The following is a 57,671-nucleotide window of genomic DNA, read 5'->3' as shown; positions in this document are numbered from 1 at the left end:
CGTTCTGCTCAATGGGCTGACCGCATTGCAGGCAGTGATGGGCTTGTTCTGTTTCCGGCTCCTTGAGGGATAAAGGGTGTCTGCGGCAGTAGGATTTGACGGTATTCTCCGACATGCCTGTTTCTTTGGCGATTTTCCGATACCCGACTCCCTGGAGCCGCAGTTCCCGAATCTGTGCTTTCTGTATATCGTTCATGAATAAACACCTCCTGCTTACTAGCCACGGCAGGAGGTGTTTTCTGACGGTTTCGTTCAATCTTTCTGATAAAACTCACATTCATACCCATCCGCCCGGAGGATCAGACCTTCCGCCCAGGATGGGGTCCTTCCCATCTGCTGGCAGATGGCATCCACGCTTACGTCCTTGCGGCACTCGATGATCAGTTCATCGTGGACGTGGCCTACAATAGCACAGTGCCGCAGGGTCTGCATGGCATAGCATAGGATATCCCTGGCCGTTCCCTGGACGATGTTTTCCACAAACTTTGGTCCGTAGCTTTCCAATCGTTCCCATTTCTTAGTAGCTCCGATACCCTCATAGGTCACGGATTCCCCACCGAATTTATTCTCCCCGATCCGAGGCTTCACGTAGGAAAGCCGCCGCCCACTGGGGAGTTCGATGAACAGCATGCCGCTCTTACAGAGGAACCTGAGATTGTTGACCTGGACGGGGATCCGCTGCTTGATGGCGGTTTTCACAGCCTTATCCACCTGCCACCAGAAATCCACGATGTGGGGATTGGCGGCCCGCCAGGATTGGACCAGAGGTCCCAACTCCTCTTCCGGGATCCCCATATCCATGGCCCCCATGGCCTTCAAGGCACCCACGGAGCCGCCATAGCCGCAGTTATGCACCAGGCAGTCCGATACGGTAAAACGGTGATGGGGTCCGGCATTGAGGATGTCGTAGACCCTGGCCCGGGCAGGCGGATCTCCATACCGTATCACGATTGATGAGCACAATCTTCGAAGGTGGTACCCATTCTCCGCCGCTGTCCGAAACAGGACGGGTTCCTTCTTTTCCTCTACATAAACCGGGTGATCCGGGGTAGCCAGGAGACCTGCATACCGCATCACCTCTCTTTCGCCTCTGTAGACCACCCCATCATGGTGGACCCAGTTCTCTCCATCCCAAACCCGGTCTTCCGTGGTCATATTTTCAATGGGAATGAGGCCATGATCTGTAAGGACAAGCTGCCCTTCCGCGATACAGGCCAGTTCCGCGATTTTCCCCTTCTGGCGCAACTCCCCGTTCACTCCGTGTTTCACCACGGGCACTCCAAACATCTGGCTGGCCGTTGAGCAGTAGATGTCCTTCCCGGCTGCAAAGGCTGCGGCTTTCCACTTTTCCCCGGCCATCCAGGAAATGACCCTTGCCTCAATGGCCGAGAAGTCCGAGACCACAAACTTCATGCCCTCACGGGGCACAAAGGCGGTCCGAATCAGCTGGGACAGCACATCCGGCACAGAATCGTAGAGCAGCTCCAGGGCCTCGTAGTTTCCTTGCCGCACCAGATCCCGGGCTTCTGAAAGGTCCGGCAGATGGTTCTGAGGAAGATTTTGCAATTGTATGTGCCGCCCCGCAAACCGTCCAGTACGGTTCGCCCCATAGAACTGGAACATGCCCCGGGCCCGGCCATCCTGACAGGCAGTCATTTCCATGGCCTGGTACTTCTTCACCGAGGACTTGGCCAGCTTCTGCCGGAGCTGCAGCACACTGCGGAGAGGCTCCTGGGCAGTTTTCAATAATTCTTTCACCTCCTTTTTCCCCAGGGAGTCCGACTTTAGACCACGGGCTTCCAGCCAGCCCAGCATCTGGAGGACGGAGTTGGGATTCTCCAGTCCGGTCTTTTCCTTTAGAGCGGTCATCAGGCTCTCCCGGCTTTTGGCATCCATGGCCACCGCCTGCCGGGCCAGCTCCAGATCAATAGCGATTCCCCGGTCGTTGATTTCCTGGTCCTGATGGTATTCCTCCCACACCTGGTCTGGGACAGGATACTTTTGCAGCCTTTCCTGGATGGCCATTTCCACTTCCACATCCCGCTTGTTGTAGCTCTTGAAGAGATTCCATTTATCCGGGGCATGGCTTGGAAGGTTCCGGGTCCTGCCCCCGTTGGTCTTAGTTTCCTTGCAGGGCACGCAAAAGTAACGGATCAGGTCCCGCCCTTCCTTCATTTTCTGGTTGTCCAGGTTCAGCACCGCTCCCACTCCCTCCAGGGAAAGGGGCAGCCCCATATAGGCAGACCACACCATGGAACACTTCCAGCCGGCCGGGTTCAGGAACCGTGCACAGTCCTTAGAAAGCGAGTGCCGGTCATGGAAGGGATCCAGGCTCCTCCCCAGATCCGTGAGATACCGGGACAGACACGCCCGTTCGAAATTGGCATTGAAGGCCCACTTAGTGATGGAGTCATCGGTTAGCACATCCAGAATCTCTTCCGGAATGGTTTCCCCCCGGGCCAGATCGACCACTTGTACCTCTCCCCCATCCACCGCATAGCCAAACAGGAGGATAGCAAAATCCGGGGACTCGGCGTACTTATACACCCCACACTTGGCCAGGTTCACATCGCTGTAGGTTTCAATATCGATACTGATGGTTTTCATACGTTTCACCTCGAGAAAAGCGGCGAAGCACAAGGCCCCGCCGCCACCATTTACCAAGTCTTATTTCCGAAAGGATTCCATTTGTTTGCGATGATATTCTGCTTCCCGTTCTTCCCGATTCCGGGCCGCAATTTCATCCCGCTGGTCCTTTTTGATATCCGTGTAGATCATGGCCACGAAAAAGCCGCCAACACACAGGGCAACCAGACAGTACAGGCAATCCAGAATCAACTTCAAAATATTTTCCATTATAGTTCCTCCTTAGTCCAGGAAATCATCATCGTCTGCCGTAGCAAAGTCGTCTTCTGCCCGGGGTTTTCCGCCCAGAGGTTCCCCGTCACGAATCTTCTGCAGGTTGTTCAGGCCGCAGGCAATGCCCTTGTTGCCGTTGGAATTAAAGGCGTAGAAGTTGATGGAGGCTCTTCCATAGACCCCGCTGTACACTTCAGACCGTTCCAGAATCTGCTGACAGGAAGAATCTACGATGCCGGGCTTTGTGGCAGAATTGGCATTAATGAAGTAGCTGTCCTTGTAGGTATCATCCCCAGGCCGTTCCAGATCTCCGTCACGGAGCGGGTTCTTGATGGTTTCCAGCTTCGGCACGATGCGGCCGTTTCCTTTGAGCTTGCCCTGCCCTTCCTCATAGGCTGCTTGGATAGCCGCTTTCACCTTTTCCACAGTCTTCGTATCAGACTTGGGGATGATGAGGCTCACGCTGTACTTGGGGGTTCCTCCGTTGATGGATTTAGGTTCCCAGACGTTGGCGTAGGACCAGCGGGTATTTGCTCCGGTAATGACTTTGCAAGGGTTTACATAATGTTTCATTGTTCGTTCCTCCTTAATTTTCACTGCTAAAATCTTCTGCCGCGGTATACATAGCCGGGCGTTTGTCCGATTCCGGTACCAAGACCGGTTTGCCTTGGGGCTTTTCAATGAGGCCGGACAGAAGTTCATCAAACCTCCGTTTCCCCAGAAGGCGGGTCAGGGCCGTGATGCCCATGAGTTTCTTTTCGTAGGGAGAGTATCCGGCTTCTTCCACTTTGGCGGCTACCGCATCGTCATCTACATAACGGCGATTGGAGCGCCCTTCCACCAGTTTCCAGCCAGCCCATGCCTTGCCGGAAAGAGCCTGCTGCAAGGCATATTCCTTAATATCTCCCACCCAGGCTACAAGGTCATCGGCCTTTTCCAGCACTGCTTCCACTTCTGCGTCACAGAGAGTAGATGGCATGGCGAAGTCGTACCTGGCAAGTTCCAGGTTATACTCTGCCCGTTTCCGGCAGGTGGCCCTGATCTTGCAGAACCGGCAGTGCTCACCGGCTTTGTACTCCCCTTCGCCTTTAGCCGCCATGGCTGCCGTGGGTTTGAGGACTTTCTCCGCCCATTGAAACAGGTCGCCTTTGGTCATTTCGTAGGTGCTGACATTATCCCGTCTTGGCTGGAAGATGGTCATGGAGACCCTTTGGATATCGTAAATCCCGTCGAAGAGGTCCAGTGCCCCCAGGGCATAGCACATCATCTGGGGATTCTTCTCCGCACTGACTTCCACACCAAGCCCGTGCTTGTAATCGATGACGGTCAGGGTATCGTCCGCCACAATGACACAGTCTCCTGTACCGAACCCATCCGGCACCCATTTCGAGAAGTCCAACCGCTGTTCTACAAGGACGATGGGATCCTTGCACTCTTTCTTTGCTTCCGCAAGCCGCTCCATGACGAATTGGGCATAGTCGTCCGTGCATTCAGCCATTTCCTCGCTGTAATAGTCGAGGGTCCCCGTAGGGTTCTGGGCCTTCCTGCCCAGGGCTTCCTTCACCTTGTATTCGCAAAGGGTATGGGCATCCGTACCCTCCCGGGCAAAGTCGCTTGTGGTGTCCGGCCGCTTAGCACACTCCAACGCAGAAGGCGGGCAAGCCAGCCAGCGATAGCTGGACGAGGCGGAAAGAACCGCATGCTGCTTATCCGGCATGGCTGATTTCCTCCAGTTCCTTCATGAAGGCTTCATAGTCTTCCGGCTTTACGCTGGAGAGCTTTTCCGCCCCATATTTTTCGATGAGGGCTTTCACTTCTGCCGTGAATCCCTGACGGGACTTGTCAGCCGCCGTTTTCCTGACTTCTTCAAAAGAAAGGGCCTTCCGCTCTGGAATCACCTTTTCCGGTTCTGCTGTGCTATTGTTCATCTCGTTTTCCAGAGCTTCTACAATCCGCAGCAGGGTCTTTGTGCAATTGGCCATTTCGTTCGCCAGATTTTCAAGATTGTCCTTCGTCACCTTAGTTTCCTCCTTCGTTAATTTCCCTGATGGCCAGTTCCTCTACGGAGTCGCCTGGCACGATGATGGTTACTTTTTCCTTCCCACCCAGCAGGAACCGCAGAATCCGTTCCCGCACGGACACAGACCGTACGGCAGCGATATGCCCACCACCCTTTGCCGCAGAAACGCTGATGCTAACTCTTTGCTTCATGGCTTTTCCTCCTTTCTGAGGGTTAGTATCGTTTTCCCCTTCCACTCTTTAGCCTTGGGAGAGTGGATTTTCTGACGGTTTCCAAAAAACTTTAAAATTTTTTTCTGGCATATAAAAAGCCGGTATGAGAAGCTACTATGGCTCCCATACCGGCTAAGGTTTGTTATGATCGAGTTAGAGACAAAAAAAAATAAGAGGACCGTCACTTGGACGTTCCTCTTGCATCCTATATTCCTTAAGGCGGAATTCCTACTCCGCTTACTCTGCTTATTTAAAAAACAGGAAATAGATGATTGCCAGTATGACGACTGCCGTAATAATCATCGGCCACTTTACTCTTTTATTGAGCCGATGATGTGCATAAACGGCCCACGGTTCCCGATTCCCTTTCACATAGGCCTTTTCTCCAATATTCATTAAAATAAGTGCCGCTTTGTTTACCGTTATATCAAGCGAAGTAAAATATTCTCCAGCTCTTGTACGTAATTTTAGGATTTCTTCTTTATCTGCGGGATTTCTTTCAATCATTTCTTGCAAGTCTTTCTTATCCATCCCTGCAAAAAATAATTCCAATGCGGTACATGTGACATAATATCCCATATATTCACTTAGATCGATTTCTCTTTCTGTCCACTTTTCCATAAAAGCATCCCTTCCATATTCAGCAATCGGAAGCAGCCTCAAAAGAGGCTGCTATTCTTACTGCTCAATCAGCTTCTGGAGCTTTTCCACGTACATAGCCCGGATGGCGGCCAGCAGCCTGCCCCAATACTTCAGGCCGATATCCGGATGGCTTTTCCGGTATTCTTTCACATCACTGGCCTTTTTCAAGGCGTCCTGGTTTACCTGCTTGTCGTGTTCACCTTTCTTGATATCGTAGGTTTCGATGAAGAATTCCAGAGCCTCGGGATCCACACACCATTCCCGGGCAAAGGTATCGATGGTGTCTTTCACCCTGGCCCGTACCCGGTCGTTCATTTCATCCACAAAACTCCGATTCACAAAAGCTGCCGGGTTGTCCTGGTAGTCTTTCCAGATTTCTTCCAGGACTTCGGCTCTGGCCGGATTGGTCTTCCGGAACCGGGCGATTTCTTCGTTGATTTCCTGGAAAATCTTCTGATTCTTGGCCGTATCCGCAATCATCAGGGCCGATTCATCGGGCCGGGTGGCTTCCATCAGTTTCAGGATGTAATCCTCATCGATCTGGTCCCTGTGCCAGCACCGGAGCTCGTAGTTGATGGCGGTGTTCACTTCTTCGTCCCCGCCATCCCCCGGGTCCTTCTTCAGTTCTTCCTTTACATTCCGGAACTTGCCGCTGTACCCTTCGATGATTTCTTCGGCAATCTTGTAATCCCGTTCCAGGTCCCGGTCCTGGAATTCGGAATACACCTGGATATCCCCGTAAGCATCGTCAAAATCCCGAAAGGCCTTCAAAAAGCTGATTTTCTGCTTTTTCGTCAGCCCATCCACCGCTTCCGGGCGGTCTGCAATCTGCCGGAGTTTCCCCAGGGCTTCCCGGAATTTCTTTTCCGCTTCTTCCCAGGTGGGTGCCTGGACAAAGCTGCCGCCCCCGGCGGAATACAGGGTCATGGCCTCATCCACCGCCCGTTTGAAATGGGCCGGCACCTGGAAGGTGACGATCTGCCCGAACCGTTTCTGGCTGTCAAACAGCCGGTTGGTCCGGGAAAAGGCCTGGATGATCCCATAGGACCGCATGGGCTTCCGGTCGATGAACAGGGTGGACAGACAGGGAGCATCGAACCCGGTAAGCAGCCGGTCCACCACAATCACCAGATCCAGCTGGGCTTCCCGTACCTGGTACTGGGATTTTTTCCGGGCCAGACGATCGTTGACATTGGCGTTGTAGGCGTTCAGCTGGTCCAGACCGAACTGGGTACCGAACATCTCGTTGTAATCCTGCAGGGATTCCTTCATCCGATCCTGGTTCACGGAGCTGTTGTCCTCATTTTCCGTTACGGAATAGGTAATGGCCACTTTGGGAAAATCTGCCAGTTTCCGTTTGATGGCGCTGCTCACTTCCAGCCCCGGCACTTCTCCCGCCTTCACATCCTGGAACAGTTGGTAATACCGCTGGGCCTGCTGGATGGAGCTGGTGGTCAGAATGGCGGTGAAGTTGTTCCCCTTCCCCCGGTCCAGTCCCAGTTTGCCGCTGGAACGGTTGATGATGAAATCCACCACCTGGCGCATGTGCCCTTCGTCCTCATAGGCAGCATCCAGGATTTTCTCCCGGAGCAGGACCTTTTCCAGGCTGTATCCGTCCTCATCTTCCTCCCAGCCGGTCACCTGGTTCTTCCGGGCCAGGTCCTCCAGGTCAAAGGTGCTGTGGTATTCCACCTGGAACCCCAGCACTGCCCCATCGTGGAGAGCTTCCTTGATGGTGTACCGGTGGAGGCATTTTCCGTACTGTTCCTGAGTGGTCTTGGGCAGGTTCCCGGCGCTGTTCTTGGCATCTTCCTGAAAAATCGGGGTACCGGTGAACCCGTACCACAGGGGCCGGGTAAAATACTGGTCCAGCTGGGCCTGGGCTGCCGGGGATACCGCCCGGTGACATTCATCCACCACGAACACCAGCCGCAGTTTGTGGAGTTTTTCGTATTGATTGGACCCTTCCGGGTACCGTTTCATCACCCGCTGGAGCTTCTGGATGGTGGTGACGATCACGTCCCCGCCTTTGGCCTGGAGTTTTCGCATCAGGTCACTGGTGTTGTCCGTTTCGCTCACATCGATGGTATCACACTGGGCATAGGCCTGGAAGGCCCCGGTGGTCTGGTTGTCCAAATCCTTCCGGTCCACCACGAAGATCACCTTGTCCACACTGGGAATCTGGGTCAGGTAATGGGCTGTTTTGTAGGAGGTCAGGGTTTTGCCGCTGCCAGTGGTGTGCCAGATGAAGCCGGACTGGGTGCCCCCGTCCGTATAGGGATTCACGGCATTTTTCACCGCTTCGATGGCGTGGATCTGGTAGGGCCGGAGCAGGATGATGGCCTTCCGTTCGCTGTCCAGCACCGTATATTGGGACACCATCCGGTGGGCCGCCGGAATGGACAGCACATCCCGGGCAAAGGACAGGTAATCAGTCTGGGGCTGGTTCTTGTCATCCAGCCACAGGGACAGGAACTGGGGATTCAGGCTGTTTTCCGCAGCGGCGGCAATGTACCGGGTATCCGCCCCGTTGGTCACCACGAACATCTGGAGGGTGGAGAAAATATCCCGGAACACCCCTTCCTTCAGGTATTTCTTAATCTGGTTGAAGGCTTCCATATAAGGATGGGCCCGGTTCTTCAGTTCGATGTGGATCATGGGCAGTCCGTTGATGAGCAGGGTCACATCTCCCCGGCGGTTCCGGTCCAGGGCTTCTTTCCGGGGAAACTGGATCTGATGCACCACTTCATAGACGGAAGAGCCCCCGGCCACGTCCACCCGTTTGAACACCACCGGGTGGATGGTGCCCAGGCTGGCGTCTTCCCGCTGGATATCCACCCGGGCCACCCCGTTTTCTCCCAGCATCCATTTGGCCCCGTCGTAAAAAGTGGGGAAACGGAGCTGGTTCTGCACCTGGAGGAATTCTCCATCCGTAAGAGGATGGGCGTCAAACAGCTCTTTGTTGTTGTTCACCAAGATCCGCCGGAAATTGTCCCACAGGTCCTGGATGGTGTGAAGGTCCTCCCGGAGTGTCCACTGGGACTGCTGTTCCGTCAGCTGCCGGAGCAGGTGCTGTTCCATGCTTTCTTCCGATTCATAGGAAGTCATACGGTTTCCCCCTTATACAAACAGATTTTGCAGCAGGAATTTTTTCAGCGTTTGCAATGCTTCCAGCTTACGCTGATGAAGGGTGATGAGGTTGTCAAGCTTAGCCAGAAATTCAGCAATCTTATTTTGTTCTTCAATTTTTTCTGGTATCTTTATATTAATTGTGCTGAGGACGGGAAATTTTAAGTTCCAGTTATCGGAAGTTATTCCCTGCGAATTTATCTGAAAAACGTGTATTAAATCTTTTGTTTTAAATAGATATGATACAAACCTGGCATCTATTCCATCATGTGGCTTTAACACTGTATATGCTGGGCTTACGATACCTTCATAATCCGAAAAGCCGCTTGCGCCCTGCCACATTCTCATAGAATTATAAGCAATATCACCAATACACACTTTTTTATATTTTGATTTATCTTGATTGGAACTATCATGCCGTTCTAATTCTGAAAAACGTTTTATACCTTCATTTATTGTGACTGATAATAGCTCACCTTTAGGCATGCTCTCTTTACGTTCGGTAAAACAATCTCCTATCTTACGCTGTTCCCAATCGTCCGTAAACCCTTTGAACCGGATTTTCGGGACCTTCTCCCCTTTGTCCGGGAACAGGTTCTGGAGGAAATAGGCTTTCAGCTTTTTCAGCTGGTCGGACTTACGCTGATGAAGGGTGATAAGGTGGTCGAGCTGTGAAAAGCATCTGCTTATTTTGCGTTGCTCTTCAAGTATCGGATAGCTAAGCCCAATTTGAGCAAGATCATCATTATGAAGATGAACAATAGATTTTCCTTGAGCCCTTCGTGCCATATCTAAGTGTGGCTCGCCATTCGATATACTGATTGCCAAAAAGGTAGAATCAATCTTTTTATTCGGATGAATAATATTTAAGTCGCTTCCCAGCAATATCCCTGGCTTTTCAACAACGGAAGCTATTGAAATGTCTTCAGCAGTTTCTCCTGAAGCAGGGACGATGACCTCTCCACCCTTGCTATAGATAGAATCAGTTTTATCTTCAACAAATGTATCCACATCTTTTATAACAGTTTCGTATTTTGTATAAAGACGACCATATAAGATTATTGGCGTGCCAGATTCTCTTAAATCTGACTTTGAATAACCTATTCCTTTGGAAAATATGGCAAGTTCCGACAACTTCCGCTGTTCCCAATCGCTCGTAAACCCCTTGAACCGTACCACCGGAACCTTCTTCATTTCTTTTTTCATCATCCCATCTCCTTACTGAAACAGGTGAAGCAGGTCCTGGAGGTCTTTGGCCTTTTTAGGGTCGTCGGTGGTCAGCTCTTCCATCATATCCGCCAGTTCTTTTTCCGCAGCCTGAATCTGGTGGTTGGTGGCAGCCATTTCCCGGTTCACTTCTCCCAGATCGATTTCCGGTTCTGGTTCGGAGGTATCCACATACCGAGGGATGTTCAGGTTAAAGTCGTTTTCCTGGATTTCTTCAAAGGAGGCCACATGGGCGAATTTGTCCACGTCCTTCCGGTCGGTGTAGGCCTGAAACAGCTTCTGGATGTTGGCCTGGGTCAGGGTGTTCTTGGCCTTGCCTTTTTCAAATTCCTGGCTTCCGTCGATGAACAGCACATCCCGGCCGGGACGGTCTTTTTTCAGCACCATGATGATGGTGGGGATGCCGGTGGAATAGAAGATCCCTGCCGGAAGGCCGATCACTGCATAGATGTACCCTTTTTCCAGCAGCTTCTGGCGGATCTTCCCTTCCGCAGCCCCCCGGAACAGTACCCCGTGGGGCAGGACGATACCCATGGTGCCGGTATCTTTCAGATGGTACAGGCCGTGGAGCAAAAAGGCATAGTCGGCCTTGGATTTGGGAGCCAGCACCCCATAATCGGAAAACCGGGGGTCACTTTCGAACCCCTTGTCTGCACTCCAGTGCTGGGAATAGGGCGGGTTCATCATGACCCCGTCGAAATTCGTCACTTCATCACTGGGCCAATCCCGGTCCAAGGTGTCCGCATTCCGCAGATGCTGGTTGGTGGCAGCGATCCCGTGGATGATCATATTCATCCGGGCCAGGTTATAGGTGGATGTTTTGATTTCCTGGCCGTAATACTCTATGGAATCCACATCCTTGATATAATGGCGTACATTCAGCAGCAGGGAACCGGATCCCATGGCCGGATCGTAGGCGCTGAAGCCCTTTTTGGCTTCCTGGCCCCAGGTCACAATGTGGGTCAGCAGCTGGGAAACCGATTGGGGCGTATAGAATTCTCCTGCCTTCTGGCCCATATCTGAAGCAAAAGTGCCGATCAGATATTCATAAGCATCCCCCAGCACATCCCCGCTGTGGCTGTCCAGGTTCAAGAGAGCCAGGGCCGTCATCACCTGGGCGATCATGTCATTCCGCTTCTGGGGGGTGGACCCCAGCTTGGTGGAATACAGGTCCACATCGTCGAACAGATGGCCCAGAAGGTCCGGATTGGACTGTTCAATGTCCCGGAAGGCCTGGTTCAGATTTTCCAGCTGGAAGGTCTGCTTCCGGATGGAATCCATCAAAGCGGCAAAGGTAAAATCCGGTTTGATTTCATAATCCATGTTCATGGTTTCCAGCAGGTCTTCGTGGAATTCTTCCGCATCGTAATATTTTTTATACACCCCCTGACGGGCCTCTTCCGTGGCCACATCCTGTGCTTCCACTTTCCCGGCATCCACCAGGGCATTGGCAGCCGCTTCCAGGGTCTTGTCGGACAAATGCTTGTAAAAAATAAGGCCCAGAGCATAGTTCATATAGTCCGCTGCCCCCATGGTCTGGCGCATCACGTTGGCAGAATCCCACAGAACCTGTTCCAGGCTTTTTTCGTCAGTGCTCATCGTTGTGAATCTCCTTTAGGATAATTTGGCGTGCTTGTTTGTGATATTTTTATTGTATCACAGAATCAGGGCCTCTTTTTCGTTAATTTTATTATACCCCACCCCCTGTCCAAAAAGGCGGACAAAAAAGACGTCAGACTGGCCCTTGGGGCCGCATCTGACGTCTTACAAGAGCCCTGCCGGGCGGCCAGGGAAGGGCTTCCCTGCGGGCAGCCCCTACCACGTTGGGGTCAGAGATGCAACAGAAAATCAGAGAAACGGGGTTGTCAAAAAATCCGTTCCTGTGACCGTTAGATCGAGCGTTCGATTACAACGGCGTAAAAGCGAGCCGATGTCCCGCCCTTCCCGGCCGCCGCTTTTCACCCTGCCGCCTCTTCAATCCGTTTCAGCATGGCTACAGCATTTTCTTCACTGGCCTCTGTAGGATACAGTGCGCTTCGGCTCAAATCCCGTTTGTACTGGAGCAGGGCATCCAGGTTCAGATCAAAGGATGCATCTTCCGGGAAATCCGTATCCACAGCCATGGGGAGATAGACGGTCACCGCTTTTTTCTGTCCGATCCGGTAAGCCCGGTCCGTGGCCTGGTCTTCTTTGGCCGGGTTCCAGCAGCGGCTGAGATGGATCACATGATTGGCTCCGATGATGTTCAGCCCCACACCGGCAGCCTCCGGAGACAGCAGCAGCACCTGGAACCCTGGTGCCCGATTGAACTGATCCACCATTTTCTGCCGGGCCACAGCCTGTGTGGTCCCGTTAATGGGAGGCTGCATCTGGATTTTGTAGATTTGTTCCAGAAAAGTCCGGAGCAGCAGCTGAATTTTCCGGCTTTCCACAAAGATCAGGGCTTTTTCCCCTTTCTCTCTCACTTCATCCAGGATTTTCCTTGTCCGCATCAGTCTGGCAGAGGAGCCAAAGAAATGCTCCGGATCACCCAAAGTATATTTCTTTACATTCCCGCCGGCTCCAAGACTGGGACAGAGAGAAATATCCCGGAGCCGGGCAATGGCCTGGAGCATGGTGATGGATTTATCTCCCTGCCCTTCCCGTGCTTCCCGGACTACTTCCCCATACAGTTTCCGCTGTTCTTCCGGCATGGAATCCTTGAACCGGAGGATTTCTTTGGCAGGCAGCCCCAGATTTACATCTTCTTTCAGCCGCCGGATAAAACAGGGATCCAGATTCTTCCGCAGCTGGTCACCCAGTTCTTTCAACAGTTTCCCCTTGTTTTCCACATTCTGCAGCTGATGCTGATAATGACTGTTGAAATCTTTCAGAGATTCCAATTTGCCTGGTTCCACAAAATCCATGATGGTCCACAGATCCGTCCAGGAATTTTCCACAGGAGTCCCTGTCAGTGCCAGTCCAAAATCGCAGTTCATGGCCCGTGCCGCAACAGAAGTCCGGGTGGCCGGATTCTTGATTTTCTGGGCTTCATCCAGGATCATGACACTCCAGGCCACCCGTCCAAAAGAAAGCTGCAGTTCCCGAAGGGTTTCATAGGTGGTCAGGATCAGATGGTTCCGACTGTAATCGATCCGATTTTCCCGGTCCTGAAAATCCAACATGGAAACTTCTTTCAGATTGGGGTCCGGGGGCCGAAAATAACAGCGGCTCCCGTCCGGATTCCTGGCCCAGTGTTTCTTCAGTTCGCTCCCATACATGGGCACAATTCCATCAAACAACCCTTCTGCCAAAAATTTCCTGTACTCTTCCATCCAGTTCTGAAGCAGAGAAACCGGGGCCACAATCAGTACCGATGCCATGTCACTGTTTCCATAGGCTTTTTTCAGGGCTGCCAGGAATCCAAAAGCCTGGAGCGTTTTCCCCAGCCCCATATCATCCGCCAGCAGGACTCCATGACAACCATGTTCCCAACAGACCGCTAACTGCTCCATTCCCACCTGTTGGTGAGGCATGGGACGGATGCCTGGTTTCAGGCCCTGACCCAGGTAATCCCCCAGCCGGTTGGACCCCAGCCGTTTCTCCCGTGCCGCTTTCCGGGAACGATATTCCTGGGAAAGGAAATTCTCCTGGATCTGGAGAGACGCTTCTTTTTTCTTTTCACCAGCGGCTTCCGGTTCCTGGTTCTGTTTCTCTTGCTTTTCCCCAGCCTTTGCCTTAAGCTGGTCCACATAGGCCAGAAAACCCGGTGTCAGTTCAACTTCCTGGTCTCCAACAACAATCCGCTTTTCTCCCCGGTCCAGAGCATCGCTGACCTTCAGGAACAGTTCGGGATAATCTTTTTCATCCAGTGCAAGGCTGGTATAATTGCCCCCGACCTTGTCCCGGGCAGCAGAAGCTTCCATGCCGGCTCCTTCCGGAGGCAGCCAGTTCCGCCCGGAACTCAGGGAAAAAGGCAAATCTGGAGCCAGAAATTCTCCAATGGAGACCACCCGGTCCCCATAGACTCCCAGATCAAAATCGAAAGCATCTGAACCAAAGATTTCCCGAGGGTGTTCTGCTACCTGCCGAGCCGCCTCCGGAGACAGCCGCTGACACCGGCGCATCTGCCGGATGCCTTCTTCCTGTTCCGGAGTAAAAACATACTGGGTCTTGTCCGGTCCATAGATTTTTCCGGTATTGTACGGATTGCTCCGGAATCCCTGCTCCAGAGAATCGGCTTCCATCCGGGTATAGGAATCCCCCTCTTTCCGAAGCAGCACCGGCAGTACGGAAAAAGATCCGTCCGGATTTTTTTCCAATCGCACAGAAAGTTTATCCGCTGTAACGATTTTCTGCCGTCCCATGAACCGGTCCAGGGTGGCGTGGATTTTTTCCGCTCTCTCTTTGATTCGAGCCAGTTGGAGGGTATTGTACTGGCTCAGTTCCCCTCTGTTCTTAATCTGCTGGCTTTCCCGGTTGCTTTCTTCCACCAGGTTCACCAATTCATACTGGTCCCTGCTGAACCGGTAACAGGTTTCCCGGCTCAGTTCCACATAAGACCCCAACACCCTGATTCCATAAAAAGGAGTCCCGTCTGGTCGCTGGTATTCCAGGTCATAGCGGAAGGACGGAGAACCCAGACTGCCGTGGCTGCGGAGAGTGATGCCATAAGGAAAACAATCCGGCAGTTCCAGGATTTCTGAAATTTCCGGATCCAGTTCCACGGCCTGTCCATGGGGCAGCAGGAATCCATCTGTTTTCTCCTCCACTTTTCCTTCAGAAACCAGGATTTCCAATTGTCCCTGTATCAGCGGCCAGTCTCCTGTAGATTCTGTTTGAACACAAGGGTAAAAATATCCGTTCTCTTGTGCTGTCCAAAAACGGTGGTTGGTCATTATTCTACCTCCATCGGCTTTCTTTGGGCCGTACCCCGCAGTGTCTCCGAACCCAGTCATTGACCTTCCGCTGCCAGGAACCGGTTTCTGAACTGGAATGGACGAATTCTTCCTCAATATTGGAAGCCTGTGTAACGTCCGTATAAGAAAATCCTTTATAAGTATATTTTGCCTGATAAAAAGGCAGAGGCTCTTTTCCTCTTTTCCAAACTCTCAGTTTGCCATTGTGGCTGGCCTCAATAAAAACGTAATCCCCAATACTGAACATCAGCAGACTCCTCAGGGAATCTCCGGAACCGTTCAACCGTCCAAAGCCCATACCCTGTTTGGCCAGATCCATCTGCCTGGCAATCTGTTCTGCTTCGGGCCCCAGAAATACCCTGGTATAGTACATGGCATCCAGATATTTTTCCCAAAAACTTTTACGGTATTTCCACATGTTTTCCGATGTGGCAACCTGCCGTACTGTCTTGGAAATAATGGTAAAGAACAGGTTCAGATCGTTCTTTTTCAGCCAGGCCAGGAAAATCTCCTGGGCCTTTTCATCCACATCCACCCAGTTCAGCCTAGACCCCGGGTCCCGGGGATCTCCCAGCGCCTGTAGCAGCAGGATCCGTACTTCTTTTTCCCGATTTCCGTCACTGGACCGGTCCGTCAGGTAAATTATCTTTTCGGCAGCAAAAGGGACCATATTCTCACAGGCCTTGTCCTCACAGATTTCTTTCAATACGCCGAACAGGTCATCCCAGTCGTCCTCTTCCTCCAGCTGGAAAAAATCCTTGACAGCCCACTGGGCAAATGCCCCATACCACAGGTTCACAGGCCAGCAGAATTCTTCCAATGCTTTATGGAAACTCCGCCGGTTCTGGATTTCCCGGGTCAGCAGCTTATGGCCATTGGGTTTCAGCAGTTGCTTCCGGTTCCGGAGATACAGCACCGACTTCAACAGTTCTGGGTCTTTCTGAAGGAAAAGAGAAATGCATTTCTGCAGCCGTTCTCCCTTGTATGGCTGTCCGTATACAGTAAAATAAGCAAATACCAGATTTCGGAAGGTATTCCGCCGGACGGAACGACGAACCCCATTCCCTATGGCCTGCAGGATGTCCTGGAGCAGTACTTCATAAAAGCGGGGCTTTTCCTTCCTGTCCCGGGTGAGCAGCACCGGCAGAAAAGGGATTTCCCGTCTCAAGTCCAGCACCACTTTCCGGTTCTTTTCCTGATTTTTCACCTTGGCATACAGCTCTTCCATGGTCACCGGATCCAGGGCTGGCCGGCTGCAGGAGCTGGATACGGTCTTTTTTATCCATTTTTCCAGTTCCACGGGCCTACCTGGATGCAGACATACATCAGGCAGGCGGATTTTGAAAGATTTCAGCCGTTCCAGGCTGTGCAGCAACGACTTATCCATGGCTGCCTCCGGAAGGCTTTTCCCCAGGATCCTGGGGCGGCATCATAACAAACCGGATATCGATCCGCCGATTGGCGGCCCGTCCCGCCTCTGAATTGGGATCCAGACCATTTTCCCGGACAGGCCGGGTTTCCGCATAGCCAGAACAGGAGAAGATAGGTTCTCCCCGGGGATTCACCAGCCAGTTGAATTCCGGTACATCGTTCCGCATCAAATTCCAGGTGTTGATGGCCCGCTGGGTGGAAAGCTCCCAGTTGGATTGGAAAAATTCGTTGTGGATGGGCACATTGTCCGTATGGCCTTCGATAAAGACCGTTTCCAGGGCTTCCCGATATTCCGGCCGGGTCATGGTTTTCAGCAGGGACTGGCTCAGCTTGCTGACCGCTGCCTGCCCCTGTTCTTTGATATTGGCTTCCCCAGATTCAAACAGCACACTTTCCGGGATCCGCAGCACCCCCTGCTTGGTGTCAATCCTCACCTGGAGGCCTTGGGCCTGGAGGTCCTTCCCCACATCCTTCAGCAGCTGATTCCGCAATTCCGTATTCCCGGTATATTTGTTAGTCACCGTCTCGAAATTCAGCATGAAATAGCACAGAGCCAGGATAAAGATACTCAGGAGCCCTGCCATCAGGTCACTGACAGAAGTGGTAAAAGCATCACCGCTCTGTTGGGCTTTTTCTTCTTTCTTTTTCTTCCACATTCAGGTTTCTCCTTAGTGCCGTCTGTTCTTGTCCATGGCATCGGACAGATCCTGGATGGAATCACTCAGACTCTTGTTGATGATAGACACAGAATCCATGGCCTCTTTGATGCTCTTGTCGTACTGGCCAAGAGTTTCAGACAGCCATTTGCTGGTAGAAGTATTGTACTGTTCCAGAGTTCGGGCCAACGTATCCGTAGCTTCCCGCATTTCCCGGCTTACCCCCTGGAAAGTCTGCTGATAGTTTTCCCAGGCGCTGCGCATGGTACTCATGGAATCCCGGATCAGTTCCAGATCTTTCTGACTGCTCTGGCTGGCCAGGACCAGTTTCTGGACATTCTGGTCCACATGGCTGTTGAACTGATTGCTGGCGCTGACCACCAGGTTCAGCTGGCTGCCCAGCGTATCCGCCACTTTCTGCATGGGCGTGCTGGCCTGGGCAAATTTGTCCGCAGTTTTCCCTGCCGAAGCCATGATTTCCCGGTTGTGCCCCAGCATTTCCTTCAGCCCGGACATGTAAGAATCCATGGTACGGTTCCGTTCCTGCATATCGGTCTGGAGCTGTTTCAGCACTTCCAAAACGGATTCTTTCATATTGGCTGTCACCTGGATCATTTCGTCTCTCTGGGTCCGGGTGCTCTGGCTCATGGTGTCAGTAATCTCCTGGATGGTTCCCTTGGTGGCTTCCGTAGTCTGGAGCAAGGCCTGGTTGGCTGTCCGGCCAGCTTCCACCATCTGATCCAGAGCTGCTTTCAGATTGGTGTTCATCTCTTCCACCAACTGCTTCATAGCCGCCTGACTGGCATCGCTGGTAGTGGCCTGTTTCTGGATATTGGCGTCCATGGCTTCGTTCAGCTTGGTCACCATCATCTCTACAGACCCCTGGAGCCGAGCGGTATTTTCCGCATTCAGCCGTTCAGAGACTTCCATCATATTGCCCATTTTCCCCTGGAAATCCTGGAGGGTCACAGCCAGGCCCTGGATCTGGTCCCCGGCCCCCTGTTCAATGGATTTGGACAGGGTATCCCCGGCGCTGGAACCCAGTTTGTCAATGGACTGGTTCAAATCCTGGAATACCGGTTCCAGACTGTTGGTAAAGGATTCCGTCAGATTATTTTTCAGCGCCACATCGATACTCTGGCTGAGCTTTACAAACATGTCTTCCAGACGGCCCACCAGTTCCCCATTCAGTTCTCGCATGGCATCCGTCTGTTCTTCCGCCTGTTCCGCCTGATTGGACAAGAATTCTTCCAGACTCTTGGAAGGGAAAAGGGTATTGAGCTGATCGATCAGAGTGGCCAGTTTTTTGGTGTAAGGGCGGTAGATCCAGTTATCAAGGAGGTTGTACCCCAGTGCCAGGATAAGGCCGACCACAGAAGTCAGGAAGGCCGTCTTCGTCCCGCTGAGCAGGACTTCAATCCCGCTTTTCATGGTTTCTACATTGCCCAGGTCGATGCCGCTGATACCCACGGTGATTCCGGCAAAAGTTCCCAAAAGCCCCAAGCCGGTAAAGATTCCCGGTATGGCGCGAAACAGATCCAAAGGCAGGTTCTCCAGCAAAGTCCGGTCGTTATAAAAAGCCTCCGGGTCCTGGGTCATCAGCACCCCTTCTGCTTTACTTTTAAACAGCGTCCGTTCAAATTTCTTCCAAATCGAATCATACGGGGCCTGCCCCATTTCTGCCTGAAGATTGCCGTAATTTTCCCTGATGGATTCCCGAGAATAATTCTGTAAAACAGAAATAATCTGTTCCACAGAAGAACCAGCTTTACTGATTCTGAAAAACCAACGAAAACAGAAACCTGCACCTATAATAAATAATAAATAGAAAAAATCTGAAATCCAAGACAGCCAATTCCCCATGAAAATTTCCTCACCTTCATTTTTGTTTATTCATAGCAGATAAATTTATTATACACGGAAATGACTATTTTTTCTCTTTTATTCTATCTTTCTGACAAACATCCGATTGAAAAGGGCAGAACTTCCCTTTTTAGCAATCCATGTCCTGGACCCTTCCAGGATTACTCAATCCAACTTTTTAAATTTTTTATCTTCCCAGTCGTACAAATAACCCCTATAGCCAAAATCTCCGTAGTCCGCCTCCCCTGTTTTATGATTGCATCCGTTTCCAAGGATGATCAAGTACTGTTCTTTTCTTTCCCCTATGGAAAAAGCCTCAATTTTCGTCATCTGATTAGCCAGGAAATCCAATTTTTTTTGCTCTTTTTCTCCTCGCTCATCAGAATAATTATAGGCAATGACAATTTTTAATGGACATTTTACATGGATTAATTTCATCACTTCATCTGACCAGGCACGCTTGTCGTTCTCATGCTCAATGGCAATTTTCAAATCCCACAGGTGTGGTTTCAAATCAATACCGGCTTCTTCAGCCTCCTTTTTCATATCCTGAGAATGGGAGGTCCATCCTACTGCATCAATCCTGAAGTATTCGTTTTGAGGTGTACAGCCTGTCTCTTTGATGATTTCATTTATGATTTTTATAATTACAGATGTGTATTCTGCATTGTATTTATAAATATCAAATAAATCCCGTCCTTCATAGTTTCGATTCTGCTCGATTGCTTTTAGGAACGTACCAAAAAAATCTTTTGCATCCATATCCATATTTCCTTTTTAAATGAACATAAATATTCTTCACTATTTTTTTGAAAAATTACATTGCTCTTGTAATTTTATCATGAGATAATCGTGCGCCTCTCTAAATCCCTGTGCCTCCGCTTTATGCAGCCAGTACAGCGCTTTTTCATCAGACTGAGGGACTCCCCGTCCTTTATCGTAGAGGATTCCCAGCCGATATTGTGCACATTCTTCTCCTTGGGATGCCGCCTGCTGGAACCAATAGGCTGCCGACGTATAGGATTGGGGAAATCCGTCTCCCTCTTCATACCGTTCCCCCAAAGCATATTGAGCCAGTGCCGCTCCGCGAAGGGCGGCTGTTTCCAACCACTCCATCGCTTGCTCAAACGGGAAGTCATTTCCCTCGTCAGAAAACCAGATGCCTAGGAATTCCTGGGCTTCAACCAATCCCTGTTCGGCTGCTTTTTGAAACCACTCCGCAGGATCCGTGTTTTCCAAATGAAAGGGGTCATTTCCCCAAAGGAGTTCCCAGCCGATATTGTGCTGTGCTGGTGCATACTCTTGGGCGGCAGCCTGATAGTATTGCAGGAGTGCCTTATTTCTCCATTTCGCCTTTCCCATTCTCTCTTCTAAAGAATCATCATCTAAAAAGTAGTTCCCCATACATCGGATATACATTTCCCCCAAATGATTCTGGGCAGCGGCATATCTCTGGGCGGCTCCCCGCCTAAACCATTTGATTGCCTGGATTTGTGACTCGGCAACAAAAATTCCCCTGGAATAGCACCATCCCAAATAGTCCTGGGCATGGCAGGCTCCTTGAGATGCTAAAATTTGAACTTCTTTGAATAACAAAGGGCCTGTCCTGGATTGATTTTCCAGCATCCGTAAGGAAGCAACTGCATCGCCTGCCTGTGCCGCCTTTTGATAAAAATTTTCTGCACAGGCTTTATCGATGGACACGATGCCATATCCGCCTTCGAAATACAATCCCATAATGTAGAGGGCAGCTGCATTATGGGTATTTGCCTCCTGTTGGACAGTATAAAAAGCCTGCTTCTTATCCTTGCCCAAGAAACAAGAAAAGGTATCGGCTATCTGTTGATAATATTTTTCAATTGCCATACAACCTCCTGCAATTTTTGAATCAGCCACGTATGCAGAAATGGTCTAAACGGCGTCCATCTCTGCTTCCATACTGATTTCCATCCCTTCAAATTTTCAGTCTTCTTCATTTTATTTCCCTGCTGTCCTTTTTCCCGATTTCATTATACTATAATTACTGTATGGATTTTGGGACAATTAATCCGTCTCCAATCTTATTTTCTCTCGTATAATATTTTTGTGAGCAAGATCTTAATCTTACTCAGACAGATTTTTTCCTAATCAGAATATCCTGATGTTACAATTACATTAGTGAATTGTGACCAAGGTTACGTCTTTTTTCTCCTGCGGCTCCTTTTGGATGACTGCTTGAAAAGCTTGACGCCTGCCTTAGTTATCAAATACTGCTTACACAGATGTTGCATCTCTGGGCGGGAGTAAATTCCAGCAATGTTGTCTCCCACGGATGAATGCTAATTGGCGAGGGTGCAGTCAGTAACTAAGATCAGGATAATTCCTTGTCACTTTTCCATTCTTAGCCGGAAAGGTGGTGAATCTCTTGAAGAAGGCAGATCTTCTTTCTACTCTTTTCGTCGGGATCGACGTGAGTAGCCGTAGGAATGTTGTTGCTCTTTTGGATTTTGAGTCCCAAAAACCGCTCCTGACTTTCACAGTTACTAACAATCAACCCGGCGCCACTGAGCTGGCTGATCGGCTTGCAGACTATCTGCAAAGCCGTAAGGACCTTACTGGATTAGTAGTTGGCTTGGAGTCCACATCTTTTTATGGAATCCATATCGCCAATTACTTATCTTCCTGCGAGACCCTGGCACCTTTTCAAACCAAGGTATATTGCTTAAATCCCAAGGTCATTCGTAACTACAAAAAATCTTTCGTTGACCTAGGTAAAAACGACTTTGTTGACGCTTTTGTTATTGCTGATTTCGCTCGTGCCAACAGGATCACTGCCAAGCCCTGGCGTGGCAGCCAGTTCCTGGCTCTCCAGCGCCTCACTAGACACAGGCTTCATCTAGCAAAGGCCCTTTCTCGTGAAAAGGCCTACATGCTTTCCAATATCTTCCTCAAATTCAGTGAGTTTTCTCTGTTAGAAGCAGATAAGCAGCCCTTCTCTAATAGTTTCGGTACTACAGCTGCTTCTGTTCTAACTGATTTTCTCTCTACAGAGGAAATTCTCGAAATGCCTATAGAAGACCTTGTAGCTTTCTTGGGTGAAAAAGGCCATCACCACTTCAACAATCCTAATCAGACCGCAGACCTGCTCAGACAGGCTGCCCGGGATTCTTACCGATTGGATAAGTGTCTATATGCGCCCCTTACAATCTCCATCGCCTCATCTTTTACTCTTATCGCCACATACCAAGCGGAGATAAAATTAGTAAACAAGGCAATTGAGAAGACCTTGCGAGGGTTAGATCCTAACGCCTATCAGATCCTTTTATCCATTCCTGGAATTGGACCTGTTATGGCTGCCGGTATTCTAGCAGAAATTGGCCATATTGAGGCTTTCAACTCTCAAGAAGCATTGGCAAAGTACGCCGGGCTTATCTGGCGTGAAAACCAGTCAGGTAACTTCAGAAGTGATGATACCCCTCTTTCAAAGGCTGGTAATGCTTATCTCAGGTATTATCTGATAGAAGCTACCAGTCATGTGAAAGAACATTGCAGTGAATTCGCTACGTACTACAAGAAAAAATACGCTGAGGTGAAACTCCATCAGCACAAACGCGCACTCGCCTTAACAGCTCGAAAATTTGTAAGACTGATTTTTGGATTGCTGGCCAATCATCAGCTCTATTCTTCTGATAGAGTAGAGCAAAGTTAATGCTTTCAAACACACGTTTCTTTTAAAATTTCTGAGAGAAACGTCTTATTAAGTGCGCCTCTTTTTAAGATTTTTTTTCGAAATCACCTCATTTTTTAGCTTGACATATTACCAGATTGCTTTAAAATCCTGGGGCCTTGTTCTCCCCTTTGCTGTGTATATATATCACTCTAAAGGGGAATAAAAGCAAGGGAAATATGTAGATTTTATCGAAGAAAATAGCACTGAAAAAGCCCGCCGAAGGCAGGCTCATTTCTTAGTTGTATTCTTTTACAAGGGCTTCATAAAGCTTCTGAGCTCCTGCGGTTTTGGGGTGAATGTCCCAGCCGCGTTCGTAGGCGCATAAGGTTATTCCCCCCTTCCCGATGTAAAGCTTGGAAATCCGGCCCCCGTCAATTCCCCAATCGGAGCCTTTGTCATAATACTTGACCTCGTACTTCATTCCGTTGCTTTCACCTTTTATCCACATTCTTGTTTCCTCCTTTGGTAACTCTGGGGCTTTGCGCTCCCTTTTCTTGTGTATATATATCACTCTAAAAGGAGGCAAAAGCAAGGGAAAATATAGATTTTATCGGTGTTTTGGCATGCTTAACCTGCTGCACAGAATCAGAGCTTACCCGTGAAGATAAAATGAATGTACTTCTCCCGATTCCTTTTCAGAAAGTCCAGGAGATCCGTAAAATCGAGCTCCCTGGCAATGGCTTTTACTACCGGAAGGTCAAACATATTCGTGCGCCCGGTATTCCGGATCAGAAGGATTTCCTTTCGTACCTCCTCCATGCCATCAGCTTCTGTATGGAAGGAGTCCACACCGGGTATCAGGGAAAGCGTAGAGCCCGTTTCCCAACGGACCATAATGCTTCCTATGTCATCGACGCCCATCACCATGCCCTGGGTGCCTGGAGGAGGGGCTTGCCTATCCTCCATGGAATCCAGAACCACCAGGACCCCTGGCTGATACCTATTCCGGAGCATTGCCAGCTCCTTTTCAGTTGGTTGTCTCATTTGGAAGCACCTCCTTTAAAAGCGGAAGACCCACTGAGGTTCTGAAGGAGAACCTTCCGGGTTTCCTTCCACTCGTTTCCTACCATGCCAAGGCGCAGGAGGAAGCACCGGAAGGCGTATTTTTCATTTTCTACCGGCTTCTCGCGGGCATTGACCCGTTTCAAGGTGCGGGCCAAGTCAACCATCTTTTCGATGAAAGCTGCGTAGGCCAAGCAGTCAGGATTATCCGGGTCAAACTGGAACCAGGGAAGGATTACCTTATCCTCCGTCACCTGGATGGGGAGTTCGTCCACCCCGAAGGCCTTCTTAATTAATTTCTCCTTTGCAGCGGCCAGCTTGATAAAGTTATCCAGCGTCTTGTCGTCAATCTTGCTTCTGGGATAGCTTACGGCAACCCCCACCAGCGGTTTCTCTTTCTCAGCTTCCTCAGCCTTGGGCTCAGGGTCATCCGGTTTTTCCGGCGGCGCTGCGAGGAAGCCTCTCCTTTCCAGCTCCTCCAGGAGGTGCTCCACTTCCTCTGTATCAGCCCGGTCGTCAAAGGAAAGGACCCCGTCCTTGCTAACCTTCATGTAGTCAATCAAGTAGGCGAAGGTTGGAGCCTTCAGGTACTCTGCTTTGGCCCCGGTAATTTCGCTAATGGCCTTGACCAGGTCCTTTCTCTTCTCACCGGTTACGTTGTAGTTGACTTTGAATTCGTTGGTTGTCATGGTGTTTTACCTCCTTGTTTTTTGTTACCCTATATATCACTCTACCGGGTGTAAATAGCAAGGAGAAATGTACAATATCCCAGAGGAATTTTTTAGAATTTCAGGTCAAAGAAATAGCCTGCTGCCGGGTTTGCCTTTTCAAATTCGGCAAGGTAACGATAGCAAGCACTCTTTTCCCCATTGAGCTCTGCAAACTGCCTAAGGCTCATTTTCTTAAAGAATCCTGGCTGGTTGCACCAAAGAGCAATGGAGATGTACACACCTCTCCAGGGACTTTCCGTGTAGCGATAAAACCGCATCACGTAAGGAATACAGTGGTATTTTACCAAAATTTCAATGCGGTAAAGCAGTTCAAAGATATCCCTGGTCCAGAAGGCCTCATCCCATTTCCCTTCCCGGTCATATCCACAGAAACAATAAAACTTCAGCGCTTTTTCTGTGTACTGCCTGGCCATGACGATTTTCCGCTCGATGAGCCGAGCGTCTTTAAGGTTATCGAAGGCAAAGGTAAAGTCACCGGCATATTTGCTGGTAAAAAGGAGCTCACACATTTCCGGCGTCAGAAGTTTCTCATCCAATCCCTGCTTAAACTTGAATGGCTTTCCAGTAGCGCGGAGTTCAAGCAGTAAATCTTTCCACCCCGCATAGCCGAAGAAGTTATCGTCCAAAAGACTAATCACTTTCCGGCGGCCGTCTAAGAACTCAGAAAGCGGACTATGAGCCTCCACACGGTTATAGTTCTTATTGACGCAAAAGGGGCAATGCCTAAAGCAACCACGGGTAAGGTAACCAATGGAGCTATTGAGGTATTCGTCAAATTCCTTCGGTCGTTTTCCGGCGGCTATCTGCTGGTTCACAAATCCGTCATACAAATGGTAGTCAGGCATATGATGTTCAACAGCAGGCGGTAACTTTGGAGCCTTGTCGTAGAAAAAACCGGTTCCTCCATAGGTTACATTTTTCATTTCCAGTATTTCCGGCGGAACTGGTGTATCTAAAAAGACCTTAGCCAAGTACACTTTATCGTACTGGTTAAGGTCTTCATAGTTCATCTTCAGTCCCACATCGTTTCCTTGCTCTTTTTCATGGGCAGAAAGTTTCATGCACACCAGATTAGGAAACCGGTGTCTCTTTCTTCCCACCAGGTCCGCATCAATGATCGCTATCCGGCTCATCAATTTTCACCTCATCATAATCATACGTCAGGCCGTCTCGCACCACCTTGACGTCCTTGGTGCTGCCGACCTGTTCTATGTATCTTTTCACAATCACATCACAGAATTTTTCGTCCAGTTCAATGGTCCTGCAGATTCGCTTGGTCTGCTCGCAGGCAATGAGTGTACTACCACTCCCTCCGAAGGGATCAAGCACAATGGAGTTGGTCATAGAAGAATTCATAATCGGGTATGCCAGAAGCGGGATGGGCTTCATGGTCGGGTGGTCCTTATTCTTCTTGGGCTTATCAAACTCCCAGATGGTGGATTCCTTCCGGCCGGCATACCAGCAGTGTTTCCCTTTCTTCTTCCAGCCAAACAAGATAGGTTCATGCCTCCACTGATACGGGGAACGGCCCAATACCAGGGACTGTTTCACCCAGATGCAGGTGCCGGAAAGGTAGAAGCCCGCATCAGAAAAAGCCTTTCTAAAGTTAAGACCTTCGGTGTCTGCGTGGAATACGTAAATGGAGGCATCACCGGCCATGTTCTTTTCCATGTTGGTAAAGGCTGCCAGCAGAAACTGGTAGAAAGCATCATCCTTCATATTATCGTTTTTGATTTTTCCGGCAGAGCCCTGGTAGTTCACATTGTACGGCGGGTCCGTGATTACGAGATTGGCCTGCTTGCCTGCCATCAGAAGGTTATAGGATTCTTCTTTGGTGCTATCCCCGCAAAGCAGCCGGTGCTCACCCAGCTGCCAAAGGTCTCCGGGTTTGGTCATGGTTGGCTTCTTGAGTTCTTTATCTACATCGAAGTTGTCGTCTTTTACGCCATCCTTCATGTCGTCTTTAAAAAGGTCATCCAGCTCTTCAGGGTCAAAGCCGGTCAGAGAAACGTCAAAATCCTCGCCCTGGAGGTCCGTGATAAGAAGCATCAATTTATCTTTATCCCAATCGCCGCTGATTTTATTCAGAGCCACATTGAGGGCTTTTTCTTTCTCCTCATCCATATCCACAACAACAACGTCAACTTCATCAATGCCCATATCTTTGAGCACTTTGAGCCGCTGGTGGCCACCGACCAGACGGGAAGTTCTTTTATTCCAGATGAGCGGGTCCACATACCCAAACTCATCAATGCTCCTTTTCAGTTTTTCATATTCCTTATCCCCCGGCTTCAAATCCTTACGGGGATTATAGTCAGCAGGAACGAGGTCTATGACTTTCTTCTTTTCTATCTGCATACCGTTCTCCTTTTAGAAAATAAAAAAGCACCTCCAGGAAATTCCTGTGAAGTGCCATAAACTCTGTAATGCCTTATTTAGTTTTTCCCATCATGCGAACGAAGGAGCCGCTCCATAATGTCATCCTGGGGACTATCTCCTTTATACTCGCTGGAGCAGTTGTCTTTCACAATCTGATAAATTTCATCCCACAGGTGATTCGTCTGGGCCATATAGCTTTGGGACATGGCAACATAAGGACTCTGAATCGCATTTCCTGTGGTTGGATGTTTAGCCAGAAAGCCCCACTCTGTGACCGCTTCCTCGCACTGAATCCAGCGAGCTGCCGACATAGCATAGCGTTCCAGAAGATCCGGAGAGACAAAAACGGCGCAGCTCCTTTTGTCGAGCCACGCCCAAGTCTTTTTATAAATGCTTGCCGCCAACAGTTTTTTGCCATTTTTCTGCTTTGCAGAAAGCATTCTGGACGGCTTTGGCATCTCTTCCCCTTTCAAATCTTCCATGTTTTTAAACTCAATCACTTGCAGCGGACGCTTACCCGGATTTCCTTCATTTATCTTGTCAGCAAGGGGCTTCTGAGGCCTTCCAGCACTTGGTCTTGCGCCGCCTCTATTGGTTCCATCCTTCGCCATGTCTCTCCTTCTCACCTCCTGGGGCTATTCCCCCGTTTGAAATCGCGTTTTTATGCGTGAGAGCCCACGCCCGTTCCGACGCCGTCGGCGTTTTGAGATTTTAGGCCCCCCTACCCTTTGTGGGTCGTGACAGTTAAAGCATAAAACTTTTTACTTCATTGCTCTCGCGAAGGTGGTCGCTTTCGATGCCACCTGTCACCCATCTCAGCAGTGATTCTTGAGTGACAAGACTTACAAAGAGACATCAAGTTACTGAAGTCATGTGTTCCGCCGTAGCTTAATGGAAGTATGTGGTGTACTTCTTCCGCCGGCGTCATGCGTCCTTCCTTTAGGCACTGCTCACAAAGCGGGTGCGAGTGAATGTAGGCATTACGAATCTTCTGCCAGCGGTAGCCGTACCGCTTCTTCTCTTCCTTAGACCTTCCATACTTTTCGTACTGACGGTTCATAAGTTTCTCATGCTCTTCACAGTAACGTTTGTCCGTGAGCTTCGGGCAGCCGGGGTAGGCGCAGGGCTTCTTTGGTTTCCTTGGCATCTCTTTTCATCTCCAATACAAAAGCTCCTGAGATTTCTCCCAAGAGCTTACAGTACTATCATAACACATTGAACCGTGAATTTCGTCCGCGATTTTACCTCTTTTCGCTCCCGTGCTTTTTACCCCAGGAGCTTACGGTACTATGATAACACATCGAACCGTGAATTTCGTCCGCGATTTTACCTCACTTTTTCTGGCTGGCTGCTTTGACTAGTTCCTTAAAGAACTTCATACTAATTTCCTGGTCGCAGAAGTCTTTCGGGTCTTTCTTGTTGATAATCACTTGCTTCAAATCATTCTCCGGATGGAACTGCAGACCAACCACAAAGGTCTTACGTGGGTCTTCGATGCCTTCAACAATGGAGACGCCATTGTACGTGGTCTCCGCTGTCTGAATCAGTGGCGTTCCCTTCAAACTTCCAATGGCTTGGTGGTGCCAGGAAGAAACATTGTGCAGCTCGTCAGCTCCTACAATTTCTCTCAAATGGGATTTCACCGGAAGAATGTGGACATCATGGCGCGCATAAGTTCTGTTCGGTGTTCCTGGCGGCATCCTGTGGAGGTCATTGTAGGTTTTCCCCTGCTCCGAGTAGTAGGTAGGAATGTCCTGAATAAAAGTTACCCCAGAAACAATTCCCATGACCTGTTCACCACGGCAAACGGCAAGGGTAGGAACATTTTTAGAAATGCAATAGGACATCAAAGTATAATCTGACACGTCACGGGTTGCGTTAATTTCTTCTCCCTTGTTTCTTTCAATGTCGGGTTTCTTGAAAAGTGTTGGACTTACATCTTCACCGCCCGTGAAGAATACACCATCAATATCTTTCATAACATCTTCTACGTTGGTGTCCTTGTAATGATTATCTTTAACTGCATTTGCATACTTTTCCTTCAGCATACCAGACGGATATAGCATATCTTTAGAAATCGTCCCGTCTGTGTTGTAAGTGATTTTATGATTCTTAGCCTGACCTAATTCAACCGGGATACCACCTGCCAGTTCAATGATTTTCTTGAACGCCGTGTAGTCCTGCTGATTACTCTTCCAAGTAATTCCAATAACCGGTTTACCCCCAACCATGGCTTCACTGGTTGTAGCTGCGCCAAAGCTGAAACACATGGAAAGAACCGCTAACCCACAGATTGTTTTTAAACTCTTTCTCATAGAATGCATCTCCTTCCTAAAACAAAAAGCGCCATCCATCTTGGATAGCGCTTTTGCTGTGTTGAAATTAATCTCATTATACTGGCATAAAAATGTCACGTCAAGCTATTTTCCAAAAAGAAGTATCGACAGTCGAGTCAATGCTTTGTTCTTCTTGTTGTACGCCGTCGTCCTTTCCACATGGAAGTGGTCACAAATTTCTTCCACTGCGTCACACTTACTCACCGAATCTAAGTAAAAGGTTCTCAGAACATACTGTTCGTCCTCGTTCAGTGAGTTCCAGGCCGGCTGGAACCATTCCATGTAGGCTTTGGCCTGTGCGTACCTGTCACGGAGAATAGTAATATCATCCAGACCTGAAACCAGCCTTGCTTCCCCTGCTTTAGGGTTGTGAGCTCCAGGAAGGCCAGTTACTTTAGGAGAACCCACGCCTTCCAGGTTTTCATAGGCTTCTTTAATCAGCCTATCGGTATTATTCAGAATGGTCTGCATGGGGCCATAATCGTTCATGGCCTCGATGGTTCCATTTCTTTTGTTAAAGTATTTCACCAGTACGTTCATGTTATTCTCCTTTCAGGTTTGCTTTCACTGCATCAATCAACGCTTCCTGCGTTCTGTCTTTTCTTTTAAGGGCCCGCATGACTTGTTCGTCAATGGTCCCTTTCGTCACAATGTGGTGGATGATAACCATGTTTTTTTGTCCCTGCCTCCAAAGGCGGGCGTTTGTCTGCTGGTAAAGTTCCAGTGACCAGGTAAGGCCAAACCAGACCAACATGGAACCGCCCTGCTGTAGGTTAAGGCCATGGCCAGCTGAAGCTGGATGAATGGCAGCCACTGCTATCTTTCCTTCGTTCCAGTCTGTGATGTCCTTACTTGAACGAATCTCCCGAAGGCCAATGAACCGTTTTTTCATCCGCTCCAGGTCATGCCTAAACCAGTAAGCCACAAGGACCGGTTTACCATTGGCACCTTCAATAACATCCTCCAAGGCATCCAGTTTCCTGTCGTGAATGGAAATCACTTCACCTTCCTCGTCGTACACCGCACCGTTTGCCATCTGGAGGAGCTTGCCCGAGAGAGCCGCTGCGTTCTTGGCATCAATCTCCTGGTCTCCCAGAGAAAGGACCATGTCTGCCTTCAATAGCTTGTATTGCCTGCGTTCCTTCTCTGAAAGTTCCACAGGGATTACGTTGGTTACAAGAGGCGGCATATCCAGAAAATCCACGGACTTCATGGATATGGTCATGTCGTTGATAAGCCCATAAATTCTCTTAGCTGCTTCCGGCTTTGGCTTGTAGCTGAAGATGATCTGCTGGTTTCTCTTGTCAGGAAGAAAGAAGGCTTCCCGGTAGCGGGTAATAAACCGGCCCAGCCGTTTTCCCATATCCAGGAGCCTGAACTCCGCCCAAAGGTCCATCAGTCCATTTCCAGAAGGAGTACCCGTGAGCCCCACGATTCTTTTGGCCTTCGGTCTAACCTTGAGGAGGCTTCTAAACCTTCTAGCCTTTCCGGACTTGAAGGAGGAAAGCTCATCAATCACAACCATGTCGTAGTCGAAAGGAAGTCCGCTTTGATTGACCAGCCAGTCCACATTTTCCCGGTTGATAATATAAACCAGGGCCTTCTTCCACAGAGCTTTCTTTCTTTCTTCCACGCTTCCAACAGCTACGGAATAGGAGAGGAGCTTCAAGTGGTCCCACTTCTGGATTTCTGCAGGCCACGTATCTCTGGCAACGCGGAGGGGTGCAATCACTAGCACCTTGCTGACTTCAAAGAAATCAAAGGCCAGTTCGTTGATAGCCGTTAAGGTAATCACCGTTTTGCCAAGGCCCATATCGAGAAAGAGCGCCGCTTCCTTATGGCTCTCAATGTGAGATATGGCATAGGCTTGATATTCATGAGGGATAAACTTCATGATTTCCTCCAATCTCATCCAGGACCTCATCAATCATGGACGTAGAATCAACAACGTAGCAGCGAAAGCCGAGACGCTGGAGCTTTTGCATCCGGCAGACTTGCAGAGGCCTTGGCTTTTTACCCGGAGCCTTGAGTTCTACAAAAGCCATCTTCCCTTCTGGCATCAGGACAATTCTATCCGGTACCCCAGCCATGCCAGGAGAGACAAATTTCAAGGCCAGGCCTTGCCGTTTTTTGACCTTTTGAACCAGAGCCTTCTCAACACTTTGTTCTTGCATATTTTTTCTTTCTCCTCATCGAATAGTGACGGGCGTGACGTTCTTCTCTATAACTTCTCTTATAGGCTTTTTTTATGTGTTTTTTCTCCTATAGCGAAGTTTAGTATAAAGAGTATCACGACCATCATCGCACCGATAAATACTGAATTATTAACTTAGAAATCGTTCACAGTTAACCTAAGTCCATTGATGAGACTCCCTTTGTTCGTTTTTCTTCTCGCAAACCCGGCTAAATCCAGTGCTGCATAAAAATCCGTTGTACTGCGTATTTTTTCACCTGTCTGAAGGCAGTAGCTCCGATATACCTGGTACAAAACACCAGACTTCTCTTCAAAGGATGAACCCACTTCGCAGTTAGCCTCAATGAAATTACCCAGCCAATCGTTAGCCTCACGATAATCATTGATAGCATTTCTGACGCAAAGAGGCGGCGTGAGTTCAAAGCTCTCTTTGATGATTTTCCTTGCACCTTCAATCATCCAAGTAAGGATGGCTCCGCCGGCATTCCGATAGAGGTAGTCCGAATAATTCTTGATGTCCTTCTTCCCTTCAATGACAGCATTAAAAGGGATAAGGATGAGACGCCTCCAGGTTCCCGGGTCGTTTGCTCCTACTTTAGGCAGGTGGTTGGTATAAAGCACCAAGGTATGGCTGGGCACGAAGGAAAACGGGGATTTATACTTCTTTTCCGCATAGATCTCGTCTGTCGAGCAAAGCTGCTTAATGATGGCCGTGTTGAGGTGCATGCCTTCTTCCAGTTCGGCAGCAATGAGGAGCCGTTTCCCCTGCACCTCTGCCATTTCAGGCTTCACGTTGCGTTTGCAGCCTACGGTTAAAGTATCTGCAGAAATCTTCCCGCTGTAGGTTCCAAGGACACGAGCCAGGGTATTCCAGAAGGTGGACTTCCCGTTCCTACCTTCCCCATAAGCAATAATCATGGCTTCCACATACACCCGGCCAATGGCGACCAATCCGGCGACACGCTGTACGTAGTCAATCAGCCCTTCGTTTCCACAGAAGAACACCTCCAAAGCTTCCTTCCAAAGGTGCATGCCAGCATCTGCAGGAGAAACTCTCGTAATCTTCGTGATATAGTCCTTCGGGTCATGGGTATTCTTCCCCATAATTCCTTTCCGAAGATCATAGGTGCCGGCCGGAGTATTCAACAGCATGCAATCCGAATCCAGCTTTGACACGGGAATATCCACCATAGGCTTGACTGCTTCCAGAGCTGACTTTAAATACCGGGTATCCCGCCGCTGGATAGCAAACTGCTTATAACTCTTCACTTCACCCAGCCCATAGAAAGCATTCATCTGAACAGCGGAGAATTCTCTCTTTGCCTTGGTTGTCCCTTTCCCCAGGAGAATAGCCTGAGCACCGGAGGTCTTTAAAATTTCCAGGGCTGCTTCTTCCATCTTCTCTGCTTCCTCCATCTGATTATCCGTGAGCTCCTGCACCGTTTCCATCGCCCGTTCTTTCGACTCATCCCAGAAGCCATCATGGTAGCGAAGGAAGTCCGTGGCCGTTGTATAGCAAAGTACGTCTCCATACAGTTTGGAAAGGACAACGGCCTGGCCGGTATCAGAGTAATCACCAGGTTTGTACTTGCAGGGAGCATTGTACTTTTCCGGCGGCAAGTACCCTGGCTGAGAGGCTACACGCTTTCCGAACTTTTTAGCACTATGCCAAATAGACTGAAGTTCTTCCTGGGAAAGCGGCGGGTTACACTTGTCCGCCTCCTTCAAAAACATCTGCCTTGCTTCTGCAGTGTCACCAAAACGTTTGATGACTTTACCAGCAAAGTGGGACAAGGTACTATTTCTTGAGCCTTCAGTGATTTCCTGGGGAAGAAGTTCTTTTCTGGCAAACCCAATGTAGGATTCCAGGGTGTCCTCCCCTTCTACCCATTCTGCGCTTTCTCCCGGAGCGCCGAAGAAGAAGCGAGCTGCATCCAGTGCTTTATCATCAAAGAGTGGGAACACCTCCAGCACCTGACGCTTCAGGCTGGCGTATTCTTCTGCCGTCTTCACTTCTTTGATCGGGAAATACACATGAAATCTGGGGCGCGCCGTTTTTACCCCTTTCGGTTTATTATCATGCCGGCTGGAAGCAATCACCATTGGAACGCCTGCGAAGGAGGCCTTCACAATGGATGGATTCACCCAATCTTCTGGGTTATCCGAATGGTCGTTATCGCAGTCCATGACGAGGCAGTCTGCCTTCAGAAAATTGGAGATACTGCGGTAATGGTCTTTGAAGAGAGCGCACACATGGTCATGAGCTGTGGCATCCTTAAATTCCTCAAGATTTGTAACCGTCTTCTCTTCCGGGTAATAGCAGTTCTTAGGATTCCCGTTGAAATGGGAAGCGTAGATATTAAACTTCATAGAATTCCTCCTTGATGAACTTCACAGTTTTGCCATACTTTCTGGCCTGCCGGATTTCGATTTCCATTCCTCTTGTAACGGTTTTGCCAAAAGCCCAAAGTTCTTTGCAGTGACGGAGGAGTATCAAATCCATGTGGATTCCAAGCTCTCTATCCTTAGTGAACTGAGGGAAAAGGAGGTGCGGGGCAAGAGGAACCCCGCCTTCCTGTAATACATACTTGCAGTACTTTCTAGCTCTCTTGGTGTTTCCTTCAATATCTCCAGAATACGGAGAGCAGACATAAATAATTGGCATGTAGGAGCGCCGATCCTTTGCTATTTTCATCAGAGCTTCATAGCAGGTCGGGTCCAGGTAATGTTCGTCATTCCTTTTGTCGATAAACATAAAGCACCTAATCTTTCTGGTAGAACGAGCATTCATAACCGTCTGCCCTTAACTTCAAACCTTCGGCCCAGGGAGGCGTGATTCCCATAAGGTCACAAATTTCTTTTACTGAGGATTTTCCTTCTGGCACCTCCACCACCACTTCATCGTGGATATGCATACAGATGCGAAATCCTTTTTCTGTCAGCCGCTTCATCACGCCGGCCAAGATATCCCGGGCCGTTGCCTGAACAATGTTTTCCACAAGTTTTGGCCCGTAGCTTTCCAGGCGGTCCCATTTCTTGGTGCCGTTTAAGCCTTCATACGTAATAGCCTCGCTGCCATATTGGTTTTCCTGGAGCATTGGTTTCACATACGCCAGCTTCCGTCCGCTTAAGAGCTTGATAAAAAGCATGCCACCTCGGTACCCAAAGGTAATGCCGTGAGTTCTGGCAAAGCTCCTGGTCCGGATAGCCGCCTTGGCCGCTCTATCCACTGACCACCAGAAGTCCGTAATATGTGGACTGGCTTTTCGCCAGGCGTCCACAATGTCCTGGAGCTCGTCCTCTGGGATTCCCATCTTAGTGGCGCCCATGGCCTTCAGGGCTCCCACAGAGCCTCCATAGCCAAGGGCCAATTCCGCGATCTTTCCCTTCTGCCTTAAATGCCCGTTGATGCCGTTCTTCTTGACGGGTACATGAAACATGGCACTAGCTGAAGCACAGTAGATATCTCCGCCTTCAGCAAAGACTTTCATCCGCCAGCTTTCTCCGGATAACCAAGCTATCACCCGGGCTTCAATAGCAGAAAAGTCAGCAACGATAAACCTGCTTCCCTCTTTAGGGACAAAGGCTGTGCGTATAAGTTCAGAAAGGACGCCAGGCGAGTTATCGTAAAGAAGGTGAAGGGTATCCCAATCACCACTCCTGACAAGTGCCCTTGCCTCAGGTAAATCCTTCATGTGGTTCTGCGGGAGGTTTTGCACCTGTATCAACCGGCCAGCATAACGGCCTGTGCGGACTGCCCCATAGAACTGGATAAGACCGCGGGCTCTGCCGTCTTTACACACCACATTTTTCATAGCGTCATACTTCTTCACCGAGGACTTGGCTGTCAGCTGCCGCAAAGAGAGGACTTCCTTCACTTCCGGCGGCGCATGAGCCTTCAAATCTTCAATGACGTTCTTTCCAAGACTCTCCACCTGGATGCCCTTTTCTTCCAGCCAGGCTTTAAGCTGCATGACGGAGTTCGGGTTCTCACACTGCGTCATTTCTTTCATTTTTCCCAGGGTACTCTCCTTAATTTCTGTATCCAGCTTGATAGCCTCGTCGGCCAGAACAAGGTCAATGGCAATCCCGGTATCGTTAATCACTTGGTCCACCACATAGTTTTCCCATTCACTTTCAGGGACGGGGTACTTGTGAAGCCTCTCCTGGATGGCCATCTCGGTTTCTACATCCCGCTTGTTGTATGCCTTGAATACTTCCCACTTTTCTGGGGCGTCTTCTGGACGGTTCCTGGTTCTTCCCTGATTAGTCTGGGTAGGTTTGCAGGGGCAGCAGAAGTAGCGGATGAGTTCTTTTCCTTCTTTCATCTTCTGCTTTTCAAGCCCCAGTACATACCCAGCCCCTTCCAGTGACAAAGGCAGGCCCAGCGTTGCAGCCCATACGCGGGTGCAATGCCAGCCTTTAGGTGAAAGGAAACGTTCCTCCCCCGGATAGAGATACCGGGAAAGGCAGACCCTTTCAAACTGGGCATTGAAGGCCCACTTAATCACTGAATCGTCAGTAAGAGCCTGGAGGATTTCCGGCGGCAAGGTTGCTCCCCTTGCCAGGTCATAGACCCTAACCGGACCGCCATCGATTGAGCAACCAAAGAGAAGTATCTGGAAAGCGGGATCTTCGGAGTAACGGTAAACACCGCTCTTTCCGATATCCGTTTCGCTGTATGTCTCCAAGTCAATCGATAAGCTTTTCATCCTCTTCATTCGCCTCCTTCTGCTCCAACTTCATGAGCTTGTACTCACACCAAGTGGAAACAAAGAGAAAAACAATGGCTGCAAAGATCAGAAGTGTTAATAGTGTTTCCATTGAAACCCACCTCCTTAGTCCAGGAAATCATCTACCGGCGCACTACCAAAGTCTTCTGCTGCCGTGGTGCGGCCGCCCAGCGGTTCGCCGTCACGAATCTTCTGAATGTTACCAAGGCCTACGGCTACGCCTTTATTACCGCTGGAATTGAAGGCGTAGAAGTTAAGGCTCACTCTGGCATACACACCGGAGTAGATTTCCCCCTGATTCATGATGGGTTCCACGTTCTTATCCACAATCTGCGGCGGGGTCTTAGTAGAAGCATTCAGGAAGTAGCTGTTAGCATAGGCCGGGTCATCTCTTTCGGTATCACCATCACGAAGAGGCAGTTTGATTGCCTTCTTGTTCGGGCGTTTTCCGCCGAACTTAGAAAGGCCTTCTTCAATGGCCGCATCCACAGCGTCGTTGATTTTCTTAAGTGTGGCCAGGTCATCCTTTGGAATGATGATGGAAACGCTATATTTTTCAGGGCCGCCGTTCACACTGTGCGGTTCCCATACGTATACATAAGAGAGTCTAACAATACCGGTAATGACTTTAGTTCTGAGTTTCATAGTTTTATTCCTCCGTAAATTCTTTTTTGACATCATCTGTGTTAATTGGCGGGCGCTTATCTGATTCAGGCACCAATGTAGGTTTTCCCGCTGGTTTAACAATCAATGTTCCTAAAATGGTTTTGAAATTTTCTTTGCCCATAAGCTTTTCCATGGCTGTGAGCGGGATCAGCTTTTTATCAAAGATATCGGTGTAGCCGGCGGCCGTTGCTGCCTTGATAACTGCATCCTGGTCTTTATACTTACGAATGGCCCTGCCGGCCACCACCTTGAACCCGGGCCAATGTTTGCCGTGGTGAATTGCAGCCTCTGTTGCATAAGACAAGACTTGATTCGCCCATGAAACGAAGTCAGGAAGCTCAGCTAAAAGCTTTGCTATTTCTTCATCCGTCAGCACAGGCGGGAGCTTGAAGTCGTACTTCGCAATCTGCAGCTGTTTGATAGCCCTTGCCCTACACTTAGGAGCAATGGGGCAGAACTCACACCAGCTACCTGGGGTAAAGCTACCGCCGCCGGAAAAGGCCAGTGCCGCTTTGGGCTTCAATACCTTGTTGCCCCATTCTTCCAGGTCTTTGCGGGAGATATCCCAGCAAGATACATTCTCACGACGGGGCTGGAAGATACAGAGCGAAACGGTATCAAACGGATAAAGCTGCCCCAAAGCAGACATAGCACCCAGGGCGTAAATCATGAGCTGTGGGTTATTATCCGCTTCGACCAAAACGCCAGTGCCGTACTTGAAATCAATGACCCAGAGGTGCTTATCTGAAACGATAAGACAGTCTGCTGTTCCGAACCCATCAGGCACCGCCGGTGAAAGGTTCAGGTGCTGTTCAACAAAGATTCTGGGGTCCTTGCTTTCTGCCTTCGCTTCTTCCAGTTTCTCCTGTACGAAGGACACATAGTCATCGGTGCATTCCTCCATGGTGTCCATATCGTATGAAGAAACGGGCCTATTGCTCCGGCGACGAAGCAGCCGTTTCAGCTTATGCTCCGCCAGTGCGTGAGCTGCCGTCCCCTCCTCTGCTGCGGCTGAAGTTTTCCCAGGAACCTGGGCGGCTAGCTTAGCTGACGGCGGGCAGTTCAGCCAACGGTGCGCTGCCGAAGGAGATAAAAGTGCGTGACTAGTTGCTGCCATTTCCAAGTGCCTCCGCCTGTTCTACCAGCTCTTTATACTTATCCGCCGGCACTTCGCTCAGCCTGTTCACACCAAAGCTGGTAATCAGGGCTTTGACTTCATCCCTAAAACCCGCCATGGACTTGTCGGCCAGGACCGCTCTCACCTCTTCCAAAGTGAGCTTAGGTTCTTCCGGCGGCGCAGGCTTTACCTTGGCTTCCGTGCTTTCCCCTGCGCCCATAGCTTCAAGTACGGAATCAATAGCGGTTCCGAGTACATACAGTTCAGCCTTTACATCTGTGAGCGTGTTAACCATTTCCTGTTGGTTCATTCTTGGATACCTCCTTAATGACAATGGAGCTGACACTTTTACCGGGACTCAGCAGAACAACCTGCACTGCTGGCCCAAAGAGGAGCTTGGCCAGCAGTTTCGGCATTCTGAGAAGTCCGCCGGAAAGCACAGGCTGTTTGCTTCCGGTCGCGTCAGTTACATTCACTTGAATCTTGTGTGTAATCGACATATCTTTCACTCCCTTCCAGAGGTTTTCCCCTCTGATGACTAGTCCACTGGAAATTTAAAAAATTAAGGTTAAAAGGAAAAATTTTCAATAAAATGCTTCATTTCCTTCAAAATGGTCCTGATCCGCTGCGAAACGGCGCTGCTGGAAATACCGAGTTCATCAGCAATTTCCTTCTGTGGCTTCTCTTCGAAGAACTTCCACAGAATAATCTGCCGCTGCTCCTTCGTAAGGTGGTTCATAGCCTCTTCAATGACGAGCTTCTTATCCTCAAGAGCAGCATCTGCCGGCTGGAAAGGATTGCTCATGGCCACAGCATCTGCAAAGGAGACCCCTTCTTCATCTGTGAAACTATCAATAGAAGCGTTCCACTTACGACCTAACACTTCGCCCGGGTGGTTCTTCTTGTAAGCATCAATTTCCTTCTTTTCCTTTTCAGTCAGTGCCGGCCCAGCATTTTTCAGATTATTATTTACTTCGTTGTTAACAAGGAGCTTCACTGTCTTGATATCCATCTCCGTGACGCCCTTCTCCCCTGCCCGGAGAGTAACCCTTTCATCATTGGCAAATTCATAAGTAAGAGTCATTGTGTTCATAGCATTAATTTTTCTTGTTTCCATGTTTCCTGGTTCCCTTCTGCTCAACGAAGAAAGCAGGAAACAAAAACCGAGATACCCTTGGATGGATATCCCGGTCCTTAAACACACGCCAAAGATAGGGAATATCTATCCAATCTTCTTTCAGAAGAATATTGGGTATATATTTCCTGCTCTTCTCGCGCGTTCAGAGCACTATATTGTTTTAAAAGTAAAGATGATACCCTTTAGGACTTTTCCCCCCTCTCTCTTTCTGCCTCATCACTTGCTATAATTAGAGGTAGATAAAGAGCTTTCATCTGCCCATATAATAACAAAGCCACCTTTGTCACTAGGTGGCAAAAGGTGGCAAAAGAGTACAAATTTTGTACTCTTGATATTTTGGAGGTCATCATGAAATTTAGTGAACTTCTAAACCTATTAAAAAAGACTCTGCCAATTCCCAAGAATAATCAACCAGAATTTATGTCTAATCTTCTTAATCTTTTTATAGAAGATTCTGCTGCATAAATCGGTGTAAGTTTACCGTCTGCACGGACTTTTTTTACCACCTTCTCGGAATTCTTTTACCACCCCACCGCACTAGTAGGCCATTAAGAGATTCAGCCAAAAGCTCTGCCGGATGGTTGAGCCGGCAGAGCTGGTTATTTAGTTTTCTTTAAAGTATAGATAAGCTTTAGCTTTGAGTTGCTTTCAGGCCATACCGTTCTCTCATTGAGATACGGCCTTCAACCATAATTACGTATGAGTTATGGATAATGCGGTCCATAATAGCATCAGACACAGGGCTTGCAGATTCGGGGTTCGAATCAATCCTGGTATACCAGCCATCTGTGCTGTACTGGGTGCAGAAAATCATAGAACGTTGGCAACGAGTTTCTACAATTTCTAATAGATCATAACTTTCCTGCGGTGTTAGGGGGCGTATAAGCCATTCATCCAAAATGAGCAAATCAACCTTTTTGTAATTGGACAGGCATTTCTTTAATTCACCGCCGCTTCGGGCAATATTCAACTCATCCAGCAATTCTGGCATACGAATATATCGTACTTTCTTGAATCGTCGGCAGGCAGCGTTACCAAGAGCACAGGCAATGTAGGTTTTACCATTGCCAGAAGCTCCTTCCAGAATAATATGGTGTCCCTCGTCTACAAATTTGCAGCTGGATAGGCGTAAAATCTGTGCTTTATCCAACTTTCTATCTTCGTAGTACTCAATTTCTTCTACTGCGGCAGCTGGGGCAGAAAAATTTGCATTCTTAATGAGTCGCTGTACTGTATTCGTTTGGCGTCGGTTCCATTCGGCAGTCACCATCAGTCCTAATCGTTCCTCAAAGCCAAGCTCATTAAAGGTTGAGTCTTGTAATTGGTGGGATAATTCATCCGCCATAGCGGTCATTCTCATCTTCCTAAGCATCTCTACGGTTTCCTGGTCTATCATTGGCGGCCACCTCTATCCTTACTGAAATACGAGGCACCGCGTGTAATTCCGTAGTTGTTTGCTGCGGCTGGCTTTTTCTGCGGAGCGTTTTTAACAGGTTTATCTTGGTCATTTTTTAAAATGCTGCTGACGTTACGGACGGACGGAGTGGCCTTGTAGGCGAAAATACGTCCACAAGCGTTTTCAAGCCGTACTTTCCCGTAACGTTCTTCCAATTTCCTAAGGCTGGAGCAGGCTTTGTAGCCCTGTTCTGGGGCCTTTCCGCTGGTAAGGAAATACTGCACAGTCTTTTCTGTCATGGGACCAACAGTCGTTGCCCAACGAGTGAAATCATCCGTATTGTAGGTCAGGTACCTTTGGTGTGCAAGGGGCATGTGCTCTAGGTTTACCAGCGGATCTCTCTGGACGGTCCGCAAACGACGGTGGCTGGCAACACGGCTGCCGTGGAAGAATACTTCTACAGTAGTCTTTGTCACCCGAATGTCTACCTTTTCGCCAATCAAGTTGTAAGGGACTGAATATTTGTTCTTGCCATCTGAAATAAGATAATCATTGGGAACTTTGGCTACCGACCAAACAGCAGCCTCAAAATCTGTAGGTGGCAGAGGAAGCATATATTGCTTTTCTTCTTCCATATAGGCACTGTAGCGGGAGCCTGCCATCTGCTTAAAGGGGCGGTCGTTCATTTCTTTAAGTTTTTCCGCAATAGCCTCATTCATTTCATGAAGGGAAAAGAATTTCCTTGAACGTAAGGCAGCAAGAATCCAGGTTTCAGCAAAACGCACAGAAGCTTCTGCGGAGCTTTTATCCTTAGGCCTGCGCACACGGGCTGGTACAATTGCCGTACCATAATGTTCAGCCAATTCCTGGTAACTGTGGTTTAGGATTGTTTCATACTTAGTATTAGACGTGGTTGCAGTTTTGCAATTGTCAGGAATTAGAAGCCGAGGAACACCACCATAAAACTTGAAGGCGTGGATATGGCAGTTCAGCCAGTTCTCAGTTTTCATATCGTCGCAGGCTTCTGCATAGGTATAATAACTGCACGGCAAGGTGGCAATAAAGAGATACGCTGGGCTTGTACTGCCGGTTACCGGGTCATATACGGGAAGAGTATCCCCAGCCCAGTCGACCTGCATGGCATCGCCAGGTTTATGCTGAATACGCATGGTAGCTTTGGTTACCCGAGCCCATTTTCGGTATTTCTCTGCAAATTGTGTACTCATATAAGGCGTTTTGCCAGTCTCGTAGCACTGTCTGCAATATTCTTCCCATAGAAGCGTCATCGTTACACCAGATTTTGCTAGTTCTCGATGGATGTAGGGATAGTCTGGTTCAACATAAAAAACTTTGGTCATGCTCTTTCTTGGGAATAATATTGTTTCCAATTCAGCATTAGTGATGCTGGAATCCAGCGGCCAGCTAATGCCTTGTTGGTCTGCAGCCTTGTAGACTGCACTGATGGTTGGGCGAGAAGCAACTTTGGTTAAAGCTATCCCGCGTTGAGTGTACCCCTTGCTTCGCAGCATAAGAATCTTTCGGTAATCCGTCATATGAGGACCCCCTTATACTAAAGTCACACGAGAACCGTGTGCTATCTTCAGTATGAGAGTTATTGAGCAGGGTGGCAAATACTTCCGGAAGGATGGTCAAATAACTGCGGCAGAGTGGTAAAAAAAGTCCGTGCACATGGCAAAATCGTATCGGTATATTCATCTGCAGAGGATGATCCCCGTTTTGAACAATTTTCTGATTTCACAAATAAAAGTACTATTACAAAAATATTCAATGGGCAGCGTAAGTTTCCAAAAGATATTGCAGATTTTATCTTATCTAATAGCGATAAATCTAAATTTGTAGATTTAGTATCAAAGCTTTCTTATGACACCTCTACCGAAATAATAAACGTATTAACAGATAAGGGGCTATATTGCCCCAAAAACGTCGACCTTTCAGATACTTTAGCTGATATTTTCATTAAGTTCCTTCATGCAGCTTCCGCTAAAAAAGATGAACTTGACTTAAAAGACATCAACGTATCAAAAGAAGCAGCACTTAGAAACAATAAACGCCCTGTCCCGTTAGAATTATCCGAATACTCTCCAGACGATAATGTCATTAATATTGGAAATGAGCATATCAAACTCCCTCCTGGTTTGAAAAAGCCAAAAGATATCCAACAGAAATCAGAGGCCCCATACATTAAAGCTTTATTGGAAGTTTATTCTGAGAACAAAAATAAGGTTTTTTCTCTTGCAAACTTGAATGAACTTCCACAAAAATGTAAGAATCATTTGGAAAGACAAAGGGCTGAATTTTACAGTAGTGAATCAATAGCACGCATCGCTAGAGAAACATTTTCAGATGGAGAGGCCCAATTTAAACGCTTAGAAAAAGAAGCTTATGATGGAATAGAGCCTACATACCATAGTTCGTGCCCTAACGGAAAAGAACGTTTGCGTATCGTACAAGATAAGATTACAAGTACAACCTTGAGTGCCTCTAAACTTGCCAATATTGCTGGCCTTATTAATAATGAGGCAAAAAAAGGATTATGCCATAAGTTAGTAAATGATAATTACATTAAATCGTGGGTGAATATAGATGACGAGGATTTTTAACACCGCATTTGAATCTGAACTACGCTCCCTGTTGATATTATCCGTATTTAAAGATTTAGCATTGTCTCTTGTACAAATTACGCTCCTTGATTTTATAACCATCTATGGAAAGTCTTTTGGGGTATCGACTTACAATCTTCATGGAGACAACACATTCCGGTTTAGTGAATATTCGGCACGAAGAGCCATGTTCAAAAAAGGTTTAAAGCGTGGGGTGCTTGATGGATTTGTAAATGTCCACTACTCCCCCAAATCGGGTTTCTTGTATAAGATAGACTCAACAGGACAAGAATACGTAAAATCCTTGTCTTCTACTTATAAAATTCAGTATTTATCGATATTAAAAAATACAAAGCAGCAGTTTGGAAATAAATCAGATACAGAGCTTTTAAGTATTTATAATCAAGAGTCCTTACGGCACACGGAGGAGTAACCATGAAAATCACCAGAATTACAGCACTGGGTGAAGGAAAGTCACCTTCAACTATAAAACTTGGCCCCGGTCTTAATATTATTGAGGGTGAATCAAATACTGGTAAAAGTTGTATTTTTCGAACCATCGACTTTTGTTTCGGCAGCAAAGTTCTCCCCTTTGATGCTTCATTGGGCTATAACAAAATCACACTAGATATAACCAGCCGATTTGGAAATTTAAAAATCACTCGCTCTTTTGATTCCAAAGGAATTGATATTGATTCTACTATCCCTAACTATCCTTCAGGAAAATATTCACTCAAGGGTAAAGATGACGAAAGAGGCCTTAATGACTTTCTTTTTGCCGCTATAGGCGTTAAAGATCGCCATAAAATCATAAAAAATCAATATTTCCGTAAACAATTACTTACCTGGCGAACTATTTTACCTTTAATATTAATTCCGCACCAATCCATAATAGCGGAGCACGATTCACCTATCCTTCCCAACCAGGCAACTGGTAAAACAGCATTTCTTTCTTCTCTTATCTTTCTATTATCTGGAAATGATTATGCAGAGAAAGAAGAAGTAGAAAAACCGGAAATTCGAAGAGCTCAGAGAAAAGCAGTAAAGAATTTTATCGAGCAGAAGCTGCAAATGGCAGCAAAACAGAAAGAATCAATTGAAAAGGCTCTTCACGCAAGCAATGACGATGAAATTCATTCCAAAATATCTCAGTTAGTTAATATTCGTCAAAGCCTTAAAGAAGAAATTGAAAAATCCAGTAAATACTATACTTCTCTCTTGAAGAGAATTGAGGGCCTGAACAAAAAGCGCAGTGAGTATGTGCTCTTACAGGAACAATATGAAGATTTATCCTCTCAATATATTGCTGATATAAAAAGACTTACTAATATTGTAGATGGTGAGGCTCATCTTAAAGATTTTGGGCGTAAAGCGGAAGTCTGCCCTTTCTGCCAAAGTCAAATAACTCTTAAAAAGCATAAATCCTACACCAATTCGGCCAATGCTGAACTTCAGAATATTTTAGCCCAAAGCAAAGAGCTGGATTCCGTAAAGGCCGACTTGAAAGAACGAACACACCGCATCGTGCATGATTTGGCTAAGTTACAAAAAGAAGTGGACACAACAAATGATCGAGTACAAAACAAATTGCGCCCAAGGTTTGAAAAAATAAATGAAATAATGTCTCAATTTGAAGCTTATATCAAGGCGCAAACAATTCTGTCTTCAATAAAAGAAACTACTGAGGAATATGAAAAGGATCTAGAGAATTTACCATCAGATGATGCAATTGAAGAAATATACCACCCTGTTAACTTTCTGGAACAATCCTTTCAATCAGACATTAGTGCTTTATTAAAAGAAATTCTTATAGAGTGCCATTATCCTAATCTCAACAGTGCTTCATTTGATGTTAATACCTTTGATGCAATTATTAATGGTCATAAAAAAAGCGCGGGAAATGGAAATGGTTACTCTTCCTTTGTCAATACGGTAATGGCACTTGCTATCAGAAAATATCTTAAGGATAATGCCATGTTCAATCCGGGGCTTCTGATTATAGATAGTCCATTAAGTGGCCTAGATCAAGGGAAAAAAGAAAACTACGATATCAGTATGCGTAACGGATTGTTTGAATTTATGCTTAAGCATCAAGATGACGGGCAAATTATTATCTTCGAAAATACCAAAAATACTGCCAGTCTAAACTATACAGAATATGGGGCTAACATTATTCATTTCGACAAAGAAAGCGGCCGTCCCGGATTTTTACTAGACCTGGATGAGGATGGTTGACTTAACAGACTATTATCAAATTCCTCTAATATAAAAAGCCGGTAAACATAGGTTCCTGAATAAAACTTTCCAAGAATCGCTGTTACTGGCTTTTTTTATTTTTCAACAGAAAACTGTTCAGCCGTATGCAATCACCTTATTCATCCCCTATTGACCGCCGGAAAAGGGGCATAAAAATAAGCACCCCCAAGAACTGTGAATTCTTGAAAGTGCCATAACATATAGGTTCCGGCCATTGCATCCTTTTGTATCATTTTCATTGCGCTAACTTCTATGTTCTTACCGTCTTTGATACAATAAGAAAGAGCCTTCCCCCGACAGCAGCGTGCCGAAAAAGGCTTGAAATAAAGGGCTTCCGAGGTTCCGCACCTTTTCGATGCGAGCTTCGGGAGCCCTTTTTTATTTATTTGGTTTGTAGTGCCGGCAGCCTATTTTGTATTTACTTACCCTGCAAAATTGGCAGCCGAAGAATAATTAAAAAGTGTGGCAAAATTAAAAGGTTCTTCGTTTCACTCTGACGTTTCACTCTGACGTTTCACTCTGACGTTCTGCTCACCGTTTATTACGTGCGACTTTATATGTATTTTCGAGATATTTTTCCGGCTCCGGCATCGGGTGACCTTTATGCTTGATGTCTGCACGTTCCTCTTTTTGATAAACAGCAATGATATGCTGCCATTCCTTTGGGTACATTTCTTTGAACTTGGTCTTAAATTCTTGAATATCATTTGGATTACTCATTGCTGCAAAAACTGAGGCGACTTTTTCTTCTTTTTTCACTATTACTGCTGGCATATGAAATCCTCCTCGTTTTATTTTAATGCTACTGTTATTTCTCCACCGAAATTGTTGATCACAAAATGATCATCTGTAATAAGCTGCTCCTTATTCACTCGGTATTCAAAAGGAAACAGAACGCCTATGTTCGTAAGGTCGGGAAGAGTATAGTAGCTATTTCCGCCCACTTTCATTGCTACTAACAGCATATAATTAACGATCTGTTCGTTACTTATCGGATACTTTTGTATGTGGTATTTTCCGGGCTTTTCGCAAGAAAGCACGCCCATGTCCTTCATGGTCATGATGATCTTGTCCGTGGAATGGAACAGCGTTGTTCTTTCACCCCACTCATCAAACAGCTTTTGTTTGAGCTGCGCTAATGTGATCTCCTCCTGAAAATCAGAAATACGGCCGATTAATTTGCATACATCAGCAAACACCGGGTATGTGATAAGAATCATACACCAGTGAATTGGTAATGCGTAATCAGGATATGCGCGGATTAAAGAAAGCCCCAGTTCTCGGATATCGTTTGTTTCATCATCCTTGTAGAACCACAAATGCATGAGAATTTCGCGGGTCTTTCTTATATTGATGACGCTACCTATTTCAAAGCCCAAATACTCGTTCAGAGCACTTTTATATTCCGTTTCTTCCAAATTATCATAGAGTAAAGCCACAGCTTTGTTTAGCCATTGCATTTTAATATTACGTGAAAGTCCTACAGTTTTAGCCATTGTTTTCGTCCGCCTTTATCTTGATAAATGGTACGATGACCTCATCAACGGTTATACCGCCGTGGCTCATCACTTCTTCACCCTTTGCATCAAATGAGCGGCCTACGTCACAAATCAGATAGTCAAATTCTTTGCTCAAATAATACTTCGGATATTCAATTAGTTCGTATTGGTCGGCAAGTGTTTGTTTATCCGCAAAATCACGCAGCACGATCATTCGTCTGCTTTTTGTCTCAACTTCCACACCTGTCTTCATCAATTTTCCCATGCCGGTACACGGAGTGTTTCCATGATCCGCAGAAATATAAACATCAAAGCCTTTACTCAGAAGACGCTTCGTCAAATTCAAAAGCTGGGCTTGCTTTGAAAGAACGGAGATGTCATTGAGCATGCCTATGCGTCCTTGCTTTTGCCCATGCACCATATCATCTACGTCATTTATGATGACCGCTGCACACTTTACCGATGCAGCAAAGTCCGCTTCATAACCGCGCTCATATCCGATTTGTGCCTCAGTAAATCCGAGCTTTTGAGCGCAATCAAGAAATTCTGTTTTCTCCTTGCTTTGCTTCCACGGCGCCAACAGCTGTACCGGATATTTGCCAGAGAGAAGACATTGACGTGAAATAGATGTCGTAGTAGGGATCATTGCAAAGGCGTCTGACTTTTCGTAGTGTATGCCTGTGAATCCTTCCGCAATAATGTGCCAGTCGAATTCCGACATACCATCCATAACAATTATTGCAAACTTGTCGCTATTCCCGTGCATGTATTCCATCGCCCGACTTACGAGTACCGGTCCATCTTTGTTGATTGCCGTGGAAAGCTTTCCGAAACTGGCAAGTACAAACTGCTTGAATGCTTCCTGTGCCTGTCCGGATGAGATTGGTATGTCGTACTTAACCGACATTACATCCATTGCTGATTTTAGATTAGCCACTCGGAACCAGTCCTGATATGTCTTTGCAGAGCAGACTGATTCAGCAAGTTGATTCTGACATTCCTGAAGATATGCAGCTATATTATCGTGGCTGTATACTTTGTTCTTTAAAAACTGCTGCGTCATTGGATACATTTTTAAATCGGCATAGTTGCGCTGATAGGCCATGCACAATAAATCGAGATTGATATTCTCAGCGTCCCGAATAGCTGATGAATTCAAGTCGGGAAACAGGTTAGAGATCGAAACTTCAAAGCACCGAAAGCGCCTGTGAATATCATACGGGATATAGACGTCTGGTTTTACAATCAGCGCGCACTTTTCGTCACTGCTGTTAATCGCATCATCATGTTCTATGCGGAAGGCCAGATCGTCAGCAAAATGGATTATTTGAAAACCGTGTGCTGAAAAATTGGCGCAGTAATCCGTGACGCTTTGAAGATCATCAGCGTCGATCAATAGAATTTTATTCGAATAAGCTGCAGATGATTTTTCATACACATAGTCCGCGAACATTGCTAAGCCTCCAGTTTCACAAGCACGACCAGACGGAAATCAGGATACACCTGTTGGCCATTTTTGTAGTTTTCTTCAATTGTGTCTCTTTCCCGCTGCAGTCTTGCAATGCGGGATTTCCTTATGTTCTCAATGCCGATTTGCTGCGCCGCTTCTGTACGCAGTTTGAGAGCGTACATGTATTTCTCATAGCTCTCCTTGTTTTTCATGAGTTGTTTGTCTTTCAAATCGATGAAAGCGTCAAAGGCAAAGTCCATGCTCATTTTTTCGAGCTTTGCGTATTCCTCCGAAGTAATATTTGGCACATTTCTTACCGACAAACGAGATGCTTCGTCGAGAAATACGTCCATGATCTTTTTGCCGGCCATCGGGCGCAGTACAAAGTTCTCATTCACAAATATCGGAATGATTCGCTGATCGCTATCCTTGTCAGTCAGTGAAAGTTCCCACAGCATGAAAAAGCCGGCTTCGTTTGGGAAATTCTTAATACCTACGGACAGGAGCGGGGAAAGCCGGTCCTGCACAATATCTGTGCTCAGATGCTGAGTCACCCTCGTATCATTAATGCCCACCCGGTCGATCAATGTCATTTCTTTGCCTTGCCAGTTATCATAATAGGCAAGTAGCTTCTTCAATGCAGACTCGACATCAAAATCCGATTCCTGCCCGACAAGCTTCGTCAGGTCTTTCTCTTCGCGGATCACGTCCTTATATTTTTGGGCATTGGCGACCTGCTGCTTCATTTCCGACTCAACCGGATAAAGCGCTTCAGTAATCTTCGCCGGATGGCTGATCGAACGCATGTAGACATCTGTAAAATCGCACTCGGCCACTTCGCTGTCCAGTACATCGGAATACTTGTCGACGCCCATCTCTTTCAAAATGACCGATAGCTTTTCTTCAAGGACCTGCCTTACTCTGTTTTCGACGGTGTCCTCGATAATGAAATTGTAGATATGTACGTCGCGCTTCTGCCCGATACGATCAGCACGGCCGCACCGCTGCTCAATCTTCATCGGATTCCAGGGAAGATCGTAGTTGATGATGATATTGCTGAACTGAAGGTTCAAACCTTCGCCGCCTGCGTCAGTCGAAATGAAAATGTTGGCGCGGTCGCGGAAGTCCTGCAGCGCAATATTGCGCTCATCAATACTCATGCTGCCATTAAGAGCTGACACAGTATATCCGCGTCCGATCAGGATTTTCTGCAGATATTTCTGCGTGGCAACGAACTCTGTGAAAACGATGATTTTCTGGTTGGCGTCCTCGCTTAAAATGCTGTCGATGGTATCCAGCAGAGTTTCAACTTTAACATCCGGGTGCTGGAATTCGGCCTGCTTAGCGACAGATATAATCTGCTGCAGTTCGGCTATTTCCTCATCGTTGTCCAGAGAAATCGCTTCAAGTGCTTCCTCAACGCCGTCCTCGATGTTGAGCTCATCAAGGTCTTCTTCAGTCAGGCTGCCGATCTTTGTGGCCTGATCCTGCAGCACTTTCAAACGCCGTTCGAGGCTTTGCCGGACAGCCGCCGTACTGCTTGTGACCATGCGCTGCATAATGATGAGCAGGAAGATAAGGCACATGTTCTTTTTGCGATTCCGGAGTGCCTTGTTGTAGGTTTTGGAAACATATGCGGTCACCAGCTTATACAGCTCCCGCTGCATCGTGTGGCGCTCATCCCAATTCAGGACTACCAAATGCGTGATGCGGTTTTTGAAGAGCTTGTTTCCGTTGTTGTCAATGGCCTCTCGCTTCTCCGTGCGAATCAGATACGGTGCGACTTGCTCTTTCACGATGGATTTGGCATTTGGAAAAGCCTCCTCATCCAAAAGACGCACAAGGCGCAGGAACGGCTCGGTTTTGCCGTTGTGCGGTGTAGCCGATAGCAGCAGTAAATAAGGGCTTGCCTGTGAGAGCAGATAACCCAATTTGTACCGAGCGACCTCACTGGAGGAGCCAGCAACACGGTGGGCCTCATCGATGACAATCAGGTCCCAACCGCTGTTGATGATAGAATAAATGCGTTCCTCGTTGTACTTTTCCACGCGCTCATCAGTCCAGCCAACATGCTTTTCGATTGGCTTGATGGAGTCCATCGGCGAAATGATCTGATCATACTGGCCATACACATCTTCGCTGTCCGTCAGACGTCGAATTGTGTCAAAATCTGACGGCAGGATGATATTGAATTTCTCATGGAATTTGTCCTGCATTTCTGCGGCCCACTGGGTCACCAAGCCGGTGGGACAGACGACCAGAACCCGGCGCACGAGGCCACGTGCTTTCAGTTCTTTGATGACCATTCCGGCCTCGATGGTCTTTCCGAGACCAACCTCATCGGCAAGAATATAGCGAATGGTATTGTGCTCCATTGCCCGGTTTAGAACATGAAGCTGGTGGGGAAGCGGAATAACGCCGCTGGCAAGTGAAGAGAGCAAACCGCCTGCTGTCTCATTTTTTATCTTGCAGAGTAGCGTGACATACCGGAGATAATTCTCGTCGTAGGTGTTGGTGCCGCCGTCCTTATTCAGTTGTTCTTCGGCCACTTTGTAGACCTTTCCGGTTGACGGATTAAAAACGCGGTAGGATATATAGCTCCATGCTTCAATCCGATCCAGAACTTGAACGTTGGCACCCGTCGCCTTGTCGAATACAAAATCTCCGGTTTTCAGCATTACAATTCCTCCAGTGATGAATTACACACGACCCAAGCTGATATCGTAGTACATCAGCAGATTCTGGTCCTCTTGAATGGTTTCCTCCGGCAGACGTTCGGCCACTGCAACGATGGTCGCATAGTCCTTGTCCTTCCACAGCTTTGCAAACCCAGCACGGATGGCCTCAGAGCGGAATACTTTGAGCTTACCTTTGGTGGACAAATACTCCTGGAATTCTTTGAGCAGGTTCTTTTCACGCAGTTTCGCAATATCACCGCTCTTGGTCAGGTCAGGAATATACCAGCGGCCATCATCGTCCTTGAGGAAGTTTTCTTCGAGGATGACGGAGAGCTCCGGCATTTTCTCACGCTTGTCCAGCGCCTGGCATTCTTGCATGAATTTTGGCATCAATTCCGCATAAGTTTGCGGGCCATGTCCTTCAGGACTCAACTGCTGATATAGCCAGCCTATGGCAGATTTTTCATCAGAGACAAACAGCGAAAACTGAAGGCTTTCAACTTCGCAAGTTGAGCGTACTAAATCATATTCATTAACTTGATTTGGCAGGAAATACATATTGTCGCGCTTCAAGAATCGCTCGTCGAGACCTTTATAGAAATCTGTTGCATCAAGAGGAACAGCGATTCCTTGCATAATATGATAAGCTACCATCCTATCCCAAAGCAAAAACGCCTGACGCTCGGATACAACCTCGATAATTCCATCATTGTTCACAACGACTCGTAGGTTTGAAAGATGTTCCCTGACAAAATCCCATGCTGTATCGACACTACCAATTTTCAGTCTAAATTCTCGCGTAAAACTATCCTTTGGCTTATATGCTGAAATAACTAAGTCTTGATCAACGGTATTGTCAGACTTGTATTGCATAACCGTTTTCTTTTCTTTGCTGAGAGTGCGAACATCTGCAATAATAAAGCCTGCGGTCTGGATACTTTGTTGTATTGCATTCCAAACTGCATTCTTTGAATTGTGAAATTCTATCGTTATCCAATGATTAGGCTTTAAGACGCGGAACAGTTCACGAAAACTCTGGCTCATTAATCCTGTATATTCAGGAAGTGCTTTGTTCTGGATGTTGTTAATGATAGCTTCTTCCGCGTTGTTTGTTTTTACTTTTAACCAACTTTCTGGCATGAAGTTCAATTCAGAGTACATAATATTTGCGCCAAAAGGAGGATCTACAAACACATAGTCAATGCTATCTGTTGGAATATTGCTCAAATCGGTCGCCGATTGCGTGCTAACGAGCACTTTCCCTTGCTGGTAGGAAAGATGCCCCAGCTTTTGCAATTGGAACAACAATTGATGGATAACATTATTTTCTACGCTCAACGAGGGAACGTAGTATGTGCCAACCATAGGACCTACTAATGCTCTGCTCCCGTGTTCAGGCATATATCGATTTAGCAGCGTGAGTTTAGGCAAGATACTGGTAAACAGAAACATCTTTTTTTGATCTGTCTTAACTCTTGCATATGTCTCGCTGAGCATGAATTGAGTTCTTTTCGTATAGAACGAGTTAACCCAACACATTCCATGCGACCGCTTAGGCTGTTCAGTATTATATCCTGTGGGCAGCTCATCCTTCGGTAGCCATTCTACGATTCTTGAGGTCTCAATCTTAGCAATATCATCTGCATCTGGCGTTTTTACAAACCGCTTTTTATCAATGCTGTAGTTAATCAAAACAGGCACCTTTACAGCGTGTTCGGCATATTCACCAGAATCTGTCATATCAGTCTCTTTCTTGAGAATCATATTAAGTTTGCTTATTTCAAAATTGCACTTTGGACACTTGAATTTCTTTAAGGCTTTTTTTGTCTTAGGATCGAGGGCCGCATTGTAGTACACCATTTCCTGACCACAGTGAGGACAGAAAAAGACATCTGACCAGATTGTATAATTTATAGTTCCTTCAATCGGTTTCCCACTAAATCCAATCTGTGTTTTCCCGTTTACAACATGATTCGTTCTGTATAGATAACCGTATTTGTTAGATAGTTCTTCAATGATTCCTTGTAATTCAGATATCACATGCGAATTGTTTGAATTATTATAGTTTGATGCCAAAAAAGTTGCGTAAGGAGACAAGTCAACCAAAATTGCATTTCGGGCTCCGCTATTGCACAATTGCGCAGCCACACCAGTCATTCCGGAGCCACAAAAAGTATCGATGACCGTATCGCCCGGATTCGTGTAATGTTCAAGATAGGTCATTATAGCTTTTGGCGGAACCTTTGTATGATAACTATGGATATTGTAAATCAAGTCATGCTTATCTTCGGCCACATCGTCTGTGTATGGCTCACGATGGTAATCATCCGTTGCCTCATCATATGGGGTTCCATTCTCCTTGATAAACTCCTCAATGAAGGAATTGGGGCATGCTGTATAGAAAGGCGCATCGGAAAGCGCAATAATATCCTCATCGCTGCCAATGGGAAAGCCTTCGATATTGCGGACCTTATCGATATCCGCTTTTGTAAGTTTTCTGCGTTCCATCTCTTATTCCTCGCTTTCTCTTCTCTTGACAACAATTCGGAGCGTCGCTGCGTCTTTACCCGCAGTATAAGTTGAAACGATCCCGTTCAGCTTTGCCTTGAACGTGGCTTCATCCAGCGGCGGCAGCTCGTCCAGCTTCTGTACAAGGTCTTCCACGATGATGACAACCGGCTCGTAGTTCTTCAGGAGAGCCATAATGCTCTTGACAAAGAAGTCATCCACACGCTTCGGCAACGATTTGCTCGAAATGAAGTCGTCAATAACCTTGGCCTGCGCATCGGAGAGATACTCCTTCTGATTTAATACCAATGGGTCAGAGATGGTATCCAGCAGCACTTTCGTCCATTCTGCCACCAGAGCATCAATACGGTTTTCAATGTTATCGAGCTGTCCGTAGGTGTTCTTTGCCTTGTCTTCCAGACTGAATCTGCAATGCGGGCAAATCGAGCTGCTCTTCAGTTCAGTCGGCGTCAGATCATAGCAGACCTTGAGCGATGCCAAATCCTGCTCGATCTCCGCCAACTTTGCAGAGGATAGAATTTCGATGGTACGCAGCTTCCGCAAGTTTGACAGAGCGATACTCTCCTGAATCTTGCCGCGACGCTTTGCATCCTCGATGCCAAGGCGCTTCTTTTTGTGCTCGTCAAAGTAAATGGTGATGTATTTTTCTTTGATCTTTTCCAGTTCGGCACAGACCTTTTGCGCTGCGGCCTCGCCGGTGGTTCCATTCATGATGCTGTCGCGTGTTTCGCGGAACGACGCTTTTGCATTTTCGATCTCGGATTTCAGAGAAGCACCAAGGTCAATGAACTCAATGTCCGCAATGTACTTTACGACATCTCCACAGTCGCGCTTGAAGGCCATATACTCCGGAACGATCTGCAGGAGGGCGATCTTCTTGCCCAGTTCTTCAACCTGATCGGAAGTGAGGCTGAAGTTGTTCAGCTTGGCCGGTGTATTGAAACGAGCGCCGTAATTGCTGAATTCATCCTTCACCGCCGTGCAAGCAGATCGCATGAGCTGAATCTGCTGCTGATTGGCAAGCGGCTCGCCCCACAGGTCAAAACCTTCGGTGAGCTTCCGCTCAAGCCGAACCGCATTATTGCAAAGCTCCTGCGCTCTCTTGCAAAGATCAGTAACTCCTTTTTCACGGTCATTTGGGTTATCCAGCAGCGCCGGGTTCAGCTGAATGATGTCAAAGAGCTTTTTCAATTCAGCCATGGAAATCTGCGCAGGCTTCGAGAGATATTTGAATTCATACAAGTCAGTCGCGGAGATCTTCGGCACCTTGTCCAGAGTAGATGCAGTAATGGTTTCGCCGTTCTTCAGCGTGATTACGGCGTAGCCTGCATATACCATCGAAAGGAAAATGACCGGCGTAAAAATGTGCCAGATACGGAACTTCTTATCGATTTGCCAATAAAGTCCCTGCGGCTCGAACAGATCAGAGAAGTTGAGAACGCCTTGCTGCGGAAGTGCCTTTATCAAATCAATATAGTAAGCGGCATATTTGGAACCTTCCGGGCGTATTTTCTCGCCGTCCAGCACGCCGAAGCTCTGCAGCATAAGCGCAGACTGCTGGGTCTTTCTGCCCGCAAAATGGTCGAAAGCGACACGTGCGTTGTCAGCCATATTTTTGTGCGTAATTTTTGTCTTCATAACCGGGAATTCCGGATAGATGCGGTCAAAATAGCCGTCAAGGCAGAGCGACGCCGCAAGGTCCATCGTATCGTTGAATGTGTAATCCCGGTTGTAGCGGCCTTTCAGGATTTCAATCAGCTGATGCCGCTCTTTGTCATAAACAACATCAAAGCAGGTATTCTTATTTTCACTAAGGAACTTCACAAGGCCCTTGCGCAGTGTGCCTGCCTTCGTCAGATAAGATTCCTTATCCTTGCCCTCACTGATGCCTGCCAGACTATTTGCTGCGGCATAAAGCGACAGCATTTCATAGAACTCATCATTGGACTTGAAGTAGAAGTAGACCTCATCTTCCTTGTCATTTCTGGCTGCGCCTGCGTTGCCATAGGGCGGCATAATGTGAATATAGAAGTCGCGCTCCGGCTGAGCCGTGCTGCGCTCGCCGGGCAGGCCCATAAAGAGATAGCCTTCGCGGAAAATGTTGTGGCTGTCCCAATTCAGGTCATGCTCATAGATTTCAAAGCCGGGAACATATTGCTTTTGTTCCCATTCAAGGCAACTGTAAACGACCTGATAGAAAAAGCGATTCAGTTCTCCTTCGGCCAGCAAAGATGCCTTCTGCTTTATCTTTTCGTCGTAATCGACGATCTTGTCTACATCAATATAGTACTGACCGTTTCCTTCGTTGAAGATAATAAACTGCCCGGAAACCGTCTTCATGATTTCACGCAGAGTAGCCTTGACTGCTCCGAGCAGGAAATCGGCGTCCTGTTCCGGCATGGTAAGGTACAGGCACAGGTCATCCTTCAGGTTTTCCGCAGTAAGGCCGAACTGTACGTCAAGGCCATTCGTAGTAAGGCGGTGAACGCTCAGAGCATAGATGATCTGAATTGCCATTGGCTTATACGCAGGCTTCTGGAAGGACCGATTGATGATGTCTTCCAGCTGCTGGCTCGCCGTTACTACACGGCTGATTGTTACATCGCTGCGCAGAAGTCCATTCGACTTGATTGCAGGCCAATAATCATCAAAAGAGATGACGCCGGGTGCGTCTTCCGGCACATTGGTATTAGAAATATCTTTGATTGTCAAGGAAATGTTCTTAAGAATATGGCGGTTCTCAATCAGATATATGCGATTGAAAACGTCGATGTAGGACGGATGGATCGGGAACAGGTCCACAAATTCATCCATTCTGGAGGACATTCCGGCATAAAGGTTACTGAATTTCTCCAGATGCGCACGAATGAGGGCCTTTTGCTCTGGCGTCTTTTTCAGAATTCGTTCCGAGACAACATAGGATGTGGCCTCTTTGCTGATGATGATTTGCGTAAAACGATCCTTGACGTGCATCAGCGTGTCTGATACGAAGCTGAAACGCGGGTTATCAAATACCTTCTCCTGCACACCGAATATCACACGCAGATTTGACTTTGAGCACATTTCCCCCAAGGCGCGGAAGAATTCCAGATCAAGTACGATATCCCGCTCGTTACGGGACGTCAAGTATGACAAAAACTCATCTACGACAATGAGATAGCCCTTATCCGGATACTTTGCGGAAAAAGCCATCATCATGTCCTTGATCAGCTTCTTATTATCGCGGACAGTCGAAAAATCCGGGACCTCAAAGTCAATGCCACGGCTATCAAAATCGTCCTGAATAAAGCCGAACAGGATTTCACGCAGTGACATGGTAACCCCACCGATTTCAATACGGAGCACCTCAAATTTGCCGGCAATCGGTTCCATGCTCTTTGCAAACTTCTTGTTCTGCAAGTACTGAAGGTTATCAGCGTTATTGGCAACCGCTGAAATCACAGACATTAAGTGAGATTTACCGGTTCCGTAGTTACCAACGACGAGAACGCCCTTATTGTCAATGACCTCGTCCATTCGCAGCTGATCGATAACCGTGGCTTTCAAGCTATCGGCCATAGCATCGGACATAACATAGGTCTTTACATATTCGCGGGCCTTATTTTCATCACTGGCGGTCGTGAGCTGAATGACATCTTCAATCGGATTAAAACTAATTAGTTTAGAATATTTCATGCTTTTTCTCCTCTCGGCTATACGATGCAAGTAATATCGTAATCGCCTATGTTGTACACCTTATAATCTGGAAAGCCCTCTTCTGCATAAAACAGTTTTCCATCTTCCAGCCTACCGGGCCAAAGGACACTGAACGTTTTTTGCTTGCATGCAGTGACAAATATCTTCAAGACGTCCACCTGATAATCAGGATTGAACAGAACATCAAAGTCTTTTATGACAGCCCCATCAGGCAACCCTAAAATCACTTGGTTAAAGCAGCGTTCCATCTGCACCGTCCGGCGGTTTTTCCGCACCTTTATCAATTCTTCAGCAAGCATCTTGTTTATGGAAACAGATTTTTCTACCATCTCATTGCTGGACACGCAGAATATGATCGGTTTCAACATTCCCGCCTGCTTTTCAGGCAGATAATCACGTGCCCGAATAATTACTCCCATTCTGCGCCTCCTTAAATAATCTCACAACGCGTGTCCCATTTTCCGGACTTTTACTTGTCGTCTGGGACGATTTCCATAATATCTCCAACATCACAATTCAATGCTGCGCAAATCTTGAGTAGAATTTCGGTGTTTACATTTCCACCGTTTCCAAGCTTTGCAACAGACGTTGCGCTAATGCCACT

Annotated in this window: 51 protein-coding genes and 1 pseudogene (2 of these 52 only partly in view); 4 read left to right on the top strand and 48 right to left on the bottom strand. The window is 47.6% G+C overall.

Annotation, left to right across the window (positions count from 1 at the left end; translation table 11 throughout):
- From LKE88_RS02445 to LKE88_RS02365, 17 genes are all read right to left on the bottom strand, one after another.
- Positions 1–196, bottom strand: partial view of a DUF2116 family Zn-ribbon domain-containing protein gene (locus LKE88_RS02445; RefSeq protein ID WP_231086942.1) — the beginning only. Its footprint begins 212 nt before the window's first position; only the first 196 of its 408 coding nucleotides appear in the window; its start codon is at positions 194–196; the stop codon falls past the left edge of the window.
- A 56-nt stretch (positions 197–252) separates the two neighbouring features.
- Entirely contained in the window at positions 253–2,607 is a 2,355-nt protein-coding gene (locus LKE88_RS02440; protein ID WP_276802641.1) for a DNA polymerase, read from the bottom strand.
- A gap of 60 nt (positions 2,608–2,667) precedes the next feature.
- Positions 2,668–2,856, bottom strand: a complete 189-nt coding sequence (locus LKE88_RS02435) for a hypothetical protein (protein ID WP_276802639.1) — start codon at positions 2,854–2,856, stop codon at positions 2,668–2,670.
- A 12-nt stretch (positions 2,857–2,868) separates the two neighbouring features.
- Positions 2,869–3,432: a DUF2815 family protein gene (locus tag LKE88_RS02430; RefSeq protein ID WP_105325846.1), complete on the bottom strand. Its 564-nt coding sequence runs from the start codon at positions 3,430–3,432 to the stop codon at positions 2,869–2,871.
- A 13-nt stretch (positions 3,433–3,445) separates the two neighbouring features.
- Positions 3,446–4,576: a DUF2800 domain-containing protein gene (locus LKE88_RS02425; RefSeq protein ID WP_276802636.1), complete on the bottom strand. Its 1,131-nt coding sequence runs from the start codon at positions 4,574–4,576 to the stop codon at positions 3,446–3,448.
- Positions 4,566–4,877: an rRNA biogenesis protein rrp5 gene (locus LKE88_RS02420; RefSeq protein ID WP_276802634.1), complete on the bottom strand. Its 312-nt coding sequence runs from the start codon at positions 4,875–4,877 to the stop codon at positions 4,566–4,568. The genes LKE88_RS02425 and LKE88_RS02420 overlap by 11 nt, the downstream gene beginning before the upstream one ends.
- A 1-nt stretch (position 4,878) precedes the next feature.
- Positions 4,879–5,070: a hypothetical protein gene (locus tag LKE88_RS02415; RefSeq protein WP_105325849.1), complete on the bottom strand. Its 192-nt coding sequence runs from the start codon at positions 5,068–5,070 to the stop codon at positions 4,879–4,881.
- Positions 5,071–5,337: 267 nt separating this feature from the next.
- Positions 5,338–5,712, bottom strand: coding sequence for a hypothetical protein (locus tag LKE88_RS02410; protein ID WP_276802633.1), 375 nt, complete (start codon positions 5,710–5,712; stop codon positions 5,338–5,340).
- A gap of 57 nt (positions 5,713–5,769) precedes the next feature.
- Complete coding sequence (locus LKE88_RS02405) at positions 5,770–8,841, bottom strand: type I restriction endonuclease subunit R (RefSeq protein WP_276802631.1); 3,072 nt, start codon at positions 8,839–8,841, stop codon at positions 5,770–5,772.
- A 12-nt stretch (positions 8,842–8,853) separates the two neighbouring features.
- The gene (locus LKE88_RS02400; protein WP_276802629.1) at positions 8,854–10,068 is read right to left on the bottom strand and encodes a restriction endonuclease subunit S; all 1,215 of its coding nucleotides are present in this window, start codon (positions 10,066–10,068) and stop codon (positions 8,854–8,856) included.
- Positions 10,069–10,080: 12 nt separating this feature from the next.
- On the bottom strand, positions 10,081–11,688 hold the full coding sequence (locus tag LKE88_RS02395) for a type I restriction-modification system subunit M (protein ID WP_276802627.1): 1,608 nt from the start codon (positions 11,686–11,688) through the stop codon (positions 10,081–10,083).
- 359 nt (positions 11,689–12,047) lie between these two features.
- Positions 12,048–14,840: a DEAD/DEAH box helicase gene (locus tag LKE88_RS02390; RefSeq protein WP_276802626.1), complete on the bottom strand. Its 2,793-nt coding sequence runs from the start codon at positions 14,838–14,840 to the stop codon at positions 12,048–12,050.
- Between the two features lie 130 nt (positions 14,841–14,970).
- Positions 14,971–16,374 (bottom strand): EH signature domain-containing protein, encoded by a 1,404-nt coding sequence (locus LKE88_RS02385; RefSeq protein WP_118287217.1) that lies wholly within the window; start codon positions 16,372–16,374, stop codon positions 14,971–14,973.
- Entirely contained in the window at positions 16,367–17,074 is a 708-nt protein-coding gene (locus LKE88_RS02380) for an OmpA/MotB family protein (protein WP_118287218.1), read from the bottom strand. Before LKE88_RS02380 ends, LKE88_RS02385 begins: the two co-directional genes overlap by 8 nt.
- Positions 17,075–17,086: 12 nt before the next feature.
- Complete coding sequence (gene zorA, locus LKE88_RS02375) at positions 17,087–18,937, bottom strand: anti-phage ZorAB system protein ZorA (RefSeq protein ID WP_118287219.1); 1,851 nt, start codon at positions 18,935–18,937, stop codon at positions 17,087–17,089.
- A gap of 165 nt (positions 18,938–19,102) precedes the next feature.
- Positions 19,103–19,699, bottom strand: a complete 597-nt coding sequence (locus tag LKE88_RS02370; protein WP_276802624.1) for a hypothetical protein — start codon at positions 19,697–19,699, stop codon at positions 19,103–19,105.
- Between the two features lie 39 nt (positions 19,700–19,738).
- Positions 19,739–20,803 (bottom strand): tetratricopeptide repeat protein, encoded by a 1,065-nt coding sequence (locus LKE88_RS02365; protein WP_276802622.1) that lies wholly within the window; start codon positions 20,801–20,803, stop codon positions 19,739–19,741.
- A 538-nt stretch (positions 20,804–21,341) separates the two neighbouring features.
- On the opposite strand from LKE88_RS02365, the gene LKE88_RS02360 reads away from it, so the two are divergent.
- Positions 21,342–22,625 carry an IS110 family RNA-guided transposase gene (locus LKE88_RS02360; protein WP_276802621.1) on the top strand — a complete coding sequence of 428 codons (1,284 nt, stop codon included), beginning with the start codon at positions 21,342–21,344 and terminating at the stop codon, positions 22,623–22,625.
- A gap of 256 nt (positions 22,626–22,881) precedes the next feature.
- On the opposite strand, the gene LKE88_RS02355 is transcribed toward LKE88_RS02360, so the two are convergent.
- From LKE88_RS02355 to istA, 23 genes and pseudogenes are all read right to left on the bottom strand, one after another.
- The gene (locus tag LKE88_RS02355) at positions 22,882–23,094 is read right to left on the bottom strand and encodes a DUF7678 domain-containing protein (RefSeq protein ID WP_276802620.1); all 213 of its coding nucleotides are present in this window, start codon (positions 23,092–23,094) and stop codon (positions 22,882–22,884) included.
- 137 nt (positions 23,095–23,231) lie between these two features.
- Entirely contained in the window at positions 23,232–23,405 is a 174-nt protein-coding gene (locus tag LKE88_RS13150; RefSeq protein ID WP_423767619.1) for a DUF5049 domain-containing protein, read from the bottom strand.
- A pseudogene (locus tag LKE88_RS13145) lies at positions 23,406–23,630 on the bottom strand (DUF4314 domain-containing protein); the annotation flags it as partial. It abuts the gene before it with no gap.
- The gene (locus LKE88_RS02345; RefSeq protein WP_276802618.1) at positions 23,627–24,337 is read right to left on the bottom strand and encodes a virulence protein; all 711 of its coding nucleotides are present in this window, start codon (positions 24,335–24,337) and stop codon (positions 23,627–23,629) included. The pseudogene LKE88_RS13145 and the gene LKE88_RS02345, both read right to left, overlap by 4 nt.
- A gap of 92 nt (positions 24,338–24,429) precedes the next feature.
- Positions 24,430–25,389, bottom strand: a complete 960-nt coding sequence (locus tag LKE88_RS02340; RefSeq protein WP_276802616.1) for a radical SAM protein — start codon at positions 25,387–25,389, stop codon at positions 24,430–24,432.
- A 100-nt stretch (positions 25,390–25,489) separates the two neighbouring features.
- On the bottom strand, positions 25,490–26,737 hold the full coding sequence (locus LKE88_RS02335) for a site-specific DNA-methyltransferase (protein WP_276802614.1): 1,248 nt from the start codon (positions 26,735–26,737) through the stop codon (positions 25,490–25,492).
- A 77-nt stretch (positions 26,738–26,814) separates the two neighbouring features.
- Positions 26,815–27,369, bottom strand: a complete 555-nt coding sequence (locus tag LKE88_RS02330) for a P27 family phage terminase small subunit (RefSeq protein ID WP_276802612.1) — start codon at positions 27,367–27,369, stop codon at positions 26,815–26,817.
- 155 nt (positions 27,370–27,524) lie between these two features.
- Positions 27,525–27,905 (bottom strand): HNH endonuclease, encoded by a 381-nt coding sequence (locus LKE88_RS02325; protein WP_423767609.1) that lies wholly within the window; start codon positions 27,903–27,905, stop codon positions 27,525–27,527.
- A gap of 184 nt (positions 27,906–28,089) precedes the next feature.
- Entirely contained in the window at positions 28,090–29,073 is a 984-nt protein-coding gene (locus LKE88_RS02320) for a gamma-glutamyl-gamma-aminobutyrate hydrolase family protein (RefSeq protein ID WP_276802610.1), read from the bottom strand.
- A 105-nt stretch (positions 29,074–29,178) separates the two neighbouring features.
- Entirely contained in the window at positions 29,179–29,634 is a 456-nt protein-coding gene (locus LKE88_RS02315) for a hypothetical protein (protein WP_276802608.1), read from the bottom strand.
- Position 29,635: 1 nt separating this feature from the next.
- Entirely contained in the window at positions 29,636–30,988 is a 1,353-nt protein-coding gene (locus LKE88_RS02310) for an SNF2-related protein (RefSeq protein ID WP_423767618.1), read from the bottom strand.
- Positions 30,969–31,268 carry a VRR-NUC domain-containing protein gene (locus LKE88_RS02305; RefSeq protein ID WP_276802606.1) on the bottom strand — a complete coding sequence of 100 codons (300 nt, stop codon included), beginning with the start codon at positions 31,266–31,268 and terminating at the stop codon, positions 30,969–30,971. Before LKE88_RS02305 ends, LKE88_RS02310 begins: the two co-directional genes overlap by 20 nt.
- 155 nt (positions 31,269–31,423) lie before the next feature.
- Positions 31,424–33,658, bottom strand: a complete 2,235-nt coding sequence (locus LKE88_RS02300) for a phage/plasmid primase, P4 family (RefSeq protein ID WP_276802605.1) — start codon at positions 33,656–33,658, stop codon at positions 31,424–31,426.
- A complete protein-coding gene (locus LKE88_RS02295; protein ID WP_276802603.1) occupies positions 33,648–34,043 on the bottom strand; it encodes a DUF7768 domain-containing protein in 396 nt (131 codons plus the stop codon). The genes LKE88_RS02300 and LKE88_RS02295 overlap by 11 nt, the downstream gene beginning before the upstream one ends.
- Before the next feature lie 7 nt (positions 34,044–34,050).
- On the bottom strand, positions 34,051–36,009 hold the full coding sequence (locus tag LKE88_RS02290; protein ID WP_276802602.1) for a DNA polymerase: 1,959 nt from the start codon (positions 36,007–36,009) through the stop codon (positions 34,051–34,053).
- Positions 35,981–36,112, bottom strand: coding sequence for a hypothetical protein (locus tag LKE88_RS02285; RefSeq protein ID WP_276802600.1), 132 nt, complete (start codon positions 36,110–36,112; stop codon positions 35,981–35,983). The genes LKE88_RS02290 and LKE88_RS02285 overlap by 29 nt, the downstream gene beginning before the upstream one ends.
- A gap of 14 nt (positions 36,113–36,126) precedes the next feature.
- Positions 36,127–36,666, bottom strand: coding sequence for a DUF2815 family protein (locus LKE88_RS02280; RefSeq protein ID WP_276802599.1), 540 nt, complete (start codon positions 36,664–36,666; stop codon positions 36,127–36,129).
- A gap of 4 nt (positions 36,667–36,670) precedes the next feature.
- Positions 36,671–37,804 carry a DUF2800 domain-containing protein gene (locus LKE88_RS02275; RefSeq protein ID WP_276802598.1) on the bottom strand — a complete coding sequence of 378 codons (1,134 nt, stop codon included), beginning with the start codon at positions 37,802–37,804 and terminating at the stop codon, positions 36,671–36,673.
- Entirely contained in the window at positions 37,791–38,114 is a 324-nt protein-coding gene (locus LKE88_RS02270) for an rRNA biogenesis protein rrp5 (RefSeq protein ID WP_276802597.1), read from the bottom strand. The genes LKE88_RS02275 and LKE88_RS02270 overlap by 14 nt, the downstream gene beginning before the upstream one ends.
- Positions 38,092–38,313 carry a hypothetical protein gene (locus tag LKE88_RS02265; protein ID WP_423767608.1) on the bottom strand — a complete coding sequence of 74 codons (222 nt, stop codon included), beginning with the start codon at positions 38,311–38,313 and terminating at the stop codon, positions 38,092–38,094. The genes LKE88_RS02270 and LKE88_RS02265 overlap by 23 nt, the downstream gene beginning before the upstream one ends.
- Before the next feature lie 59 nt (positions 38,314–38,372).
- Entirely contained in the window at positions 38,373–38,921 is a 549-nt protein-coding gene (locus LKE88_RS02260; protein ID WP_276802596.1) for a sigma-70 family RNA polymerase sigma factor, read from the bottom strand.
- Positions 38,922–39,573: 652 nt separating this feature from the next.
- Entirely contained in the window at positions 39,574–40,338 is a 765-nt protein-coding gene (locus LKE88_RS02255) for an ATP-binding protein (protein WP_105326919.1), read from the bottom strand.
- Entirely contained in the window at positions 40,335–41,891 is a 1,557-nt protein-coding gene (gene istA / locus LKE88_RS02250; protein ID WP_276802595.1) for an IS21 family transposase, read from the bottom strand. Before istA ends, LKE88_RS02255 begins: the two co-directional genes overlap by 4 nt.
- Positions 41,892–42,005: 114 nt before the next feature.
- Between istA and LKE88_RS02245 the strand changes: the two genes are divergently transcribed.
- Genes LKE88_RS02245 through LKE88_RS02235 form a run of 3 tightly spaced genes read left to right on the top strand, consistent with a single transcriptional unit; the run spans position 42,006 to position 45,194 of the window.
- Positions 42,006–42,959, top strand: coding sequence for an ABC-three component system protein (locus tag LKE88_RS02245; protein ID WP_276802594.1), 954 nt, complete (start codon positions 42,006–42,008; stop codon positions 42,957–42,959).
- The gene (locus tag LKE88_RS02240) at positions 42,943–43,392 is read left to right on the top strand and encodes an ABC-three component system middle component 2 (RefSeq protein ID WP_276802593.1); all 450 of its coding nucleotides are present in this window, start codon (positions 42,943–42,945) and stop codon (positions 43,390–43,392) included. Before LKE88_RS02245 ends, LKE88_RS02240 begins: the two co-directional genes overlap by 17 nt.
- A gap of 2 nt (positions 43,393–43,394) precedes the next feature.
- A complete protein-coding gene (locus LKE88_RS02235) occupies positions 43,395–45,194 on the top strand; it encodes a coiled-coil domain-containing protein (RefSeq protein WP_276802591.1) in 1,800 nt (599 codons plus the stop codon).
- Positions 45,195–45,746: 552 nt separating this feature from the next.
- On the opposite strand, the gene LKE88_RS02230 is transcribed toward LKE88_RS02235, so the two are convergent.
- The 8 genes in view from LKE88_RS02230 to LKE88_RS02195 are tightly spaced (at most 50 nt apart) and all read right to left on the bottom strand, a layout consistent with a single transcriptional unit that may run on beyond the window.
- Positions 45,747–45,989 carry a hypothetical protein gene (locus LKE88_RS02230; RefSeq protein WP_276802589.1) on the bottom strand — a complete coding sequence of 81 codons (243 nt, stop codon included), beginning with the start codon at positions 45,987–45,989 and terminating at the stop codon, positions 45,747–45,749.
- A gap of 17 nt (positions 45,990–46,006) precedes the next feature.
- Positions 46,007–46,711: a hypothetical protein gene (locus LKE88_RS02225; protein ID WP_276802587.1), complete on the bottom strand. Its 705-nt coding sequence runs from the start codon at positions 46,709–46,711 to the stop codon at positions 46,007–46,009.
- Complete coding sequence (locus LKE88_RS02220) at positions 46,704–48,167, bottom strand: PglZ domain-containing protein (protein ID WP_276802586.1); 1,464 nt, start codon at positions 48,165–48,167, stop codon at positions 46,704–46,706. The genes LKE88_RS02225 and LKE88_RS02220 overlap by 8 nt, the downstream gene beginning before the upstream one ends.
- Before the next feature lie 2 nt (positions 48,168–48,169).
- On the bottom strand, positions 48,170–50,842 hold the full coding sequence (locus LKE88_RS02215; protein WP_276802585.1) for a DEAD/DEAH box helicase: 2,673 nt from the start codon (positions 50,840–50,842) through the stop codon (positions 48,170–48,172).
- A gap of 21 nt (positions 50,843–50,863) precedes the next feature.
- Entirely contained in the window at positions 50,864–53,350 is a 2,487-nt protein-coding gene (locus LKE88_RS02210) for a DNA methyltransferase (protein WP_276802583.1), read from the bottom strand.
- A 3-nt stretch (positions 53,351–53,353) separates the two neighbouring features.
- Complete coding sequence (locus LKE88_RS02205; RefSeq protein ID WP_276802581.1) at positions 53,354–57,046, bottom strand: DUF6079 family protein; 3,693 nt, start codon at positions 57,044–57,046, stop codon at positions 53,354–53,356.
- A gap of 17 nt (positions 57,047–57,063) precedes the next feature.
- On the bottom strand, positions 57,064–57,486 hold the full coding sequence (brxF, locus tag LKE88_RS02200; RefSeq protein WP_276802579.1) for a BREX-3 system P-loop-containing protein BrxF: 423 nt from the start codon (positions 57,484–57,486) through the stop codon (positions 57,064–57,066).
- A gap of 50 nt (positions 57,487–57,536) precedes the next feature.
- Positions 57,537–57,671: the 3' portion of a helix-turn-helix domain-containing protein gene (locus LKE88_RS02195; protein ID WP_276802578.1), read on the bottom strand. The gene runs 75 nt beyond the window's last position; 135 of the gene's 210 nt are visible here — the last part of the coding sequence; its start codon lies beyond the right edge, outside the window; the stop codon is at positions 57,537–57,539.

The organism is Acidaminococcus hominis (genome assembly GCF_022484025.1).
GTDB lineage: Bacteria > Bacillota > Negativicutes > Acidaminococcales > Acidaminococcaceae > Acidaminococcus > Acidaminococcus hominis.
The sequence above is the reverse complement of the archived record's forward strand: the minus strand, read 5'-3'. Positions and strand labels throughout refer to the sequence as shown.

Bases quoted from the DNA above. Each gene is read 5' to 3' on its own strand.
- LKE88_RS02440 (WP_276802641.1), bottom strand. From the start codon at position 2,607: ATGAAAACCATCAGTATCGATATTGAAACCTACAGCGATGTGAACCTG.
- LKE88_RS02435 (WP_276802639.1), bottom strand. From the start codon at position 2,856: ATGGAAAATATTTTGAAGTTGATTCTGGATTGCCTGTACTGTCTGGTT.
- LKE88_RS02430 (WP_105325846.1), bottom strand. From the start codon at position 3,432: ATGAAACATTATGTAAACCCTTGCAAAGTCATTACCGGAGCAAATACC.
- LKE88_RS02425 (WP_276802636.1), bottom strand. From the start codon at position 4,576: ATGCCGGATAAGCAGCATGCGGTTCTTTCCGCCTCGTCCAGCTATCGC.
- LKE88_RS02415 (WP_105325849.1), bottom strand. From the start codon at position 5,070: ATGAAGCAAAGAGTTAGCATCAGCGTTTCTGCGGCAAAGGGTGGTGGG.
- LKE88_RS02410 (WP_276802633.1), bottom strand. From the start codon at position 5,712: ATGGAAAAGTGGACAGAAAGAGAAATCGATCTAAGTGAATATATGGGA.
- LKE88_RS02405 (WP_276802631.1), bottom strand. From the start codon at position 8,841: ATGACTTCCTATGAATCGGAAGAAAGCATGGAACAGCACCTGCTCCGG.
- LKE88_RS02400 (WP_276802629.1), bottom strand. From the start codon at position 10,068: ATGAAAAAAGAAATGAAGAAGGTTCCGGTGGTACGGTTCAAGGGGTTT.
- LKE88_RS02395 (WP_276802627.1), bottom strand. From the start codon at position 11,688: ATGAGCACTGACGAAAAAAGCCTGGAACAGGTTCTGTGGGATTCTGCC.
- LKE88_RS02385 (WP_118287217.1), bottom strand. From the start codon at position 16,374: ATGGATAAGTCGTTGCTGCACAGCCTGGAACGGCTGAAATCTTTCAAA.
- LKE88_RS02380 (WP_118287218.1), bottom strand. From the start codon at position 17,074: ATGTGGAAGAAAAAGAAAGAAGAAAAAGCCCAACAGAGCGGTGATGCT.
- zorA (WP_118287219.1), bottom strand. From the start codon at position 18,937: ATGGGGAATTGGCTGTCTTGGATTTCAGATTTTTTCTATTTATTATTT.
- LKE88_RS02370 (WP_276802624.1), bottom strand. From the start codon at position 19,699: ATGGATGCAAAAGATTTTTTTGGTACGTTCCTAAAAGCAATCGAGCAG.
- LKE88_RS02365 (WP_276802622.1), bottom strand. From the start codon at position 20,803: ATGGCAATTGAAAAATATTATCAACAGATAGCCGATACCTTTTCTTGT.
- LKE88_RS02355 (WP_276802620.1), bottom strand. From the start codon at position 23,094: ATGTGGATAAAAGGTGAAAGCAACGGAATGAAGTACGAGGTCAAGTAT.
- LKE88_RS13150 (WP_423767619.1), bottom strand. From the start codon at position 23,405: ATGGAGGAGGTACGAAAGGAAATCCTTCTGATCCGGAATACCGGGCGC.
- LKE88_RS02345 (WP_276802618.1), bottom strand. From the start codon at position 24,337: ATGACAACCAACGAATTCAAAGTCAACTACAACGTAACCGGTGAGAAG.
- LKE88_RS02340 (WP_276802616.1), bottom strand. From the start codon at position 25,389: ATGAACTATGAAGACCTTAACCAGTACGATAAAGTGTACTTGGCTAAG.
- LKE88_RS02335 (WP_276802614.1), bottom strand. From the start codon at position 26,737: ATGCAGATAGAAAAGAAGAAAGTCATAGACCTCGTTCCTGCTGACTAT.
- LKE88_RS02330 (WP_276802612.1), bottom strand. From the start codon at position 27,369: ATGGCGAAGGATGGAACCAATAGAGGCGGCGCAAGACCAAGTGCTGGA.
- LKE88_RS02325 (WP_423767609.1), bottom strand. From the start codon at position 27,905: ATGCCAAGGAAACCAAAGAAGCCCTGCGCCTACCCCGGCTGCCCGAAG.
- LKE88_RS02320 (WP_276802610.1), bottom strand. From the start codon at position 29,073: ATGAGAAAGAGTTTAAAAACAATCTGTGGGTTAGCGGTTCTTTCCATG.
- LKE88_RS02315 (WP_276802608.1), bottom strand. From the start codon at position 29,634: ATGAACGTACTGGTGAAATACTTTAACAAAAGAAATGGAACCATCGAG.
- LKE88_RS02310 (WP_423767618.1), bottom strand. From the start codon at position 30,988: ATGAAGTTTATCCCTCATGAATATCAAGCCTATGCCATATCTCACATT.
- LKE88_RS02305 (WP_276802606.1), bottom strand. From the start codon at position 31,268: ATGCAAGAACAAAGTGTTGAGAAGGCTCTGGTTCAAAAGGTCAAAAAA.
- LKE88_RS02300 (WP_276802605.1), bottom strand. From the start codon at position 33,658: ATGAAGTTTAATATCTACGCTTCCCATTTCAACGGGAATCCTAAGAAC.
- LKE88_RS02295 (WP_276802603.1), bottom strand. From the start codon at position 34,043: ATGTTTATCGACAAAAGGAATGACGAACATTACCTGGACCCGACCTGC.
- LKE88_RS02290 (WP_276802602.1), bottom strand. From the start codon at position 36,009: ATGAAGAGGATGAAAAGCTTATCGATTGACTTGGAGACATACAGCGAA.
- LKE88_RS02285 (WP_276802600.1), bottom strand. From the start codon at position 36,112: ATGGAAACACTATTAACACTTCTGATCTTTGCAGCCATTGTTTTTCTC.
- LKE88_RS02280 (WP_276802599.1), bottom strand. From the start codon at position 36,666: ATGAAACTCAGAACTAAAGTCATTACCGGTATTGTTAGACTCTCTTAT.
- LKE88_RS02275 (WP_276802598.1), bottom strand. From the start codon at position 37,804: ATGGCAGCAACTAGTCACGCACTTTTATCTCCTTCGGCAGCGCACCGT.
- LKE88_RS02270 (WP_276802597.1), bottom strand. From the start codon at position 38,114: ATGAACCAACAGGAAATGGTTAACACGCTCACAGATGTAAAGGCTGAA.
- LKE88_RS02260 (WP_276802596.1), bottom strand. From the start codon at position 38,921: ATGGAAACAAGAAAAATTAATGCTATGAACACAATGACTCTTACTTAT.
- LKE88_RS02255 (WP_105326919.1), bottom strand. From the start codon at position 40,338: ATGATAGACCAGGAAACCGTAGAGATGCTTAGGAAGATGAGAATGACC.
- istA (WP_276802595.1), bottom strand. From the start codon at position 41,891: ATGACGGATTACCGAAAGATTCTTATGCTGCGAAGCAAGGGGTACACT.
- LKE88_RS02240 (WP_276802593.1), top strand. From the start codon at position 42,943: ATGACGAGGATTTTTAACACCGCATTTGAATCTGAACTACGCTCCCTG.
- LKE88_RS02235 (WP_276802591.1), top strand. From the start codon at position 43,395: ATGAAAATCACCAGAATTACAGCACTGGGTGAAGGAAAGTCACCTTCA.
- LKE88_RS02230 (WP_276802589.1), bottom strand. From the start codon at position 45,989: ATGCCAGCAGTAATAGTGAAAAAAGAAGAAAAAGTCGCCTCAGTTTTT.
- LKE88_RS02225 (WP_276802587.1), bottom strand. From the start codon at position 46,711: ATGGCTAAAACTGTAGGACTTTCACGTAATATTAAAATGCAATGGCTA.
- LKE88_RS02220 (WP_276802586.1), bottom strand. From the start codon at position 48,167: ATGTTCGCGGACTATGTGTATGAAAAATCATCTGCAGCTTATTCGAAT.
- LKE88_RS02215 (WP_276802585.1), bottom strand. From the start codon at position 50,842: ATGCTGAAAACCGGAGATTTTGTATTCGACAAGGCGACGGGTGCCAAC.
- LKE88_RS02210 (WP_276802583.1), bottom strand. From the start codon at position 53,350: ATGGAACGCAGAAAACTTACAAAAGCGGATATCGATAAGGTCCGCAAT.
- LKE88_RS02205 (WP_276802581.1), bottom strand. From the start codon at position 57,046: ATGAAATATTCTAAACTAATTAGTTTTAATCCGATTGAAGATGTCATT.
- brxF (WP_276802579.1), bottom strand. From the start codon at position 57,486: ATGGGAGTAATTATTCGGGCACGTGATTATCTGCCTGAAAAGCAGGCG.